The organism is Acetobacterium fimetarium (assembly GCF_014284475.1).
Taxonomy (GTDB): domain Bacteria; phylum Bacillota; class Clostridia; order Eubacteriales; family Eubacteriaceae; genus Acetobacterium; species Acetobacterium fimetarium.
This window is the reverse complement of the sequence record NZ_WJBC01000011.1, coordinates 57672-110257: the sequence shown is the minus strand read 5'-3', so window position 1 is coordinate 110257 and position 52586 is coordinate 57672. Positions and strand designations below refer to the sequence as shown.

At 43.7% G+C, this 52586-nt stretch carries 57 protein-coding genes, 3 tRNA genes, 1 other RNA gene and 1 pseudogene (1 of these 62 only partly in view); 20 read left to right on the top strand and 42 right to left on the bottom strand.

The annotated features are described in order from the left end of the window. Positions 1-48: 48 nt before the first annotated feature. Positions 49-1428 (bottom strand): hypothetical protein, encoded by a 1380-nt coding sequence (locus GH808_RS09155; protein WP_186842477.1) that lies wholly within the window; start codon positions 1426-1428, stop codon positions 49-51. A 332-nt stretch (positions 1429-1760) separates the two neighbouring features. On the opposite strand from GH808_RS09155, the gene GH808_RS09150 reads away from it, so the two are divergent. Beyond that, positions 1761-2123 (top strand): hypothetical protein, encoded by a 363-nt coding sequence (locus tag GH808_RS09150; RefSeq protein WP_186842476.1) that lies wholly within the window; start codon positions 1761-1763, stop codon positions 2121-2123. Between the two features lie 344 nt (positions 2124-2467). On the opposite strand, the pseudogene GH808_RS09145 reads toward GH808_RS09150, so the two are convergent. Beyond that, positions 2468-3848 (bottom strand): annotated as a pseudogene (locus tag GH808_RS09145) (transposase). A 167-nt stretch (positions 3849-4015) separates the two neighbouring features. Here GH808_RS09145 and GH808_RS09140 point away from each other — a divergent pair. The 3 genes from GH808_RS09140 to GH808_RS09130 all read left to right on the top strand — a co-directional run bounded on the left by GH808_RS09140 (position 4016) and on the right by GH808_RS09130 (position 5828). Next, positions 4016-4330, top strand: a complete 315-nt coding sequence (locus tag GH808_RS09140) for a DUF960 family protein (protein WP_186842475.1) — start codon at positions 4016-4018, stop codon at positions 4328-4330. Positions 4331-4653: 323 nt separating this feature from the next. Next, positions 4654-5262 (top strand): DUF1643 domain-containing protein, encoded by a 609-nt coding sequence (locus GH808_RS09135; protein WP_186842474.1) that lies wholly within the window; start codon positions 4654-4656, stop codon positions 5260-5262. A gap of 107 nt (positions 5263-5369) precedes the next feature. Next, on the top strand, positions 5370-5828 hold the full coding sequence (locus tag GH808_RS09130; protein ID WP_186842473.1) for a JAB domain-containing protein: 459 nt from the start codon (positions 5370-5372) through the stop codon (positions 5826-5828). Between the two features lie 93 nt (positions 5829-5921). Here GH808_RS09130 and GH808_RS09125 read toward each other — a convergent pair whose 3' ends face one another. Further along, positions 5922-6107 carry a toxin-antitoxin system HicB family antitoxin gene (locus GH808_RS09125; RefSeq protein WP_186842472.1) on the bottom strand — a complete coding sequence of 62 codons (186 nt, stop codon included), beginning with the start codon at positions 6105-6107 and terminating at the stop codon, positions 5922-5924. Positions 6108-6418: 311 nt separating this feature from the next. Between GH808_RS09125 and GH808_RS09120 the strand changes: the two genes are divergently transcribed. From GH808_RS09120 to GH808_RS09110, 3 genes are all read left to right on the top strand, one after another. Further along, positions 6419-8701, top strand: coding sequence for a leucine-rich repeat protein (locus tag GH808_RS09120; protein WP_186842471.1), 2283 nt, complete (start codon positions 6419-6421; stop codon positions 8699-8701). Positions 8702-8895: 194 nt separating this feature from the next. Next, the gene (locus GH808_RS09115) at positions 8896-10038 is read left to right on the top strand and encodes an Ig domain-containing protein (RefSeq protein WP_186842470.1); all 1143 of its coding nucleotides are present in this window, start codon (positions 8896-8898) and stop codon (positions 10036-10038) included. A gap of 80 nt (positions 10039-10118) precedes the next feature. Then, entirely contained in the window at positions 10119-10919 is an 801-nt protein-coding gene (locus GH808_RS09110) for a chitobiase/beta-hexosaminidase C-terminal domain-containing protein (RefSeq protein WP_186842469.1), read from the top strand. Between the two features lie 335 nt (positions 10920-11254). Here the strand turns inward: GH808_RS09110 and GH808_RS09105 are convergent, their stop codons facing one another. The 17 genes from GH808_RS09105 to GH808_RS09025 all read right to left on the bottom strand — a co-directional run bounded on the left by GH808_RS09105 (position 11255) and on the right by GH808_RS09025 (position 22332). After that, a complete protein-coding gene (locus GH808_RS09105; protein WP_186842468.1) occupies positions 11255-12040 on the bottom strand; it encodes a sigma-70 family RNA polymerase sigma factor in 786 nt (261 codons plus the stop codon). A gap of 77 nt (positions 12041-12117) precedes the next feature. Continuing rightward, positions 12118-13470 (bottom strand): phage portal protein, encoded by a 1353-nt coding sequence (locus GH808_RS09100; RefSeq protein WP_186842467.1) that lies wholly within the window; start codon positions 13468-13470, stop codon positions 12118-12120. Between the two features lie 12 nt (positions 13471-13482). Beyond that, positions 13483-14730 (bottom strand): PBSX family phage terminase large subunit, encoded by a 1248-nt coding sequence (locus GH808_RS09095; RefSeq protein ID WP_186842466.1) that lies wholly within the window; start codon positions 14728-14730, stop codon positions 13483-13485. Next, positions 14714-15133 carry a terminase small subunit gene (locus tag GH808_RS09090; protein ID WP_186842465.1) on the bottom strand — a complete coding sequence of 140 codons (420 nt, stop codon included), beginning with the start codon at positions 15131-15133 and terminating at the stop codon, positions 14714-14716. The genes GH808_RS09095 and GH808_RS09090 overlap by 17 nt, the downstream gene beginning before the upstream one ends. Positions 15134-15160: 27 nt before the next feature. After that, positions 15161-15493 (bottom strand): phage head-tail connector protein, encoded by a 333-nt coding sequence (locus GH808_RS09085; protein ID WP_186842464.1) that lies wholly within the window; start codon positions 15491-15493, stop codon positions 15161-15163. Positions 15494-15553: 60 nt separating this feature from the next. Next, entirely contained in the window at positions 15554-16393 is an 840-nt protein-coding gene (locus GH808_RS09080; protein WP_186842463.1) for a major capsid protein, read from the bottom strand. A 20-nt stretch (positions 16394-16413) separates the two neighbouring features. After that, entirely contained in the window at positions 16414-16821 is a 408-nt protein-coding gene (locus tag GH808_RS09075) for a capsid assembly scaffolding protein Gp46 family protein (protein WP_186842462.1), read from the bottom strand. Positions 16822-17280: 459 nt separating this feature from the next. Beyond that, the gene (locus tag GH808_RS09070; RefSeq protein WP_186842461.1) at positions 17281-17496 is read right to left on the bottom strand and encodes a hypothetical protein; all 216 of its coding nucleotides are present in this window, start codon (positions 17494-17496) and stop codon (positions 17281-17283) included. 1 nt (position 17497) lies between these two features. Continuing rightward, entirely contained in the window at positions 17498-17683 is a 186-nt protein-coding gene (locus tag GH808_RS09065; RefSeq protein ID WP_186842460.1) for a hypothetical protein, read from the bottom strand. Next, positions 17683-17865: a hypothetical protein gene (locus GH808_RS09060; RefSeq protein WP_186842459.1), complete on the bottom strand. Its 183-nt coding sequence runs from the start codon at positions 17863-17865 to the stop codon at positions 17683-17685. Before GH808_RS09060 ends, GH808_RS09065 begins: the two co-directional genes overlap by 1 nt. 179 nt (positions 17866-18044) lie before the next feature. Next, positions 18045-18269: a hypothetical protein gene (locus GH808_RS09055; protein WP_186842458.1), complete on the bottom strand. Its 225-nt coding sequence runs from the start codon at positions 18267-18269 to the stop codon at positions 18045-18047. Then, complete coding sequence (locus GH808_RS09050) at positions 18266-18448, bottom strand: hypothetical protein (protein ID WP_186842457.1); 183 nt, start codon at positions 18446-18448, stop codon at positions 18266-18268. The genes GH808_RS09055 and GH808_RS09050 overlap by 4 nt, the downstream gene beginning before the upstream one ends. A 5-nt stretch (positions 18449-18453) precedes the next feature. Further along, positions 18454-18810 (bottom strand): pathogenicity island protein, encoded by a 357-nt coding sequence (locus GH808_RS09045; RefSeq protein ID WP_186842456.1) that lies wholly within the window; start codon positions 18808-18810, stop codon positions 18454-18456. Positions 18811-19100: 290 nt separating this feature from the next. Beyond that, entirely contained in the window at positions 19101-21509 is a 2409-nt protein-coding gene (locus GH808_RS09040) for a virulence-associated E family protein (protein WP_186842455.1), read from the bottom strand. A gap of 35 nt (positions 21510-21544) precedes the next feature. After that, a complete protein-coding gene (locus GH808_RS09035; protein ID WP_186842454.1) occupies positions 21545-21748 on the bottom strand; it encodes a helix-turn-helix domain-containing protein in 204 nt (67 codons plus the stop codon). Positions 21749-21829: 81 nt separating this feature from the next. Further along, positions 21830-22126: a hypothetical protein gene (locus GH808_RS09030; protein WP_186842453.1), complete on the bottom strand. Its 297-nt coding sequence runs from the start codon at positions 22124-22126 to the stop codon at positions 21830-21832. 2 nt (positions 22127-22128) lie between these two features. Continuing rightward, complete coding sequence (locus tag GH808_RS09025; RefSeq protein WP_186842452.1) at positions 22129-22332, bottom strand: helix-turn-helix transcriptional regulator; 204 nt, start codon at positions 22330-22332, stop codon at positions 22129-22131. 140 nt (positions 22333-22472) lie between these two features. Between GH808_RS09025 and GH808_RS09020 the strand changes: the two genes are divergently transcribed. The 3 genes from GH808_RS09020 to GH808_RS09010 all read left to right on the top strand — a co-directional run bounded on the left by GH808_RS09020 (position 22473) and on the right by GH808_RS09010 (position 24821). Further along, entirely contained in the window at positions 22473-23093 is a 621-nt protein-coding gene (locus GH808_RS09020) for a helix-turn-helix domain-containing protein (RefSeq protein ID WP_186842451.1), read from the top strand. 99 nt (positions 23094-23192) lie between these two features. Then, complete coding sequence (locus tag GH808_RS09015) at positions 23193-23441, top strand: hypothetical protein (RefSeq protein WP_186842484.1); 249 nt, start codon at positions 23193-23195, stop codon at positions 23439-23441. Between the two features lie 231 nt (positions 23442-23672). Then, positions 23673-24821 (top strand): tyrosine-type recombinase/integrase, encoded by a 1149-nt coding sequence (locus tag GH808_RS09010; RefSeq protein WP_186842450.1) that lies wholly within the window; start codon positions 23673-23675, stop codon positions 24819-24821. 107 nt (positions 24822-24928) lie between these two features. On the opposite strand, the gene GH808_RS09005 is transcribed toward GH808_RS09010, so the two are convergent. The 4 genes from GH808_RS09005 to GH808_RS08990 all read right to left on the bottom strand — a co-directional run bounded on the left by GH808_RS09005 (position 24929) and on the right by GH808_RS08990 (position 27641). After that, positions 24929-25020, bottom strand: a tRNA-Ser gene (locus GH808_RS09005). Positions 25021-25064: 44 nt separating this feature from the next. Continuing rightward, positions 25065-25153 (bottom strand) — tRNA-Ser (locus GH808_RS09000). Positions 25154-25237: 84 nt separating this feature from the next. Then, positions 25238-26299: a branched-chain amino acid aminotransferase gene (locus tag GH808_RS08995; protein ID WP_186842449.1), complete on the bottom strand. Its 1062-nt coding sequence runs from the start codon at positions 26297-26299 to the stop codon at positions 25238-25240. Positions 26300-26561: 262 nt separating this feature from the next. Beyond that, complete coding sequence (locus tag GH808_RS08990; protein ID WP_186842448.1) at positions 26562-27641, bottom strand: 3D domain-containing protein; 1080 nt, start codon at positions 27639-27641, stop codon at positions 26562-26564. A 326-nt stretch (positions 27642-27967) separates the two neighbouring features. On the opposite strand from GH808_RS08990, the gene mutY reads away from it, so the two are divergent. Beyond that, a complete protein-coding gene (gene mutY, locus GH808_RS08985; RefSeq protein WP_186842447.1) occupies positions 27968-29086 on the top strand; it encodes an A/G-specific adenine glycosylase in 1119 nt (372 codons plus the stop codon). Here the strand turns inward: mutY and amrA are convergent. From amrA to GH808_RS08965, 4 genes are all read right to left on the bottom strand, one after another. Continuing rightward, positions 29083-30516, bottom strand: coding sequence for an AmmeMemoRadiSam system protein A (gene amrA / locus GH808_RS08980; RefSeq protein ID WP_186842446.1), 1434 nt, complete (start codon positions 30514-30516; stop codon positions 29083-29085). The genes mutY and amrA overlap by 4 nt on opposite strands. Before the next feature lie 116 nt (positions 30517-30632). Then, a complete protein-coding gene (locus tag GH808_RS08975; RefSeq protein WP_186842445.1) occupies positions 30633-30827 on the bottom strand; it encodes a DUF6440 family protein in 195 nt (64 codons plus the stop codon). A gap of 127 nt (positions 30828-30954) precedes the next feature. Continuing rightward, positions 30955-32193, bottom strand: coding sequence for a phenylacetate--CoA ligase family protein (locus GH808_RS08970; protein WP_186842444.1), 1239 nt, complete (start codon positions 32191-32193; stop codon positions 30955-30957). A 355-nt stretch (positions 32194-32548) separates the two neighbouring features. Continuing rightward, the gene (locus GH808_RS08965) at positions 32549-34678 is read right to left on the bottom strand and encodes an ATP-dependent helicase (RefSeq protein ID WP_243166167.1); all 2130 of its coding nucleotides are present in this window, start codon (positions 34676-34678) and stop codon (positions 32549-32551) included. A gap of 293 nt (positions 34679-34971) precedes the next feature. Here GH808_RS08965 and GH808_RS08960 point away from each other — a divergent pair, with 293 nt between their 5' ends. Continuing rightward, positions 34972-35295 (top strand): hypothetical protein, encoded by a 324-nt coding sequence (locus tag GH808_RS08960; protein WP_186842442.1) that lies wholly within the window; start codon positions 34972-34974, stop codon positions 35293-35295. Between the two features lie 105 nt (positions 35296-35400). Here the strand turns inward: GH808_RS08960 and GH808_RS08955 are convergent, their stop codons facing one another. Together GH808_RS08955 and GH808_RS08950 are read right to left on the bottom strand one after the other, a co-directional pair. Next, complete coding sequence (locus tag GH808_RS08955; protein ID WP_243166166.1) at positions 35401-35952, bottom strand: permease; 552 nt, start codon at positions 35950-35952, stop codon at positions 35401-35403. After that, the gene (locus GH808_RS08950) at positions 35949-36428 is read right to left on the bottom strand and encodes a permease (RefSeq protein ID WP_338000873.1); all 480 of its coding nucleotides are present in this window, start codon (positions 36426-36428) and stop codon (positions 35949-35951) included. The genes GH808_RS08955 and GH808_RS08950 overlap by 4 nt, the downstream gene beginning before the upstream one ends. Positions 36429-36540: 112 nt before the next feature. On the opposite strand from GH808_RS08950, the gene GH808_RS15375 reads away from it, so the two are divergent. Next, positions 36541-36726, top strand: a complete 186-nt coding sequence (locus tag GH808_RS15375; RefSeq protein WP_243166165.1) for a LysR family transcriptional regulator — start codon at positions 36541-36543, stop codon at positions 36724-36726. A gap of 33 nt (positions 36727-36759) precedes the next feature. Continuing rightward, the gene (locus GH808_RS08945) at positions 36760-37401 is read left to right on the top strand and encodes a LysR family transcriptional regulator substrate-binding protein (RefSeq protein WP_243166164.1); all 642 of its coding nucleotides are present in this window, start codon (positions 36760-36762) and stop codon (positions 37399-37401) included. A gap of 104 nt (positions 37402-37505) precedes the next feature. Here GH808_RS08945 and GH808_RS08940 read toward each other — a convergent pair whose 3' ends face one another. After that, entirely contained in the window at positions 37506-38645 is a 1140-nt protein-coding gene (locus tag GH808_RS08940; RefSeq protein WP_186842441.1) for a 1-propanol dehydrogenase PduQ, read from the bottom strand. Between the two features lie 226 nt (positions 38646-38871). Next, positions 38872-39137: signal recognition particle sRNA large type (gene ffs, locus GH808_RS08935), an RNA gene on the bottom strand. 283 nt (positions 39138-39420) lie between these two features. Between ffs and GH808_RS08930 the strand changes: the two genes are divergently transcribed. From GH808_RS08930 to GH808_RS08905, 6 genes are all read left to right on the top strand, one after another. Further along, the gene (locus tag GH808_RS08930; protein WP_186842440.1) at positions 39421-39855 is read left to right on the top strand and encodes a desulfoferrodoxin family protein; all 435 of its coding nucleotides are present in this window, start codon (positions 39421-39423) and stop codon (positions 39853-39855) included. Between the two features lie 66 nt (positions 39856-39921). Further along, entirely contained in the window at positions 39922-40701 is a 780-nt protein-coding gene (locus tag GH808_RS08925; RefSeq protein WP_186842439.1) for a tetratricopeptide repeat protein, read from the top strand. Positions 40702-40786: 85 nt separating this feature from the next. Then, the gene (locus GH808_RS08920; RefSeq protein ID WP_186842438.1) at positions 40787-42013 is read left to right on the top strand and encodes an iron-containing alcohol dehydrogenase; all 1227 of its coding nucleotides are present in this window, start codon (positions 40787-40789) and stop codon (positions 42011-42013) included. Then, positions 42014-42247 (top strand): MoaD/ThiS family protein, encoded by a 234-nt coding sequence (locus GH808_RS08915; RefSeq protein ID WP_186842437.1) that lies wholly within the window; start codon positions 42014-42016, stop codon positions 42245-42247. 11 nt (positions 42248-42258) lie between these two features. Then, positions 42259-44259, top strand: a complete 2001-nt coding sequence (locus GH808_RS08910) for an aldehyde ferredoxin oxidoreductase family protein (RefSeq protein ID WP_186842436.1) — start codon at positions 42259-42261, stop codon at positions 44257-44259. After that, a complete protein-coding gene (locus GH808_RS08905; protein WP_186842435.1) occupies positions 44252-44464 on the top strand; it encodes an ATP-binding protein in 213 nt (70 codons plus the stop codon). Before GH808_RS08910 ends, GH808_RS08905 begins: the two co-directional genes overlap by 8 nt. Before the next feature lie 79 nt (positions 44465-44543). Here the strand turns inward: GH808_RS08905 and GH808_RS08900 are convergent, their stop codons facing one another. The 10 genes from GH808_RS08900 to GH808_RS08855 all read right to left on the bottom strand — a co-directional run. Further along, the gene (locus GH808_RS08900; RefSeq protein WP_186842434.1) at positions 44544-45005 is read right to left on the bottom strand and encodes a GyrI-like domain-containing protein; all 462 of its coding nucleotides are present in this window, start codon (positions 45003-45005) and stop codon (positions 44544-44546) included. 201 nt (positions 45006-45206) lie between these two features. Continuing rightward, positions 45207-46082 carry an FMN-binding protein gene (locus tag GH808_RS08895; RefSeq protein WP_186842433.1) on the bottom strand — a complete coding sequence of 292 codons (876 nt, stop codon included), beginning with the start codon at positions 46080-46082 and terminating at the stop codon, positions 45207-45209. A gap of 227 nt (positions 46083-46309) precedes the next feature. After that, positions 46310-46894 (bottom strand): chromate transporter, encoded by a 585-nt coding sequence (locus GH808_RS08890; RefSeq protein ID WP_186842432.1) that lies wholly within the window; start codon positions 46892-46894, stop codon positions 46310-46312. Further along, the gene (locus GH808_RS08885; RefSeq protein ID WP_186842431.1) at positions 46891-47490 is read right to left on the bottom strand and encodes a chromate transporter; all 600 of its coding nucleotides are present in this window, start codon (positions 47488-47490) and stop codon (positions 46891-46893) included. Before GH808_RS08885 ends, GH808_RS08890 begins: the two co-directional genes overlap by 4 nt. Before the next feature lie 12 nt (positions 47491-47502). Beyond that, on the bottom strand, positions 47503-48126 hold the full coding sequence (locus GH808_RS08880) for a 4'-phosphopantetheinyl transferase family protein (RefSeq protein WP_186842430.1): 624 nt from the start codon (positions 48124-48126) through the stop codon (positions 47503-47505). Positions 48127-48379: 253 nt separating this feature from the next. Then, positions 48380-49576 (bottom strand): GGDEF domain-containing protein, encoded by a 1197-nt coding sequence (locus GH808_RS08875; RefSeq protein ID WP_186842429.1) that lies wholly within the window; start codon positions 49574-49576, stop codon positions 48380-48382. A gap of 374 nt (positions 49577-49950) precedes the next feature. Then, on the bottom strand, positions 49951-50148 hold the full coding sequence (locus GH808_RS08870) for a (Fe-S)-binding protein (RefSeq protein WP_186842428.1): 198 nt from the start codon (positions 50146-50148) through the stop codon (positions 49951-49953). Positions 50149-50251: 103 nt separating this feature from the next. Continuing rightward, positions 50252-50326, bottom strand: a tRNA-Gln gene (locus GH808_RS08865). Positions 50327-50543: 217 nt separating this feature from the next. Then, positions 50544-51314, bottom strand: a complete 771-nt coding sequence (locus GH808_RS08860) for a TatD family hydrolase (protein ID WP_186842427.1) — start codon at positions 51312-51314, stop codon at positions 50544-50546. Further along, positions 51304-52586 carry the 3' portion of a CCA tRNA nucleotidyltransferase gene (locus tag GH808_RS08855; RefSeq protein WP_186842426.1) on the bottom strand. It continues 55 nt past the right edge of the window, so 1283 of the gene's 1338 nt are visible here — the last part of the coding sequence; its start codon lies beyond the right edge, outside the window; the stop codon is at positions 51304-51306. Before GH808_RS08855 ends, GH808_RS08860 begins: the two co-directional genes overlap by 11 nt.

Here is a 52586-nt window from a genome sequence, read left to right as displayed (position 1 = left end):
GTACACTTACTAATTAAAATTATTTGGTCTGCTTTAGCAAGCTAACCTTTACTCCAGGACTCCTGCCCATTTAAGCAATTTTTCATAATCTTCCAAAGTCAAACTTCCAATGAATCTTTCTTTAACTTTTTTAAATCGTTTATTAACGTCATGATTTTCACCCATAGTTTCAACCCCTTCATGAAGTAAATTGAGCATTTTTTTCGGATTATTACCACATAATGCAAACAAGCCATTGTCCTCACTTACGAAATCTACATAGCCCAATTTTGCTTGTTGATAATCGTATTTTGCTAACAGTTCCAACTTTTGAGGACTCATAAATTTTAAAGCATCAATTTCAAAAGGATCCAATGTGTTTTCACCATTTTCATCAGTTTTATTTAGCTCGTTTTTTGTGTTCATCTCCTCTGTTGGTTCCCCAAAGCAAATCTGAAAATCAGGATGTCTTTCTTGATAGTCTTTAAAAATTACAGTCCTTCGTTCTTCAAGAAATGTTCTTCTATAATGCAAATTCCAGTCAAAGATTGCGTCTTTTAAAAATTCTTGTAATGTTTCGAGCAATATTAATCGGTCTGCCCGAAATAATTCCATCCTCGATACGATATCAATAGTACTCAATTGATTCTTTTGATCAATTAATTCTTTACGAACCACTGTCAAGCTCTCATCAATATCGTAAATTTTCGCAAGGTTTTTAACCCCCTCAAAAGTAGGATCTTCTGCAAATGAACGAATTTGTCTTCTCATGGTAGCGATGTTGAGACCATTAATAGCCATTATTTCAGGTACCGTTTTTTCGATTAATCTTTTTAAACAGTTTTCTATTTTGTTTTGAAGTGATACTATTTCTATGTAAAACACTTTATACTTATCATATTGAATTTTCAGCTCATCAAAATCTGCTTGAATTTTACTCTCGTACTCTGTCCCCTTATAATGCAGAAGCAAACGTTCATAAACGGATTCAAAAAATAAAATCTTCTCTCTGTATTCTATCTGTGAAATTTTTTTTAAGTTAAATTTTTTTCGAAAATCGGAAAAGTTGATCTCTCCATATTGTTTTTCTATTTCCTCCTTATCCCCCGTTTTTTTCTTTGAAATTCCCCTGCTCCCCTTTTCAGATAAAAATGTTTTAAGCAATTCTTCAAACAATTCAGGATAATAATATTTTTCATTTTGTTTATATTTCAAATGATCAATTTTAAGATTCCTGAAAATCTTTTCAATAGCTTCGCGATACATCTCTTTTTTCCCTGCTAACATATCATCAAAGTTTTCAGCGATCTTTTTACTGCTTTTTTCCTTTTTTAGGTCATATTCTTCTTTTATTAATGAACGATTTTCTTTAATCATGTCATTAATAATGTCGCTTCTTTTTACTTTTTTCTCAAGAGCTTTCATCGTTGCTTGATTTTCGTCACTCATTTATTCTACTCCTCGGATTCGTCAATTTTTTCAAACCATTTTTTAAATAAAAACGCAGAACTCCAGTTCAGTTCATTCCATTATATCTACTGTATTTGAACCTATCAATAAAAATATATTATCTGTAGAACAATAGAGCGATTAGTCGCTAGCAACTTTTTTATTTCAGTTTTCCAGCATCCCTTGCTTCCCAATTCTGAATAACTGGGATCCTAGGGAAGCTGAAAAATTCAAAATTTAAAAAAGTTCATGCAATTTTTTAGGTTCCGAATTAAACCATCATTTTAAATATATATTATTTTCTTGAACGAAATATACGAAAGGAATTTTTTATGTATCAGTTAATCAATATTTCAAATCGTTTAGACGAAGCTTGTATTCGTTTTTGTGCACTCCCCAATGAAGTGCAGATTTTTATCACTGATGTTCTCTCAACCCTTGACGAAAGTTATGGTTCCAAACGAGATCCGATACGTGATCTTGGCGGTTATGTGATCGGTATCGAAAACCCTGCTGATTTCCAGCGCATCATTCAAATGACCGCCATTAATTTGGACACTGCTATTTGTGAGCTTGTTGATCTTATCAAAGGTTATTACTGTTGTCTGGTTCTTTTAGGGAGTGATTATGCGTTGTATTTTATTATTCCGGAGTCCATTACTCCAAAGAACATTCAAAACCAAATGGAGATTTAATTCAAACTGCAAACACCCCTGGCAATACAATAATTAATTGGGATGCCAGGGAAGCTGGAAAATTAGGTTTATTTATCATCAGACTGAGCGATCAGTCTATTTTTTAGGTAATTGCGAAATGAAAAAGATTTGGAGCTCAGAAAATTCGGTGGTAAGAGCCAGACAGAATTCGTGAAGTCGGAAGGAAACGGAACAACAAAACAATTAAAATGTTGAAGAAGATGAAAAAAGAGCGCAAAAATAAAAGCTGGGCAAAGAAGATAAAGAGTCCAACTAGGCAACGAGTGGTTTAAGACTGCGTAAGTACTGATGCTGATGAATATTATCGGAAAGAATTGCAGTAATCAGCTGGGTAATTCCGGCCAACAGCAAATCGGCGTGAAGTGTCTTGGCATTTTGAGTTTTACGGTTGGCCAGACAGAAACTGTCTTTGAAGTGATTGATGGATTGCTCAACGACGCCCCGGATCTTATAGATTCGAGCCCATTCGAGTGTCCCACGAAGGGTTCCGGGGTAGGCCCGAAGATTCTTTTCAGGGTAGACGTAAAACATCCGACCACAGGAAGACGAAGTACAGGGATTTTCACAGAAACACTGACGTTTAGCTTTCCCGGCTTCCTGTTTGATCCATTTTGTTTTGGGACAGGTGAATTTAAACCGAACCAGGCCGTTCTTTCGTTTGGCCCGCCCTTCAGATTTCATGGGAAGTGACGGATCGTTTGGACAACAGGGAATGCCATCTGCATTAACCGGACAATCCGGATAGGAAAGTTTACCACGCTGATTCAATGGAATGAAAGCTTTTTCAAATTTCAGTTCCCCAAGGAGAGACTGATAAATCGCAGAACTGTCAAAAGCAGCATCACCAATGAAAAGTTTGGGGACAATCAGCGGGTGCTTTTTAAAGAAGTCTGAAAGAACCGGAATCAGGGCTTTGGTATCATGAAGCGATTTGTCCTCATCGGGAGAATCTGATTTTTTCTCGACAGAAATCTCCGGATGATCAGCCAGAAAATTCGCATCATAGAAAGTGATATCCCGGACAATGCCAAGGCCATTGGTAATGATGCCGAATTTGTAGACGTAACAGAAATGACCATTAATGTAGAGCTGTTTGATTTCCGGATTGGATTTCGCGTGCGTGGGCATTGAGCCGTAAGCCGCCTTATAGGGATCATAGGCGTCATCAAGCTGGTGGGATTTTTTGAATGCTTTGAGCTGCTTAATAATTTTATTGGCAAATTTGGGATTGTTTTCAGTGACGTAGGCTTCAATTCCGGAGGTATCAAAAATGGTCATCATTGCTTTATCGGCATCAATTTTCTGGCAGATCGGCTCAGTCACATCAACAAGACGATGAAAGAGCGATTGTAAGTCCAACAGGTATGTTTTTTTGAAACGGGTCAGTTGTGACGCATGGGGTACCCGGTTAAAACCGCAAAAATCGCGGAGTTCTCTGGAAAACTTGAGAAACGTAATCAGGAGTGTATCCGTGGGGATGGAAAAAATCCGCTGCAGGATCAGCGCCCAGAGAATCGAACAAAGATCAAAATCCCGATGTCGGCCATGCGCGCGGTAATAATGCTGATAAAAAGAATGCGGAATCAACGCGTGAAGATTCAGATTCTCTTCCAGTAGCGAAAGAAAGTGATGTTTGTCACTTTCAAAAAAATGAGTGCAATCAGAATAAATTTCAGCCAAAGAAAGCTGTTTTTGTGATAAAATAGTCATGATATAACTCCTTTCAGGTTGATAGATTTGTTTTTTAGCAACTCAATTTTATCACAATCTGGTGAGGAGTTATATTTTTTTATGTCAGAAATATCCCGTTATTATGCGGGCTGTGGCGTTTTGCAAACGCCTAAGTCTATTTTTATTTAGGAGGTTTTACGATGGCATTTAACAATCCCGGCTACATGACCCGGGGATTCCAGACTGAGGTTCCCATTGAGACCCAGCTGATGATTTATGATTGTTTGGAAAAAGCCAAACGATCTTTAACAGTGATGGATTATCTCCAGGTTTTTAAGTTGGATAAGGTCTCATCCAATGGTTCTTATTGTCAACGTGTGGTTCACTCTCAGGAAGTTCCGCCTTTTGAAAAAACCGTCTATCTCACCCTTCCGGAAGACCGGATTATCACAACCAAGATTTATGTTATTGACGATGGTGATCATCACACATTTTTGCTGGCATCGGAATACTGATGCTTTTAAATCATGAAAGGGGGTTATTTTATGTGGTATGTTGTCGGATTCTTCGGAACCTTAGCGGTGATTGTCACTCTTGATCATATTCTAAGTGCCGAAACCGCTTGAATCAAAAGTGATTTTCAATTGATAGGCTCATGGGTTGCCTTGGTTAACCCAAATATTTTTCATGAGGAGAAATGATGTTTATGTTTGCAACCATTGCCGCATTTAGTGCGGTTGAATTTTTTGAAGGAGCTGTGGCTGCCATTGCCCTGTACGTTGCTACCAAACCGACTGTTCGACGACCCAGAACGACTAAGAAATAATGGGAGGAAAAAATGAAATCTGAAAAAATCGTTATTAAAGCGGAATCACTTTTCTCGGATGATGGTGTTCATCGCTACAATCTCAGGAAAGAATGGGATAAGGTATTACCAACTGCTACGGTCATTTCCATCTCACCTAGCGGTCTGTCTAATGTATCGACTGATTTAACCACCCAGCTCATTACTAATAACGTTGAATCCCTGGGCTTTGGTTCATTTGAATTGTTAAACCTTTATTCAAAGGTGGGTGTGGATGTGAAGAAGATTAAAGATCCTGCTGGATTATGGGATGAGACAACGGATGCCTGTATTAAGGCCAGTTGTGATAAAACCTTTAAAAGTGACAATGGCAAGATTATCTTTGCCTGGGGAAAACTGGCTGAAAATAATAAGAAGCATGGGGAGCGTGAAAAGCAGGTATTGTCACTGTTATCGATCTATTTTGAAAAGGTCTATTGCATTAAAGATTATGGAATTCGTCACTTTCTCCATCCCTTAACCCCCAGTGTCAGAAATGAATGGGTACTGGAGTCATGGAAGGATTACCGTGGTTACAAAACTGAAGAATTGAAAGCCATTGATGAACGGGAACAGAAAAAGTTAATCAGTTCGACTGTATAATCTTCTATTATCATGGAGATTTATTTCTTCTAACAATTGATAAGCCCTAATCTCTTGTGATTGAGATTAGGGCTATTATTTTTTTAACTCAGAAAGGAAATTCTAATATGTCAAAAGAAACATCTGCAAAACGCATCAATGTCATTTCACTTAAAATGATCAAAGAAGGCAGTATCCTTTATGATGTACGACGATTGACAACACCTTCGGAAGCAGCTGGGTTGGGCAAACGATTCTTGGAAGACCTGGATCGTGAACAAGTTTTGGTCTGTTGCCTGGATAACAAAAATCAGCCGGTTTCGATCACGATTGTTAGTACCGGGACACTTAACAGCTCACTGGTTCATCCCAGAGAAGTATTTAAAACTGCTATTCTGTCAAATGCTGCCGGTATTATCCTTTTTCACAATCATCCTTCAGGAGATCCTGAACCGTCCCAGGAAGACATTAATATCACTACTCGTATTAAAGACGCTGGTAAAATCATGGGTATTGAACTGTTGGATCACATCATTATCGGTTCAGATGATTCATTTTGTAGCCTGAAGGAAAGAAACCACATATAAAACGAAAAAAATTGTTATTCTTTTGCAAAAGACAAATTCTGTCCAGGGTGTTTTTGTATACTAATCTTATCAAAATGGATCTTTGGCAACATGCTATGATTGTTGACCTTTATCTATCGGATCATCCGCTAAGTCTTTTAGCGCATATTCACAGCATTGTACAATTAACTGATTCAGCGATATATCCTTATCACTGGCAACTATTTCCAGTCGTTTAACCAATTCTTCCGGCAAGCGTATGGTCTTATTGATGGTTACCGGTTTTTTGACAACAAACATCTGGGTAACCTCCTTATTTCTTTTATGACCATTGTACGTGTAAATTGACTAGACTGATATACGCCATTTTTGCAATCTATTATGCAAGTCTATTTAGGTTGCATTCAGATTTTTATTGCTATATAATGTCATTGTATTACTCTTCATTTCTATGATATAATTTCTTTTAATCCAACATAGTTCGATAAAAAATGAGTTTGTTTTCCATTTTTCATGTGATATTGCTAATAATCTGTTATCTTTACGGGATTCAGTTTAATAACAATCGCTCTAATATAGATTTATTAAATTTTAAATGAGAGAGGTAGAAAATGAAAAGAAAGATTAGAAATGGAATAAGTATATTTATCATACTTATTTCACTATTTGCTGCAATTCCATCAGGAGTTTTGGCCGAGGATATCTCAACTGAGGATGAAAACGTTTTACTTGAAACAAATACTGCAACACAAGCTGAAACTGAAATACAGCAAAGTGACGTTAACCAGATAACTGACTCCGAAGCTGATCAAGCAGACCAGGTGAATACAAGTGGAGTTTCGATTGAAGTCACTCTTTCTGAAACCGGTAGTTTGAAATCTGATGTTAGTAAAAAAATGATTTCGATGGGGATTTCTAAATATGAACAAATCACATCACTTAAAATTAATGCTGGACCTGGCGTAAAAGTTACCACTGGTTTTATCCATGATACACTTGTTAATCTTAGAAAAATAGATCTTTCAAATGTAACTGAAACTAGTGTTACATCATTTCAAAGATGTGAAAACTTAGAAGAAGTCATTTTCCAGGATGGCGCAATCTTGAGTGAGGAGATGTTTGAAAACTGTACCTCACTTAAATCTATTGATTTATCAAACGTTAATCCAAATTTAGGTAAAGGTTTATTTTATAACTGTTCAAGTTTAGAAGAGGTTACGTTACCCTATGGTGCCACACTTAGCTATGATGCTTTCGGCAATTGCACATCTCTTAAATCAATAGACTTAACTAATGTTAATCCGTTAATTAGATCTAGGGCTTTTGAAAACTGCACAAATTTGGAAAAGGTTGTTTTGCCCCAAAATACAGTGTTAACAGGTGATACATTTAACAATTGCGTTAAACTTGATGATCTTAATTTTGAAGCAATCGCATCATTTGATCATTGGGATACGATTGTCCGTAACTGTGCTTTTGATTTTACGCAGGGTTATCCTGTTTCAACCTGGACAGATGCGCTTGTAATCCAAACAAATTTTGGACAAATACCTAAAGTATACTTTTCATTAGAAAAAAATACTTATCAAATAAATGTCGGTGATTCTTTTACTCTTCCTAAACCAATATTCAAAACGAAATCTGGAACAAACTATAGTGATTTAGAAAAATACAAAAACCTATATGATTCATGGTTGGATCAGGATACAAGCTATTTAAATAAAATGACTTATAAAACAACGATCAAGCATGAAGGACAGGCCGTCAACTCGATTGATACTTCAATCCCTGGCAATTATGAAATCACATATAACCTTTTGAGTACTACTAATGCCGATTGTCATACCCTTACTTGTAATGTAACGGTAATTCCAGGTTATTCAATTAGCAAATTCACTGCTGATAAACCCTCTGGCCAAGTCACTAATTCTGCCATTAATTTGACAGCAGCAGCGACGGCTGGTGAAGCCCCTTATCAATACAAATTTTATTATCGTTTAAACAATTCTACCGTTGTTCTAAAAGATTTTTCTTCTGTAAATACGGCCACTTTCAAACCAACGACTGCTGGCACATATTCACTCTTTGTTGACGCTAAAGACAACAGTGGCAAAACATGTACAAAAAACATCTCTGATTATGTCATTAAAAACGATGTACCAGAGAACATCAGTTGTTCATACCGAACCCATGTACAAAATGTTGGCTGGCAAGATTGGAAAACTGATGGCACTATGAGTGGTACTTCAGCCCAAGGTTTACGTTTGGAAGGGATTGAAATCAAACTTGACAATCAAGGAAATGATCTTGGTGTTGAGTATAGTACACACATTCAAAACATTGGCTGGCAAGATTTTAAATCCAATGGAACGATGAGTGGCACATCTGGCCAGGGGCTCCGGTTAGAAGCTATCAAAATTAATCTAACTGGTAATGATGCTGATAAATTTGATATTTATTACCGAGTTCATGCCCAAAATGTTGGTTGGTTGGACTGGGCTTCTAATGGTGCTGAATCGGGTACTGCCGGTTTAGGCTATCGTTTGGAAGGAATTGAAATCAAAGTCACTCCCAAAGGTGATCCTGCTCCTGGTGCAACAGCTAATCCATTTATCAAATCTAAGTTATTGATGATTCAAGATGAATTAGAAGGAACTTGGATTTCTGAAGCTTCGTATGTCAAATATGTTCTTATTGAAAATCATTATACTGAATACATTGACAATAGAACGCCACGTTCAGGATCTTATTCATTAATAGAAAAGCCTGATGGTAAAATTGTTATTGACTTTGATTGTTATAGTGCTCCCATTTACTCTGATATAACTGATGCTGAATCACTTTCTGATGGAGTGATTACCATAGCCAATTTCAAATTTTATCGTTCTAAATAAAATCAATCAAAATCAAATTATTATTAACTCACCGCTGTTGAAAATTACTCAGATTTTTTCAAACCTTAACATTGACCATTAGTCCGTCCATCACATATCTTTATTTTTTATGAGATGTCATTTTTAGCCTTAGGGTTCATTTGAAATAGGCATCTCTTATATATAAATAATTCTAACGAGAGAGGTAAAAAAAAATGAAAAAGAAAATCCAAAACGGAGTGAGTATATTAGTTATGCTAATTCTACTATTTACTGTCATTCCTATGGGTGTAATGGCAGAAAATCAAGTTGTTAATAATGATAGTCAAACTGTCAATGCTACAACTGTTCCCAATTGCACCTATAGAACTCATGTTGAAAACATTGGCTGGCAAGACTGGAAATCTAATGGCACGATGAGTGGCACTTCCGGTCAAGGTCTGCGATTAGAAGGGATTGAAATCAAGCTTAACAATCAAGGTTATGATTTAAATGTTGAATACAGTACCCACATTCAAAATATCGGCTGGCAAGATTTTAAATCAAATGGAGTGATGAGTGGCACTTCTGGACAAGGTCTGCGGTTGGAAGCAATCAAAATTAATCTTACTGGTAATGATGCCGAACTATTTGATATTTATTACCGAGTTCATGCGCAAAATGTTGGTTGGTTGGACTGGGCTTCTAATGGCGCTGAATCAGGCACCGCTGGTTATGGCTACCGTTTGGAAGGAATCGAAATCAAAATTGTACCCAAAGGTAATCCTGCACCTGGAGCAACAGCTAATCCATTCAAAGAGAATATAGAAGCTCCTTACTCGCCGATTTTACAGGAATATCGCACTGCAGAAGCTAATGGCTTTTCTAGTGAAGTTTTAAAAAGTCTGCCCGATGTAAATAAAGAGCTTTATTTGAGCAGCTACAAGACCAAGTTGTACTATATTGTTGAAGATATTTCTGGTGATTCCTCACCTGAATTAGTAATTGCTATGTATAATCCCAAATATCATAATAGTGTTCATCCAAATGATTTTCAGATATATGATGTATACAGATTAAATAATGGCACAACTGAACGAATATTTGATATTTACACTATGGGTTATCGCGCAATTTATACGATTTGTGAGAATCAAATAATTAGATGCTATGGAAGCGGTGGCATAAGTGCTCACGCCGATACATTTTATAAACTCAATGAAAATACCACAGCCACTGTCCAAACGGTTAAATATGAGAAACCTTATTATATTTTAAATGATGCCAAAAATCTAAATCGCACGATTACAAAAGATGCAGCCGATAAAATCATCAATAGCTACATCCCTAGAAGCGATTTACAATGGATTGAATTGTAGAAATATTTGTATAAGGAATTTGCAAGACTTTGATTGAGTTTCAAACGAGCTAAACACTGTATTTGAAAGGATAACAACAAATGGATGAAAATGCTGACAAAAATAATTTATCTGATCCCCATAGTGGTGATACCATCTCACCAACCAAAAAAAGCAAGCGACTTATAATTATCGGTTTATGTGTTGTACTGGTAATTGTATTGGCAGGCGGATTAACCTATGCCGCCTCATCAAACATCATAACTATGCCCTTTTCGACTGTTGAGGTAACTGCTCCCACAATAACATCAGTTGCAAATGCTGACGCTTCTTCCACCGTTACCGTCAATAACCCAAATACTTTTGGTACGATTTATTATACGATCGATGGAAGCGATCCTTTGACCAACTCAAAAAAGTATGAATCACCAATCACCATCAGTACAACAACCACTTTAAAGGCAAGAGTAATCGATGAAAAGAACAATCTGTCTGATATTACAAGTCAGCAATTCACAATTGTGGAAAAAGTTGTCGAGACACCCGTAACAGTAGCACCTGCCCCTGCCCCTACTCCTACTACTTATGGTAGCGATGCTGAAATTATGGAATCTATTGCCGGTCAATGGACAGATGGCAAGAATTCTATCTATTTCGAATCCGTCAATAAGGTATCTCATGATTGTCCAATCCAATTTAAAGACATACGCGACGGCATGACTGGAACCTACGGTATTATGAATGTCTCAGGCAACATTCTAAGTATTAAAATTTATAATCAAAAAAATGGTGGCATCACTATTGATAATACTTTTACTATCGATATTGGAACACCTGGAGATGGCATTATTACGATCTGGGGTAACCCATGGACTTATGTGAGCGATGCTCCAATATTTTAGAAACCCAATAATCTAACCTAATAAGAAAAAGATCGTATCAACTTCCAAAAACAGAGATTGATACGATCTTCTTTTTTTTACAAACAAAAAAACCTGCTACTTATAACGTAACAGGTTCTATCTAACATCATATTTGATGCGTAGTTCATGGTGGCGGAGAAGGAGGGATTTGAATTATTACGACGCTGAAAAACGGCATGAAACCGTCATTAATCAAATATCATAGAATCCCATTATATAGCCTTTTTCGCACAACCCCGTATGTTTTATCCATGCCGTTCAAAATTCTCTAAGGGGTAATTTTAGGGGTCAAAGCATCAGTTTAGGGGTCAAATTTAATGACCCCTATTTACCAACATCTTTTCCATTTGCATTCTTTCCCAGGCATAATAAGCCGGGTCTTTATACTCAAGTCGTGACAGACTCTCCATCCGTGAAGAAAAGCCATATTCAAACATATATTTCCGTTTCAATGTGTGACCGGCGCTTGAGCTTCTAATACGCCTGATCCCCGACTTTACCCATTCGCTTGCCGTGTTGAGTGGCGCACCATAAGCGTCACCAATCTCTTGATAAGTGTGTGATCTACCTGTCAGGCCATACTTTAAAATAATGGCGTTCCTGGGCTTATCGTCCACATTAAACACACGATTCAATACATCAAACAGATCTCGGTGAAGTATTTCCTGATCCATGGTACAAATAAGGTTGTGGAAATCATTAACAGCGGCTGGATCTTCAATCATATCCAGATAAGTCATGCTTTCCGATCCTGGTAAGAAACTGTCAGCACTGATCACTTGAGCCATGGCCCCGCTGGTATCACTTCTTTTCTCCCAGGGGGTAGAAACCCTCAAACCTCTGGAAATATAACCCATGATCGCCTTGCTGGCATACGATGAGAACTTAAAACCCATATAAGGATCGAAATGCTTCACGGCTTCCATTAACCCCATATATCCGATCTGTTCCAGATCTTCCCGATCAAGGTAGGATGATTCAAGGCTGTTATAAAACGAATTGACAACCATATAAACCAGACCTTTATTATTGACCACAATATCATTCATGGCTTCCTTATCGCCATCCTGATAGGCTTTTACCAGTTCTTCATTGGTCATGATCAAACCTCCATTTTAAAAAGGGTGTCGCATTGCGTTACACCCCTCACACTCTCAATTTTTAGGACACCGTTAAACTATGCTTCTAGCGGAAAAGCACCATAAGAATCTAATTCTTTTCGCCGCTTATCCTCGATCTCTTTGATCTCTGCCTGAACATTTTCAACAAAGGGATGATTGGCCAGTATCGTCTTGTCAGATAAAATTCCATAAGAGCCTTTGCAGATTTCAGCGGCTTCAGTATCATTGGTGATGGCTGTTCTCGTCCAGGTTTGAATGATGGTCTTGCAATCAGCCCGTAAATATTGACAGATCGCCCGGATAAAGTCTCCAAAACCTAAACGAAATTCAGTCTCCAATAGACCGGCTTTCAGCTCCAGCAATGAATACATGAATTTAAGCGCAACACCGCTTGCGTTCCCGAAATCCTGTTGTTGCGGATCAACGCCCTGGCCCTTCTCAAAGATTGCCTTGCGGGTGATCTCTAAGAGTTTTTCCCGGGCTTCTACGGGGATATCAATAGAAAGCGTGGACAATCCCGACTTATCAGAATCACTGTAATTATTGGTTTTGATGGTTTTATACTTCTTCAGCTGATTCAGAAAAACCCCTAAGTCTTCATCTTCATAACCGGCCAGAACAAAGATAATCTCTTGAATATCTTCCAGATCATTGGCAAAACCACTGTATACACTATCATAGGTGTCAGAGTGGCCTTTGATGTTTACCAGGTCATTTTCCACAATGTTATTATTCATAAAGGGGATAAACGGCACCCGGCCAAAACTATGCTCAATGCTGTTGGTTTCGCCGTCAGGGAAGCTGGTAAACATGGGATAGACCGTCAACCCGGTTTCAATACTGGTTGAGGTTAGTTTGCGGAAGGATTGGCACCCTTCATTATTCCAGTATTCATAAATTTCATAAGTATCGCCGGTATCCTCATCAATCTGGGTATAGGTGCGAAACACCCCTAGCAGCTCTTTTTCGAGCTGTGTAGACCAGATGGGGATTACCTGTTTAGAATCAATCACCGCATACTTAAATTGACCGCCGGCATTGATCCAATAGTGGAGCCATGCAATCCCGGCATTACTGGCATTAATGCACAGATCCTTACACACTTTCGGGTAATTATCTCCCAGGGTTTCTGCTATCCGTTTATTGGTGCTATCGTCGCCCACATCGAATAATGGTGGTGCTGTGAATAAATAGCTGGCCTTTTGATTGACCAGGAGACCGTGGAAGTTGTTACAAATCCGGTTGTCTGCTGTTCTGAGCGGATTACCGACCTCATCAGTATTTGCTGCTCTGTTTAAAATATCGTTCTTATTGCGATAATAGCGCTCTGCTACCTGGGTATCAGTTATCAGGGCTGAGTGGGCGCTGATGTGCTTTTTTATCAATTTCCTTACTACTTCTAATTCCATCCTTTTACCTCCTTATTTTAAGACTGTGATACCGGATTGACGGCCGATATTTTCCGCTGCATATCTGAGCGCATCCAGTAAATGATTATAATCATCGACCGGCTTATTGATGATCTGGCCGTTTTTGTTGTCCCAGATATAATTATTAAATTCTACCAGGGTATTTTCACAATTGGGGTGGACAAATATCTGATAGTCCTGAAGCTTTTGAATCCCAAACATGATACTATCCGGGCCTTTTCTGGCTGCTTTGATCCGGCGCAAACCTAAGCGCCTTAGTTCTTCAATGCTTTTGGGTTCGGCCCCATCAGCAATGATCTTTTCTTTGGCGTAACCCCGGTAACTGATCTCATTGTAAATGTCCTTGTTGGTCAGGGCCTTTTTATAGATCTCATCATAAATGAAGATTGATTTTGTTTCCTTATCAACCAGCAGCGCAATAAAGGCTGTTGGGTCATTGGTATAGCCGAAATCAAGGCCAAAATAGGCGGTAACCGATGGTTTACGGCTGATCTCGTCTTTATCAAAAGCCATTTCCTGAAAGTTCTGATAGACCAGACCTTCAGCGATACCCCATTCACCTAGTCCCTCAATGGAATAACGCCGGGGGTTGCGCTGTTTCATGTCCTCAAATATTTGACGGTCATCATCGCCTAAGAACTCATTGCACTGGTAGCTTGTGGTCATAGCCAATATATCAGGCCCGGGATGATCAAAGAAGCGTTTCTTGATCCAATGCTTTTCCGACCAGGGGTTAAGGGTTAACGTGATCTGCTTAAAATAACCCGCTGGCAATTCGCCCCGGATTGATAGATCCACCTTATTAAATGCGTCTTCATCCATGACCTGAAAGGCTTCTTCAAACCAGCACCAACACAGATACCCTTTTTCCACAGTGATTGAGGTGATCCCCATCGGATCGTCAAGGCCCCGGAAAAGAATCTTTTGCCCGGTTGGGGTGTATGTCGCTTCCAAGGGGGACTTGCTGAAGTACCAGAGGTGGGAAACGTTAAGGTTATGGGTCGCCCATTTTAGTTGCGTCCAGGTTGAATCTTTGTGTGTATTAAAGACCCGGCGCACAATCAGCGTATTAGCAAGCGGATACTTCATCATGTTGTAAATGATCCATTGGGCGGCGGTTGTTGATTTCTTTGATCCTCGACCGCCCTTCACAACCCGATATCGGCCTTTAAAATTCCAAAAGGTCTTATACCCCTTGCCGATCTTTTCAGGCAGTTTAACGCTAGTCCTCGAGTTCATTTTCACCCTCAAATACAACCGTTCTATTGATGTCTGCTTCCACCTTATCAATTAATAGCCGGTGCCGTTTGGCCAATAATTCAGCACATTTATTTGCATCTCTAAGAGAGATCCGTTTTGTAATAATCTGCGGTGACCCATCAACTACCACCACAACTTCTTCATTGAGTTCAAAGCGAATAGCTTTAGTCAGATATTCCAGAACTTCCTGAGCGGTCGCGGTCTTTTCAGAAGTGATTGCTTCCATCTGTTTATCAATATATTCTTTTACGTCGGGCCTTTCCAGTATCTTACAAGCATCTGATTTTGAATATTGGACACTGTACCCCGCCGCTAGTGCTGATTGAATAACTTTACCGGTGATAATGTATTCATCTGCAAATCGTTTTTGTCTTATATTCATTTTCCATCATCCTTTCTTTTGGGTGTATTACCACACTATTTTTCGATACCTGGACAACTGCGCCCGGTAATTCTTCAGCAGTGACTGAGTGTAATCTGTGTTTTCTTTATAACTAACCGATGTGTCACCCTCGGTTATACTGGCAATCAAGCCGTTGTCTACGCTGGTGCTCCCTAGATTCTCATTGCGGTATAAATCCATGGCCATACGGTAAGCGGTATTCATTGCGCCGCCGGGGATGGTGTCCGCATGACAATAACCTGTGATTGCTTCGGTGACGTTGTCAATGCAGAACTGCAACACTGCGTCCTGATCGGCACCTGTGATCCCCAATAGCTGTTTTAATTTCTCAAGTTCCATTTAGGTCTCCTTTTAAAAATAGCCGCATAAACCCGTTAATAGGTTCATGCGGCTTAATCATTAAACTATTGCCTGATAATATAGAGCTTTTGCTTTGTTTTCCAGGACAAACGCATCATAACAGATACGGCCTTCAACCAGTGAACCACTGATCCCTGGTGGGTTATCGTGAGTCTTATAGTCTTCCAGTTTTGTAGGGGCTACTGTTGCAATAGGGTGACCTAACAGGAACCCAAATTTCGCTGGTAATCGTCCGGCGGGTACCTTAAATACTCTGGCACCATCGATCATGCCGATAACACCCTTAATCCGTTCATCGTTACTAATTTCGGTATCCATGATAATATCCGGTGATTTCTTCATCAATACATAAGTGGATGGATTGAAAAGCAGATAGCGTTCGGTCTCTGGTATTTCAGCGTCATCCAGGGCAACACCAGCTGCGATAATCTGATCATAGATGTTAGCGGCAGTCAGTGCCAGGGCTGCCGGTTTGGTTCCTGCACCTAAACACATTTTACCGTACACATGGGCGTCAATTTCCGGGACGATAATTTCTCGGGTTTGCCGTGCTAGTGCGGTTGCTGCCTGTAATGTCTGGGCCGTTTCGTCCTGATCCAGCTTGTCAATGGCAAAGGTGAATGATCTGTCTTTACTTAAGATAAATTCTTCGGTGGTGGCTCCCAGGCTGGCAACTTCACCGTAACGGGAACCCGTTGCGCCTGTTCCTGTGCCCAATCGGTCATAGTCTGTCATTGGTGACGTTGTAATTTTATAGATCTTGATGGAATGAGCGCCTGTCCAATCAAAATCCTGATTGGTTAATAGTGATTTTTTACTCTCTGTTTTTAGAACTTCATCCACGAAGGGTGAGAATTTCGTTACTAAATTTATAGCCATATTTTATACTTCCTTTAATTTTATTTTTTAAGTCCCATCGCTTCCCTGATCTGTTGGTCAGGATCCGGGGCACCGCCGGCCGCTGGGTCATATTTTGGTTTGGTGCCGGTTTTGAAAATACTTTCAATGAGGTTGACGCTTTTATTGAGGGTGTCTTCATCCTCGTACTTTAAAGCATCCAATATATCAAGGGACAAACCTTTACTGGATAGCAGCTCTTTGGCCTTCAGGTTAAGCTCTTTTTGCTTGAATTCCTTTTCCATGGCTTCAAACTGTTTCTGGGTTTTGTCCTTTTCTTTTGCTAATCGGTCTCTGATAATGGTATTCACTTCTTCCTGTGAAAAAGTTTTTCCGTCTGGTGTTTCGACGGTTCCCGGATCATCACCGGTAAGGGTTGAATCAATCACGTCATTAATAACGTTATCCATAATACGAACCTCCTTTTAACGTCCGGGGTGGACTATTTTTAACAAAATAAAAAAAGGCACAGGAACAATTGGTAATCAAATTAATGATCCCATCGTTTCCCATGCCTTATCTAAAGCTTCCAATTAAAAATTGGGGTACTCATCGTTATTTTGTTGCAAAAATTATATCATACATAACGGGCATATGTCAATTAAAACCTTTTATTCCCGGTACCTGATCGGTTTTTTCGGTATAATATAAACATGCTTGTATGGGGGCTTATTGTCCACAATCTTCACTTTATTTTCATCTGCGAACGGTTTTAACAATCTGAGTACCCGGCGTAACTCATCGTCGTTGGTAGTGCTGATATGGATCTTAGTCATAAGATCTCGGGTCCGATCGCCGGAGCTGCTGGTTCGATTTCAACCGTATAACCTAAATCCTGAAAATCAATCACCTTTGCCATGGCCATCACCTCAATCAAACGAATAACGCGGCTTTTTTACCTGTTCTATCACTTCAATACTGGCAATCTGATCTTTATTCATATATAACCGGCGCCCGCTGTACTTGACCAGAAGAAAACCTCTGATGGTTTCATCCTCCAGCGGGATGTCAATGTCAATTTCAAGGTCTGGCTGCTGCATTAACTGTCCATTTTTTAATTCGATGTATTTTACTGGTTTTAACATTTTACTTAACCTCCGTAACTATTAATTTAATCTGATCCACCCTATGAAAACTTACTTCATCAAAGTATTTAATTACAACATACCCCGACAACATCGGATAGTCCAATAAGAGTTTGACTCTCCCTATTTTGTCAGAATCCGTTTCAAATTCACTTCCATCTTGAAAATATATTTTTTTAATATTCATTACTGCACCTCCACCATGTTACAAAGCTGAGCAAAATTGCACAGTGCTTCCTGTAGCATCAGTTCCGCATAATATAACTGCTCATTCCCATCGGTCTGATCCGTACAATCATAATGTGCTTCTGAGACACATTTTTCAGCGGCAACGATGGCCGATTCAATACTTTTCATTAATTCTTCCATTTTTTCTTTCTCCTTTTAATTTATCCTTGTATTCCACTGGGAAATACTGGGATTGATTTTTTAGTAATTGGCGTGTATAATTTATATATCCCGGTATTATGTTGAGTATAATCAGGCGGCTACGGTGGGTAGACCTTCACCGCCTAGGGGTGGACTCCTTAATTTTTAGGAGTCCTTTTTCATTGGCAAAAACTGTCAAGTGGTGTGACCATCCCAGGGTAAAGCTCCGGGTGTTCGCGCATCCGTTTTAGCATTTCAGTGTATTCCTCCGGGTGCTTTTCCTGTTGGGCTTTTGCCTGTGCGTGCCATGTTTCATCACTCATCATGGGAACATCGAGTAACGGAACCAGATCCCCATCAGGGCCTTTAACCTGGTCGATAACCGGATATTTAAGATCTGTCATTGATTAATACCTTCTTTCTGTGAAACACTCTCAAAACAATGCGTGGTGCTCATACAACTTGTAATAAGCACGTCCAGCGCTTTACTGACTGCCTTTTCCGGGGTAGCCGCTTCCAGCTCTACCTGAAAATTAAAACCGGTGGCTACTGTTGGTTTGAATCGGACTTGATAGGTATTCATTGTTGTTACTCCTTTTCTGGCTTACAAGCACTGAATGCGATCGGTAACCAATGAGGTTTTGCATATGCCCTGGTTGTTTTTGCGATTGGTAGTGTTAGACCTTCACCGTCAATAAAATAAATAACCGGATGTACCCATATCTGTTCAATTAAATTTTCGGCCAATAGTTCACCGATAACATTCAACGCTTCTACATTCCAGCCGGACCAGGTAATTAAATTAGATTCCCTGGATTTTGCACCCGCAGCGTAATTACCTCTGTAATCAAAACCTAGCTGCTCGAATAACTCCTCAAGCTCAACATAGCTGGTTTGTTTATGCGTTCTGATAAATTCCAAAACTGCTTTTTTAACGTCGTTCATTTTATCTCCTTTAAGTTTTTTATTTCTAAACACAACAGATATTGCTGATTTTCGCAGTGTCTACTTTGTCGTCTGCCTGCTCTATATATACATTAATCAGGGGGATTAGGCAGATTAGGGCGGTACGCTTAGTACCTAATTCCCCCTATTCCCTCTATATTTACCTTTTATATACATAATAGTTTACATAGTATACGGTATAGTAAATGGCTTTTTAATGCAGGTTTTAGCGTCAACATTGAAAGTTACGGTTTGGTTGACAATGTTTACTAACCATTTCCCCGGTTGGTTTACGGTTTACAGACTACGAACCCTTTCTGTATACCGTATAGTTTGCCGAACCGTTGCGTGGATTTATGTTTTTTCAACCCTTTGATTCCACTCAAAATATTGTTAATTTCTTTCGAATCCTGACGTTTCATCTGTTTTGGGTCGCCGCCAAGGCATTCACACCAGATTTCAGCCGCACACACTCTGTCACGCTCAACCAACTCACACCCGCTTTGCATCTGCTCACTGGCCCAGAACATCCGCCTTTCTGATAGACTGCGTTTGTCCCAGTTTGGTGGTACCTTCTTTTTCAGAAATTCAATGATCATTCCTTCTTTGGGGTTGCTCTCCTTATGGTCTTCTTGTATCTCTTTCGCCATCGCTTCCACATCACCTGTCAGGTATAACCGCTCTCCCAGTTGCCAGGCCACATAAGCCTCAGCCCATATTTGATCAACCTCACCGTCAAGATCCGTGAACACATTCTTCGTTGAATCGGTTATCCCCAGATCCACCGGCCAGAATCTTCTATTTCCTGTTGTATCTCTCAAGTATTCGGTATCGTTGGTGGTTCCGAAGAACACACAGCGCCGTGGGTAAATACCTGTTCGGCGCCCGTAGGGCTCCCGGTAAATGTCCTCAGTACGGCTTAAGAACAGCTTGACGGCGTTGATTTCGGATCTATTCATACTTGCCAGCTCTCCCAGCTCATTAATCCAGATCCCCTGTATCATTTCTGAAGCTTCTTTACCTTCAAAGGTCTGTAAGCTGTCAGAATACCATTTACGGCCTAAAAGTCTAAAAAAGGTGCTCTTACCAATCCCCTGAAGGCCGCCCAGAACAAGCATACAATCAAATTTTGTACCGGGGAACATCGTTCTGGCAACAGCAGCAGCAAGACTTTTTCGCATAACCGCCCGGGTATAGATATTGTCTTCGGCCCCGAAATAGTCAATAAGAAGCGTGTCCAGTCGTTTAATACCATCCCAGGTCAACCCGGTCAGATAGTCTTTCACGTCGTTAAATTTATGCCGCCGTGAGCAAATTGTCATAGCTGCTTTCATATCCCTGTCAGACACCTTGATCTTATGGGTTTTTTCTAAATAGTGATATATTGCAGAATCATCCGGGTCACTCCATGCCCGGCGTTCTGGCCGTTCATCCCAGGGCAATGCGCCCATCGCCAAAACACGGTTTGCGAACTCATCAAAAGCCAGTTTGCCCTTGAGTCGTGGATCATTTTCCAGAATAATCAGTACGTTATCAACTGTTTTAGTCGGTAAGCCAGTTGTCGAGACCTTTTCAAGTTGACGCATCCAGTCGAGATCCCCGGCGGCTACATCAATGTTAACGCCGGCAAAATCTTCTACTACCTGTTCATACCGTTCCCGGTCTATCAGCCCGGTTACGGCTTGATCCGCTACCGCAAATTCACACATGGCTTTGTAGCTGGGAAGCTTATTAACCGGTGTACCTGGTGCTGCTTCATTGTCCTGGTCGCCAAACTTATGCAACCGCACCAGGTCAAATGCGTTAACCAGCTTTCCGCTGCAGGGGTCCGTCGCATGATGTGAGAAAAGGAAATCCCCACCCTCATAGATGATCGCTCCACCTGTAGTAGAACCTTCGGCAAAGGTGTATCTATCCGGTAAATCGGTTTGAGTGTACTTATCAGGTAAAAACGCTGCTATCGCTGTTTCCACGTTATACACTTTGCAAAAAGCACCCACAACACCTTTTTTATTCCGGGGATTTTCTTGTTTCTTTGCCCTTTTTTCGTGATTTTGTAATTCACCTGGAACCGTGGGCCATTGCGAAACGTCCTTCCAATCAGTGTAAAGACTTAATAAACCGTCTTTACTGAGAAATGGGCTGTCACTATAATGGAATATATACTGACTGTCTGAGCAGCATGATGGCCAGTACATCAAACGTGATGCCTCAAAGGTCGTTGGGTCACAAAACTCAATGCCTAAAATACTTGCCAGCTTTCTGGCAATTGGTTCATACTCATCGGCAGAACACGGCTGATCTAGCGGCATAACAATCCGTAATCGGGGTTTGACAGGTTCATGCTTCCTGGTCGAATACACGGCATAAGCAAAGTTTTGTGATCCAAGACATTGCAAAATGCTTGTCGTACCCTCTGAAGGGATATTGTCCATATCCAGCGTGATCAATGACCGATCCACGACATTTTCATTCTTACGCCGATTTTGGGATAATTGACCACCAACAAAGCCCCCGACATCTTTCAGATCATCCTGAGCGCCCTTGTTATAACCAAGGTACTGTTGCAGAGTTTCCGCACTTCTAACCGGGTTTCTGATTTTCTCCACAAATTCAGACCAGTAGAGTTCCTGGGTGATCCATGTTGTTGCTTTTCGGCTGCCTGCGGTGGATATTTTTAGCTTCTTATCATTGATCATGCGGCCCCCCTGGTCTTATGCCATTATGCACTTTCTCATTGCTGTAATTGATTTTCATTTGTCCCCCTCGTTGCTTCCGCCGCCAGCCATTCCCTAAATTCTATTTTTGGTATCACGATTTTTCGACCAAAACGAATGGCGGGAAAATCGGCCCTATGACAGAGCTCATATGCTTTCGGCTGACTAATTCCAATTAAATCTGACACTTCTTTGACAGAATAGGTTAGTTTCTCACTCATTTCTTCACATCCTCCATTCTAAATTTTTGATACACTTCGATAACAAGCCCGGGCCTTTCCCCGGAATACCAGTGGCCATCGTTATACTGTTTTTCTTAACCAGCACTCGACACAACTCATAACGTCACAGACTTCAACGGGGTTATAATCCTCGTATTTGAATGCACAAGGACAAGCCGTATATGCTTTAATGGTCAGATCAATTTCAATTTCCGGGTGTTCCTGAAGAAGTTTTTCCAGAAATGTCATTGGTTGCTGATCTCTAAGATCTGAAAGAAAGTTCAATAGATCCTGTTCCGCTGGACCGGTAACGCTGCTACTCTGGACAATATCAGATAATAGCTCCAGCATTTCCTGTTTGGTTAAATCGTATTTCATGATTAGGCCTCCTTTTCAATAATGTCCACGACTGGGACGTTTAGAGCTTTTGCGATTTTCCCGATCGTTGCGGGTTTGGGATTTCGCTTTTCGTTTCTTATTGCAAATAATGTTTGCTTGCTAACACCTGATAGAGTGCTTAGCGTTTTTATGTCAATACAAGCATTCGCCATTGCAACATCAAACGATTTTGTATTCAATCTCATGTACCACACCTCCTGTATAGGTACCACTAATTTGTGGTTATCTGTATAGTAACATGTGCAATAGTAAAAATCAAGGTTTTTGTACTACTTTTTTGTAGCTTTTTTTATTTATCCTGTTATAATGTAGTTGAGGTGATTTGATGGAATTTAAAGACCAATTGAAAAAGTATAGAAATGAAAAGGGTTTAACCCAGCTAGGACTTGCTGATACAACTGGTATAAGCTTAGGGTCTATCAGGCAATACGAAAGGGGCGAACGGACACCAAAAGTTGACACATTAAAAAAAATAGTCGACGCTTTTGGCGATCCACTTTCAAAGTTAGTGAGCAATGATTCCCCGTTTTGGTGGGAACGTGATCTAGAAAAATTGGAAAATGCTGATAAATCATTTTTAAATATTTTAGATAAGTTAGGCATAGATGATAGAGTTTATTTATTGTCACGATTAACAACAGCATTGGACTACTGCCTTAGATCATATAGCGATGAGCAGAAAAGCAAAAATATTAGAAATATAGCAGATTTTATCGGTGATTTTGGTGATTTAATTATGGATAGTTTTGGAATGCGATTTTCAAGTGAAGAAAATCCGCGCGATTATTATAAGTTCTTAGATCGTTATCATAAGCTCAATATTGCTCTAGGACAGCAAAAAGAAGAATTAATAAAAGATGTGCTATCTGTCGCTGAAGACGGGTCTGATGGTTGGGAAAAAGGTAATTCTAAATTGCGCCATCTTATTTATGATGAAATTTATTGAAAACCAGTTCGGCAGACGAAACCTGCCCCCGTACGGCTGTTTTTATTGGCGGGGTCTTATAGTGTGACTACCTGTGGAGATCTCAAGGAGTGTGTGTCGATGAAAGTTAAATATATTGGCGAGACTGACCCGGTGGCGCTGATCAAAGATAAAATCTATGAGGTGCTATCTGAAGAACACGACCGTTACCGGATTGTTGATGATGAAGACGAAGATTACCTGTACCCTAAAGATGCTTTTGAAATAATAGGCCTGGACATCATCGTCGATACCCCGGACTACACTAAAACTAAAGAAGAAGAACAGGAGCGGTTTAGAAAACTGCATGGGATTAAGGATAAAAAATAGAACCCGGCAAATTTGCGGAGATCTCGCTCCGCAAATTTGCGGAGATCTCACAGCTCAAATCTGAGCTGTGACCAGGACTCGGATATTTTACTGACTCCTGAAATTCCAGGAACGAAAAAAAAAGCCCCTGATCGGCTAAATCAGAGACTTTTCATAGGATGTGAGTTATTACAAAAACTATATGTATTGTACCACATCTGTTATTTATAAACAAGAAATGAGGTATAAACAATGGCAAATAAAAAGAATACGCGTAACGCCCATGGGTCCGGGACCATCAGACAGCGACCTGATGGACGATGGGAAGCCCGGTGCACTGTTGGCACTGATCCAAGCACTGGCAAGGCAATTAGAAAATCTGTTTATGGTAGCGGTCAGCAGGAAGTCAGGAAGAAGATGAACGCCATCACGGCAGCCATTGATAATGGTGACTATAAAGAACCGTCCAAATTGACGATATCAGAATGGTTGGACATCTGGATAGAGGAATATTCATTAAGCCTGAAACCCCTCACCGTGAAGTCATATAAAACCCAAATCGAAACCCATATCAAGCCAACACTGGGCCGAGTTAAGCTGTCAGCATTGGCGCCGCACCACATCCAGAAATTTTACAATAAACTGAATGCGGATTATTCCCCCAAGACGATCAAAAATATTCACGGTGTACTGCACAAGGGATTACAACAGGCGGTCATTCTGGGTTATATCCGAGTTAATCCCGCTGAAGGCTGTAAGCTTCCAAAGGTTGTAAAGACCCAGATAATGCCGATGGATAAAACCATTATCCCTGCATTTTTAGAAGCCATTAAGGGCCATCAGTTTGAAAATATCTTTATTGTGGATCTGTTCACCGGTTTACGGCAATCGGAAATTATCGGCCTGACCTGGGATTGTATCGACTTTGACGCTGGTACCATTTACATTTACCGACAATATCAGCGATTAATAGGTTCTTATCAATGGGCTACCCTAAAAAATGGCAAAACCCGCCTTATTAAGCCTGCAAAATTGGTGATGGATACTTTGAAGGCCGAAAAGATCAAACAGACCGAAAACAGGCTAAGAGCCGGATCTGCCTGGCAAAACCCGGAAAACTTTGTCTTTACCAATGAATTAGGGGAATATGTGAAGCACCCCACATTATTGAAGCATTATAAAAAGGTAGTGACTGGGATCGGATACCCTGAATTGCGGTTTCATGACCTAAGGCATTCCTTCGCTGTGGTATCATTGCAAGCCGGGGATGATATTAAGACTGTCCAGGAGAATCTGGGTCATCACTCTGCATCCTTCACCATGGACACTTATGCCCACGTGACCGATGCCATGAGGAAGGAAAGTTCAGAAAGAATGGACACCCTGATCCAGAGCCTTTAGGGGTCAAAAAAACCTGTAAGGGGTCAAATTAGGGGTCAAGCTCATTTGATGGCATAAAAAAAACGCCGTTAGATGGCGTTCTTATCAGTTTTCTTATTAAATTTAGATGGCGGAGAAGGAGGGATTTGAACCCTCGCACCGCGTTAACGGCCTATACCCTTAGCAGGGGCACCTCTTATAGCCACTTGAGTACTTCTCCAAAGGTAATAATTGACGTTTTAACTATTCAATTCAAGCATTTGATGGCCGAGAGGGTGGGATTCGAACCCACGTGGGCTTGCACCCTAACGGTTTTCAAGACCGCCCCGTTATGACCACTTCGGTACCTCTCGTAATTCAAAATGCAAGATTAATATTACCAGTGAATCTGAAGAATGTCAAGTGTTTTCAAAAACTTTTTTAATATTATTTCTGTTTTATAGTTTTACGATCCAGTTTAATGCATCTTCGACATGACCGGTTTGCATACCGTATAATGTATCATAGATTTTTTGCGCATATTGGCCTATTTCACCGTTGTTAAACGTCATTTCGATATCCTGCCAGCCCAATGCACCAATTGGCGAAATAACGGCGGCTGTGCCGGTAGCAAAAGCTTCTTTAATTCGGCCCTGCTGATAGGCTTCATATAATTCGTCGATGGTGATGCGTCGTTCATCGACTGTTTTGCCCCAGTGCTTCAGCAATTCAATCACGCTCTTACGGGTAATGCCGGGTAAAATGGTACCGGACAGCGATGGTGTGACAAAAACATCATCGATCAAAAAGAACACATTACTGGTTCCGACTTCTTCGATGAATTTTCTTTCGACCCCGTCCAGCCACAGAATCTGTTCAAATCCTTTGGTGCTGACTTTCTGCTGAGCCGCTAATCCGCCGGCATAATTGCCACCGCATTTGGCTTCGCCGGTACCGCCACGTACCGTTCTGGCATATTGGTTTTCGACATAAATACGTTCCGGCGCCATTCCGTTTTTATAATAGGAGCCCACCGGAGACATGATGATTAAAAACTTATATGTTTTGGAAACGCGAACGCCAATAAACGGATCGGTCGCAAAAACAAAAGGACGGATATAGAGTGACGTTCCTGGCGATTCTGGAATCCAGCCTTCGTCAAGCTTAACGAGGGTTCTTAATGCCTCCAACACGAAGGCCTCATCAATCTGAGGAATACACATCCGTTCATTCGAGCGGTTCATTCTTTTGAAGTTTTCCTGCGGTCTGAATAATTGCGTCTCACCGTTAGGCGTTTTATAGGCTTTCATTCCTTCAAAGACTTCCTGGGCATAATGCAGCACCATGGCCGATGGCATCAGTTCAATCGGGCCATATGGCATAATGGTCGCATCGTGCCAGCCGATTCCTTCGGTATAATCCATCACAAACATATGATCAGTGAAGTGCACACCAAACCCCAGAGCGTCTAGCTCCGGTTTTTCTTTCAGAGTTGTTGTTTTTAGAATTTTAATTTCCATTTTTTACCTCCAATATTCGCAAGCGGAAAACCCACTGTTATAAGTCATAATCATAGTATAGCAACTTTTGTATACAAAGTACAAGTGGAAAATCAAGGAATCATGTTCTTTCTGAATACATGATTCCGGGTAACGTTGATCCCTTTTATGGTTCAATCGTTTTCGTTTCTATGACCCTGCGAATGTCTGTAAAGGGTTCATTTTGCGGCTGCCATCGCACGAAAAAAAAAGCGATGGGTTCGCCCATCGCTTTTCATTTCGCTTAATCTAAAAAATATACTTCAAGATTTTGTCTTCCCCAGGCATCGCAGTCTTCCTGGCTGTTCATGTAAATGTCAATCACTCCATATCCCACTGCGCCGCCGCGATCTTCAACGGTATAAACACCGCCCAGTGCCGGAATATAGACCTGCGTGCCAAAGGGTATACCATCCCAGGTGGCAATGGTTCGCCCGGCCTGTGGTGTCAAACCTGAAGCAGTGTTATTTCCGGTTGCGGTATAAGCCGTCGCACTGACCGTCATGGCGCCTTTAATGCCGGCATCCTGATCCACTTTCGCACTGCTGCTTGAGCTTGTCGGACTGGATTCCACTGTAACATCACCCGTCACTGATTTAACCTGGACATCATCCGGCATCACCACCGTTGTGGATGGTCCCACTTCAATAATTTCTTCAACGATGGGAGTAATCTCGACACTCTCGAGGACTTCACGACTGACTTCAGCATCATTTTCAAAGCGGATCCGCTCTTTAACATTGGCTTTTCCGTTCTGTCCAACCTGAACCACTACGCGCGTTCCGGCTTCCAGTTTGTCATTTTCAGTGATGCTTGCGGTCATCGGTATACTTTTTATCCCCGCGGTTTCAACAACGGTCACCCGTGTCACCTTGACAACACCAAGTTTATCCGTTACAGGAGTCGCGACTCCCGGTTCAACCCGATCATCCTCGTCGATTTTGATCCCGTTTTCCTTAAGTAGTTCACCGACATTTCCTGCCCCTGAACAAAAGGAAACCGTTTTTTCGTCGGCAATGATCGTTCCCGAAACCTTTTCCTCAATTTTAACATCAATGATATCCTTAAAGAGGGTTGTTAACGGACTGCTATATTTATATTCATCACTTGCAGGAAGATCATTTGCTTTCAGAACTTCCTCCAGGGATTCTAGCAGTTTTCCTTGGGCAGTATACTCTTGACCTTTGAAGCTGACCTGGACTTCTTTTTCAACGGTAAAAGCACTGGAAACTCCCGCAACGACAAGAAGAATTAATGCGATAATTCCAATTCTGACGCCGGGATATTTCTTGAAAAAATTCCCTGTTTCTTTCTTAGTATTCATAAATAATACCTTTCATTTGCTAACGTTATTTAAACATAAAGTTACAAAGTTGTTACAGAAAGTCTATCATCCTGACTGGTTCATGTCAAGTTTTTTGTGCCCGGGAGCGTCCCGAATGGTGACTCCATCCCAATTTCAAACATCGATATCGCCCATTCTGATGCCATAATGGGGGAAAAGTGCAAATTTTTGTCCACTTGTCTTTTTGTCCCAAATTGACATACTTTCCTTAAATAAGCTAGTTTTTAGAAAAATACATTATACTATATATAGTGCCGGCTATGTGGCACCCCATCAATCACAAATTTTTTTCGAACGGAGACCTTATGCTCAATACAGATAACAATCGTCATTTGATTAATATACTGCAACTTGATTTACTTAATTGGTTTAAAACCGCTAAACGAAATCTGCCCTTTCGTCAAACAAAGGATCCCTACTCCATTTGGATTTCGGAAATCATGGCTCAGCAAACACAAATTGATACGCTTATTCCCTATTACAATCGCTTCATCGATCGTTTCCCCGATGTCATTTCTCTTGCCGCAGCATCTGAAGATGACGTCATCAAAGCCTGGGAAGGCCTGGGGTATTATTCCCGGGCGCGAAATCTGCATCAGGCGGCCAAAATGATTGTCGCTGACAGCAACGGAATTTTTCCGAACCGCTTTGATCAGCTGATCAAACTCCCCGGGATTGGCCCCTACACCGGCGGCGCCATTGCCAGCATTGCCTTCAATGAAAAAGTCAGTGCCGTGGATGGCAATGTCCTGCGCGTCATCAGCCGCTACTGCAATAGTTTTGACGATATCGGGGCCGCCAAAACCAAAAAAAGCATGACTCAGTGGATTGAAAGCATCTTGCCGGCAGCTGCCGGCGATTTCAACGAAGCCCTGATGGAACTGGGGGCGCTTGTCTGCACGCCGCAAAGCCCCAAATGTCTGCTCTGCCCGATCCGTTGCGGCTGTCAGAGTTTTTCCTCGGGCACAACCGACCAGATCCCGGTAAAAAAGAAAAAGCAGAAGCAGATCACCAAAAAAATGGAAGTGGGGATCGTCAAACAAAACGGCGGGCTGTTTTTTATCAGACGGCCTGAATCCGGTCTTTTGTCGGGAATGTGGTCTTTTCCGATTGCCGAAACCGCTGCCGGCAACGGAAATGATATCAAGAAAAAGCTCGGCGACTATTTCCCGGCGCTTTCCGATCCGGTTTTTATCGGCGAAAGCCGCCATGTTTTCTCTCATATTATCTGGGAGATGACGGTCTACGGATTTAATTTGGCTGGGATGGTTGGTGAAACGGCCGATATCCCCTACGCTCAGACAGCTGCTGATGTATCCGAAGATCAAACCGGTCGCACCCAATTCAAACCCCTGTCCGCTGTCGACGATCTGGCGCTGCCGATCGCCTTCTCTAAACTGCTGACTCTGATAAAAGACTTTTAATGATGCCGTTTTACCTGGAAACGATGCAGGATGACATCCGTTTCGCTTTCCATGATGCCGGCCTTCTTTTTGGCAATGGCGATCTGCTCCTGGGGGGTATCGACGCCTTCAAGATCCGGCAGCAGCAGCCCTCGGTGCAGGCCTTTCTCGACGATGACGCCGTATTTTTTGGCATCCAGTGCTGCGATGCTGTCCACCGGTTCCGGTTCTCCCAAAACATCGACACTGATTTCCAGATCCTTGAGTTCGGATTCCTCCACCGGTAGAAACCGGGGATCATAACCGGCGGCCTCGATGGCATTGCGGATAATTTCCTGGGCAATATTTTCGGTGACCGGTCCCGTCGTTCCGATGCACCCGCGGAGTTCACCGTGTTCATGGAGCGACACGAAAACACCGGCCTGCTGATCTTCAAGTTCCTCCAGTACCGAAGGGGCCAGTTCAACCTGACCCTTGTAATTATCAAAATTAAGTTTTCTTCCTCTTTGAACCCAAGTATTGATGGTGGCCCGGGCCAGCGCGACAAAGGCACTTTCATTGGCGCGCCGTTCCTGATAGGAAACCATTCTGTCGGCTTCAAAACGTTCGCGCAGGCTGGGTATCTTTTTCTCTTTCAGATCAATATAGGCTGACATATACCCGACCCCAAACGGTCCTTCATAGGAATACACCTGGGATTCAGTATCGTAGCCGTCAATGGCGCCCAATCCCATGATGATGGGACGCAGTCCACATTGTCCCGCCGGCTGATAAACCTGGGTCGGGATGGTTAGAATAGAATAATAATTCTTTGTCTTGATACCTGTGATAATGTTTTCGTCGAAAAGCGGACCCATGGGATTGAAGGCATAGGGGCCTTCGTCCTTCAGGCAATGGGAAAGATCAGCGGATACCAGGATCATCGCTTCTTTTCCACGGGCTTCAATGGCTTCACGAATCACCGTTCCCATTTGATACAGTTCAATAAGGCTTAATTCTCCGATGGTAATGTGAACGATCTTGTAATTTTTATAGTATTTTTCGATAAAATAAAGCGGGACCAGAACGCCGTGATCGATCTCGAGATTGATCCGGTATTCGGCGGCAACTTTCTGGTTTAGAAAGATGGTATGACACTGGTGTTTGGCAAAACTGATATTCAGCTCATCCAGAAGCCCCATATCGCAGTCTTTCTCAAATGAATAGCGGTCATTGCCAAACTGCTTGAAATCACCTTTCAGATGCTGTTCGTAAATCACTGCCACCCCATCCCGAAAGACGTTTCCGTGCGGGGTGATGCAGACAATGACTTCCGGTTTTACTTCGGCAACTTTCAGCGACAGGTCGCGCAGTCCGCGCAGGGTTTTTTCTGCTTCCTGTTCTCTGCCTCCTCCAATTTCTGGTATCAAGACCGGAGGATGGCACGCAATTCCTATACCTTTTAAATGCATAAATTCACTTCCTTATTCGTATTTTTATCTATATACACCTTATTCTTTAAATTAAACGATTTGCGGCACTTAAAAAGCCCTGAAAAAGAAAACCTTCTTCAGGGCTTTGTTCTATTTTATTTTTCAGGAGCAACCACGGGTTCCCCATCCTCATCGATCAGCACCGTCAGTCCACCGCCAAATTGGTCAAAGTGGTATAAATAATTAATTCCGGTTTCGGTATCTTCGATGATCTTACACCCGGATGTTTCTCCTGTGGCTTCATGCACCACAATTTTAAATCGATTTTTCTTTTGCTTTTTGTCTTTCATTTTTTTCCTTTTCTCCTCTTTAAATCAAGTAGGCTTTTCCTATTATATACAATTCATCTAAAAAAATCAATTTTTCAATGCAAAATAATAAGAGCGCTCCTTAATTGCTTCCAAAGGACAACGATTCTCAGGCAAAACGATTGTCGATAATGCGAACGCTTTTTTTCTCGGATCGCGGCAGCGATCCCAGGAGACTGGCAATCGGAATGATGCTTAACCCCACCCGCGATTTGAACTGGCGCTGCACTTGCATTTCGGTACTCTGGGTATCAAACCCGTCGCGGATTTCGAATTTCAGACAAACACAGTCCTTGCCGTCCTGATGGTCAACGGTCGCCAGGTATTCGCTGCTGACGCCCTCCACGGTCTTTAAGATCTCATCGATCTGGCCCGGATAGATATTGACGCCTTTTACCTTGACCATGTCATCGGTTCTTCCGACAATCCGGTCATGACGCGGATAAGGCGAACCGCAGGGGCAGGGACCGGGAATAAACCGGGTGATGTCATGGGTGCGGTACCGCAGCAGCGGTGCGCCTTCCTTTTTCAGCGTGGAAATTACGAGTTCGCCATAGCTTCCGGTCGGCACCGGTTGAAGGGTTTCCGGATCAATGATTTCAAAATAAAGATAATCTGACCAGTAATGCATGCCATGATGTTCGCTGCAGTCAATCGAAATTCCCGGCCCGTAGATTTCCGTCAGTCCATAGATATCAAAAATCTCGATTCCCAGTTCTTCCGCGATGCGGTGACGCATTTTTTCACCCCAACGCTCCGAACCGATAATCCCCTTCCGTAAATGCAGGGTGTCTCCCAGATTCTGTCTGGCTACCTCTTCGGCCAGCAGCAGGGCATAAGAAGAAGTTGAAGCCAATACGGTGGATTTCAAATCCTTCATCATCTGCAATTGTTTCTGGGTATTGCCCGGACCCATTGGAATGGCCATGGCGCCCATCTTCTCGGCGCCGGCCTGAAATCCAATCCCGGCTGTCCAGAGGCCGTATCCCGGGGTAATTTGAATGCGGTCTTCATTGGTCATCCCCGCATAGCTATAGCAGCGGCTGAACATGATTGCCCAGTCGTCCACGTCTTTGGCCGTATACGGAATGATCACCGGGGTGCCGGTTGTTCCGGATGATGAATGAATCCGGACAACTTCCGGATCCGGTACGGCCTGAAGGCCCAATGGATAAGCATTTCTCAAATCGCCCTTATCGGTAAACGGAATTTTTTCAAAATCCGCCATCGATTTGATATCCTCAGCCGCAATCCCGGTTTCTTTTAATCGCGCCTGATAAAAAGGGCTCTTCGCCTCCAGTCGTTTGATTAAATTCTGCAGTTCTTTCAGTGTTTCTTTTTTTTCCATTGGCCTTTGCCTCTTTCTCTATCAAACTAAAAAAGACTCATCCTCTTATTGTATCCATACAATAAAAAGGATGAGTCATATTAACCCACGGTACCACCTTTATTCGCAATCTGCGCGCTCAAGTCTTTCCAAATGCCATTACATTCGTCATCATATAACGTTGATGAACCGTTGTGAAATACTCGGGCCAAGCCCTTTCCTCACACCCTCTGGTGCCCATTATACCAATCCGCTTTCTGCCAGGCTTCCACCGTCCCCGGCTCTCTTTGAGCGCGCTAATGATTTTACTCCACCTTCACTGGTTTACTTTTTTCATGAGTATAGCGTTTTTTTATATTTTTGTCAAGAAAATCATTTATCTGATCACGCCATTTGTGATGCAAACCGCCAGATTCATTTTCTTTTCGCCCGCTTCTTCAAAGCGAATGTTTGCAATCGGCCCCTTGATTTCCCGGATGACGCCGGTTCCAAACCGCTGGTGGGTCACCGTGCTGCCCTCCTGATAAGCCGAAAGGTCGACATCAAAGTGATGATCCGCTGTTCCCTGGTAATTCTGCCACTTGATCCCGGTGTTGAAAACGCTTCGGGCGCCGTTTTCTGTTGCCGCAACTTCATGCTTACCGGCAACGGGTTTCTGCCGGGGCAATCCGTCGATTAAATAGGAAATGAACGGCGAGGGCTTTATCCCGTTTTCTTTATGTTTAACGCATAGGAAGATCAGCTCTCTTTTCGCCCGGGTTGCGCCAACATAAAAGAGCCGGACTTCCTCCGCATAGGCCTTTTCATCTTCCGGTGCCGCGGATACACTGGGCAGCTGTCCTTCTGTCGCATCGATGATGAACACTTTTTCAAACTCCAGTCCCTTGCTGGAATGAAGGGTGGACAAGGTCACTCTTGGCTTTTTATCCCTTTTCGTTTGCGGTTCTTTCAGTTTTTCTTCCAGCCGCGCAAGCTTGGCAAAAAATTCCGGAAAATCGGAAACCCGGCCGCCGAGGATTTTCAGAACCGCGAGTTTCTGTTCGATGTTTTCTTCGGACTGTCCCGAGCTGATTCTGAAGTTCAGATAGGATCGATAGCCCAGATCATCAAGAATCATCGGAATCCCCTTTTTCGGATTCGCCGTCTTCAGCCGGTTAAAACCGTGCTTCAATTCCTTTAAACGCTCGACCTGCCACGGACGTTTCCGGCTCATCCCGATCAGGGCGTCGAATACGTTCTGGTTGGCCTTGAGATATTTTTGCAGCTGCAGGACGGTTTCCCGGGATATCGCCGCATCCATCTTGTAATACATTTCGGCAAACAAATCCGGATCCGCCGGGTAACAGGCAAACCGATAGAACAGCTGAATATCCTTAATCATAAAGTGCGTAAAAAACTGGGGGCTGTGTTCCTTGATCTGATACGGGATGTTTTCTCCGTCCAGCAGATCCACCAGAGGAATGGCCGACTCATTGTTGCGATAAAGCACGGCCGTTTCCTTGCCTTCACGCTTGATCGACGCGATGATCAGCCGGTACTGTTCTTCACTGGATTTGACCCATTCCCGGACAATCGGAACGCCCCCGCCATTGGGTGTGACCATTTCCTTTTGATACCGTTCATGATTGAGCTTGATAAACGCATTGGCTTTTTCAACAATCTGCGGGGTGCTGCGATAATTTGTTTCCATTAAAAGAACTTCGCCCCGGGGCCACGTCTCCTTGAACGATAACAGTGATTCCGGAAAAGCGCCCCGAAATCCGTAGATGCTCTGATCCTCATCGCCCACCATAAAGAGGTTCCCGTTTTGGCCCGCCAGAAGTTCGATGATTTTAAACTGAATTTTTGAGGTGTCCTGGGCTTCGTCCAGGTGGATGTAACGGTATTTTTTTTGAAAAAAGCTCAGCAGCTCCGGATATTTCCGCAATAATCCCCAGGCGTATTTGAGGATATCGTCAAAATCCATCAGATTCGCTTTCAGCTTATAGGCTTCGTAGGCTTGATAGATTTTTATAAAATCGATTTCCATTGGCGGCAGCAGCTTCATTTCTTTTTCGGTCAGCAGCATGTTTTTGCAGTATCCAATGCGCTGGCTGATTTCTCCCAGTTCTATCTCACCGGGGAATTCATGAAACAAGCCCCGATAGAGCTCTTTGAGCACCGGGGTTGTGTTTCCCAGCACCGTATAGGCACGCCGACGATATGACCGTTCATACTGCCGGATAACGGAAAGTGCAAAGCTGTGAATCGTGCTGAACTGAAGGGTTTCTGTCTGGTTTTGGCCGAACAGCTTCTGGTAGCGCTGATTCAAATCCCGGGCACCCATACGGCTGAATGTCAGGGTCAGAATCTCGCCCGGAGCGATTTTCTCGACCATCAGCATATAGGCAATCCGGTAGATGATCACGGTTGTTTTGCCGCTGCCCGGAACGGCCAGCAGCAAACTCTGTCCGTTCGTGCGAATAACCGCTTTTTCCTGCTGTTCATTAAGTTTTACTTCATACAATTGTTTAAATTCTTGAAAATTATCCATAGTTCATATTATATATGAAACAATTGCTATAATCCAGTTTATTAACAATAGCCGTTCTTAGTCTCATTTAAATAAAAGATTTTGATGCTTCTATATTTGCATTTTATTCATTATTCATTCTTGATCAATAAATATAATTGAGCTATAATGGTACAATAGAAATTTTATCCATTTGCATGATCAAAGTTTGTTTTTGAAGAAAGTGGGTAAGAATACTATAAATATAAAGCACCTGTTCATCAACAGGTACGGAAAGGGGTTTTGTTATGAGTTTTGAATTTGGAATGAAGGGGTACTCCTTCGGTATGCTGGCACTGATCTGTATTGGTGTCAATATTCTGTTGTCCCTCATCAGCTCTTATGTTTTTGATCTTACCTGGCTTTCTTCACTCGTCGGTATTGCCGGTCTGGTTTTCGCCATTTTGGCTTTTATCAATGGCAAAAAAGAGCTTGTTGCTGATCCGACCAATAAAAAAGCAAAAACCGGAAAGACGATTGGTTTTGTTCTCATCATCATTAATATCGTCGTCGCTGTTCTGGCCATCATCGCTCTCATCGTTGGCATCGGCATATTGTCGACCATGCTCTAGTAAGTTTATTGGATTATTTATCCACTCACAAGCAATTTTTATAACCAACCGTAGCACAGGCCGGTCAACACTTGACCGGCCTGTTTTTTGTTCGGATGGCATCATTTAATTCATTTTCTTCGCCAATGCATAAATCTCCTGTTGGTCTTTTGGCGTCAGTAATTTTTCCATGCTGTAGGCAATGATCAGCACGCCAAAAATATCCATGACGAAACGGATCAGCGTGAATTTCAGGCCCATGGATGCCCATTCAAACAGAATCTGCGGAATTTTCATCGTCGACCAGGCCCCCACGATGATCAGCACATTGGCCAGGCGGCTGCCTTTATTCAGGAAAACTCCAGCCACCGGAAAAGCACCGTACAGCGGCCCAGCTGCGACTGATCCCAGAAAGAATCCCAGCAGGATGCCGATAATTCCCGAATCTTTGCCCATATATTTCACCATGGTTTCTTTTTTCACCCAGACGTCGAGCAGACCGATCAAGATAAAGATGGGCGGCAGCACGCCCAGCATTCCCAATACCGAGTCCGTCGACAAAGTAAACACCTTAACCCCCAGGTCGTGATTGAACAGCAGCATTCCCAAGGCGATGCCCAGCATCACCACGAAAAAGCGATAGCGTTTTACCTGCTTCATTGTCTTTTTCTTCATCATAATAAGGCCCCCATCACAATCGCCACCAGAATTGAAAAAACAAATCCCATGCCGTTTCGCATGATCGTCGCTTTTTTGCCAAAATAAAGAAATTCCATCGGCATCGTCACAATCCCCACCATCATCAGGGTTGAGATAAACGCGCCAATTTGCATGTAGCCGGCGCCGTTTTCCAGCAGAGCCGCCGCCAGCGGAAAGGCCAGAAGCCCGGGAATCAGGGTGATCGATCCGATCACGGCCGCAATCAGCACCCCCAGCCAACCGGAATCTTTTCCGATCAACTGTGATATCTGTTGGGCCGAAAGAAGGCTCAGAATGACGCCGATGAGCAGCACAATTGCCAGAAACTGCGGCAGTATATTTTCGAAAGCTTTCCATGCTTTCTTGAGTGCCAGCTTTGTTTTTTCTTTGCTTTTGACCAAAGAAAGCACCAGACCAATCGCTGCCACCCCGTAAAAAATAAATGTCATCGTCATCCTTCTACCTCCTCAGATTCTTATCGATTGATTTATTATACAAGTTATTATACAATTTGTGAAATGAATGATATCGATCAGTTTAATTCGATATTATGATTAAAGGAGCACAATGGACTCACAACTGTTAAAAACGTTTATTCAATTATCCGCAACCAGAAATTTCACCCAGACGGCCAAACTGCTTTTCGTCGCTCAGTCAACCGTGACCAACCGAATCAATGAACTGGAAAAAGAAGTCGGCAAGCAGCTGTTTCTCAGAGATAAAAAAAAGGTGGCCTTAACCCCGGAAGGATAGTTATTTCTGGTCTACGCAAAACGGCTGCTTGAATTGGAAAAAGCGGCCATCGAACAGATCCATTCAGCGGATATCAGCCGGCAGCTGATCTCTTTCGGCGCCACCAACTCGATTTATGAAAGCCACCTGTTTCCGGTGATTCGTTCGCTTCAAGCGAATGATCCCGGCACGCTGATTAAAGTCGTCATCAATCATTCTTTTGACCTGCTCGCTTTCCTTCAGGACGGTCTGATTGATGTCGCTTTCACTTATCTTCCTTTTAATAAGAAAGGCTATTCCTGCTGCCCCTTCAAGGAAGATGAACTGCTGCTTGTCACCATGAATAACAATACTGACTTTGCCGGCGGCATTTACCAGAATGAGCTGGCTTCGCTTGACTTCCTGTTCTGTAATTTTGCCCTTCACAAAGTGGGACAGTTCATCCGCGAACTGTTTCCGCCGCACCATCCGTTTACTTTTGAAATTGACAACAGCAGCAAACTGATTCCCTATCTATTGGATGGCTTCGGCTACAGTTTCCTGCCCAAGAGCCTGATTGCCCGGCACCTCGATGACGGTTCCCTCATTTCGATTCCGCTGCTCGGTTTCGAAACGCCGACGATCAAAAGCTACTGCATCTATAAAAATGAACTGGCACCGGCATTATCCGGTATTCTTGCGCTGCTGCAGTCCTGACGCCCGGTTCACCCGGAACCATTTAACTCGTTTTTTTAAAAAAACAACCCCGATGCCAAAATGACACCGGGGTCTAGTCTCTGCTGATTCAATTTTTTTCGCTATCAGAACCCGTAATAAGTCTGATCCATAACCGTCTGCAGGCTTGCTCGCGTGACTTCCACCGGGTTCGTCGATGTGCAGACATCGGCCATGGCCTTATTAAGCATTTCATCCCGGACTTTTAGATAATCCGCTTCGGAAATGCCAAATGCTTGATAGGAAGCGGGGATATTCAATGAATTATTCAACGACACGATGCTGCTGTACAGTGTTGCGGTGGACTCCCCGGTAACATTCAGGATGCCGGAGCCACTGAGCAGACGTGAATACTGGTGTTGGACCCGCTCATCCGCCCCGTTGAATTTAATGACATAGGGCAATGCAATGGCGTTGGCCAGTCCATGCGGCAGGTGGAACGCCGCCCCGATCGCATGAGCGATGCTATGAGTAATCCCCAGACCGGCACTGTTGAAAGCAATTCCCGCCATACAGGAAGCAATTTGCATGCTTGACTTCGCTTCCAGATCATGTCCGTCCTTGTAACTGCAGTACAGGCTTCGGAACACCAATTCAACCGCTTTGTTGGCATAGCAGCGGGCAAAGGGATTGTTGCCTTTTGAAATAAACGCTTCAATGGCGTGAGTCATGACATCCATGCCTGTTGCCGCGGTCGCACCGGCCGGCACGCTCTCAAGCAGTTTGGAATCCAGGATAGCCGCATCCGGCATCATCAGGATATCCGTTAATGGAATTTTTGTATTATTCTTTTTGTCAGTGATCACTGCGTATTCGGTCACCTCAGAACCGGTTCCTGCCGTTGTCGGAATGGCGATAAAGGTCGGTTTATGAACATATTCATCTTCAAAAAGAACCCGTTTAAAACTGACGCAGTAATAAATAATCGCTTTTGCCGCATCGATAACCGATCCGCCGCCAATGGCGATCAGGGCATCCGGTTTATTCATAATAATGTGCATTAATCCCTTTTCCACAATGTCAGTGGATGGGTCCGATTCAACGTCTGAAAAAACATGATAGTCAATTCCCTTTTCATCCAACAGATCGGTTAACATTTTCAACAGGCCAAACTTCACCATACCCTGGTCAGTGGCAATACATACCTTTTTAAAATTATAATCCTCTATTTGTTTCAGGGAACCTTCTCCATAATAAATTGCTGGCTTTACTTGAAAAAATCGCATGGTTTTTCCTCTCTTTTCTGTGAGTTTATTCTGTACATCCGCCCAATAAGACGATGCGCAGATAACTCCTGCTGTCTATTTTCCCCATTATAGCAAGAATAATTGTTGAATTACAGATTATCCCTAAATTTTATTCCATGACGGCCATTAATTATCCGCATTTTTGCGCAAAAAAAAACACCAAACATCGTTTGGCATAAAAAGCTACTTTAAGATACTTTTTTTGTCGTGCACCCCACTTCGACAAACAGCTTCCAAGCGTTACTTTGGCAGTTAGCTCGAGCCAGAGTATCCTCCGGCACATAAAAGATCTTACTTACCGCTGCTTCATTCCTGACCTGACGGGGTTCATAAGTTTCTATTGCGAAGGGTCCAACTGTCAACACCACTTTCCTCCGGCAGACCTCAAAATCTGGAGCCTCGATGGGGAATTCAACCCTGCTACAGCGGATTGCAGGTTACAAAGCACCGCTAACTCTCCGTCTAGCACGACTAAGTTATTATAACGTATTAATTCTTAATTGACAAGGCAAAATAATTTCTTTAAGGAAGACCCTTCGAATCAAAAGTTATCCACAAAGTTATCAACAATTTGATTCACAATAATATTCACAGACTTATCCACAGACTTATCCACAAATTGAAAGATTTCCGGTAAAAGTATTTTTTGGGGGTATATATGTGTAGAACCCTGTTTTCTGACTTTTTATGTCATTTTCAGCCCATCACTCTACAAATTTCACAAACAATGTAGTAAAAGAAAGAGGTTATTATTATGGATAAGAAAATCTTTTATCAATGCGACAACTGTAACAGCACCCTATTGGAAATGAGCGGTACGGTTTCCCAATACTGTGATCACAATTTGATTCAGCTGGTGCCAAACGCAATCGACGCCTCCAAAGAGAAACACGTTCCCGTGCTTAAATTCGACGGCCATCATCTCCATGTGAAAGTCGGCAGCACCCCCCATCCGATGACGCTGGACCACTCGATTCTCTGGATTTTCGTGCAGACCCGCAACGGCGGACTCTATGTCCAGCTGGCGCCGGAAGACCAGCCGGAAGCCGATTTCATGGTCCTGGAGAATGATGTCGTCGCTGTCTATGCTTATTGTGATGTCCACGGGCTTTGGATAGCTGACCATTCCGAACTCGACTTCGAGGAAACCGTCTGTTCTTCCGAATTTTCCGATGGCTGCATCGGATAATTGCTGTAAACCTCAAATCTGCTGAAAATTGTGCTATAATATAAAAAAATGAACAAGAGGATAAAAATGAATGACAATAAAATGAGCATCTTAACTTATCTTGCCGCGGCCGGCGATCCGAACGCCATGCTGGAATGGGCTGATTACTATTATTATCATCAAAACAAGCAGGATTTGTCGGCTGACCGTTTTCAAACGGTTTTTGATTATTACACCCTTTCGGCCAACGCGGGAAATGACCATGCCATGACCGCTTTGGGTTCGATGTACTATGAGGGCATCAATCTTTCACAGGATTTTAGACAGGCCAAATGCTGGTTTGAAAAGGCCGCTGAAAAAGGAAACGCTGTGGCCATTAATTATTTGGGCTACTGTTATTATTACGGTCGGGACATTCCCCAGGATTTTGAACGTGCCTATTACTTTTTTTGCAAAGCGGCCCAGATGGGACATCACAATGGGATGTACAAGCTCGGTGATCTGTATTACAACGGACACTTTGTAAAAAAAGACCCCGCCATTGCCTTTTACTGGTATCATCAGGCCAAAAATGCCGTCGTTGCAACCAGCCCCGAGTATCCAAACATTTCCTACCGTCTGGGTCACTGTTACCTCACTGGCGATGGTGTTGCAAAAGATTTGTTGCTCGCTCTCGAATGGCTTCATACTGCGGAATCAGGTTGTTATCGACTGATCCGCAAAGGCGATGCCTATGCCGAACTTACCTTAGTGCGAATTAAAGAAGATCTGGAAACGCTGCGCTGCCAACTGGATGCGCCCAGCGATTATCGCCATGCCGATCTTGGCTATCACAATCCCTTGAAGATGCCGGGTTCTGATGCTTAAATCGGTTTTACCGGTATCGGTCTGATTTTTTAATGTTTTTTTAATCCACAATGATATACTAAGTAATAAAAATGGAGGTTACCCTATGAAAAAAGTAATAAACGCCATCCAAAACGTTCCCTATCGTACCTCACATCTGGTGATGAAGCAGACCGCCAAAGTCCTGAAACTTCCCATCCCGCCAGTGCTCAAAGGCGCGGGCATGGTCCGACGCTTTCCTGAAATTGTTAAGCTGACCGGTGTTACCCGGGTTCTGATTGTTACCGATCGGCCGCTGCTGACGATGGGCTTGTTGGACTCTTTTTTATGTGCCCTGGAAGCAAACGGCATTGAATCGGTCATTTTTGACAAGGTGCAGCCTAATCCAACCTTCGAAAACGTTGAAGACGGCCTGGCGATGTATTACAGTTCGAATTGTGATGGCGTGATCGCGTTCGGCGGCGGTTCTTCGATCGATTGCGGAAAGATCATCGCGGCCAAAGTCACCAACCGCAAGAGCATCGAAAAAATGCGCGGCCTCTTTAAACTGACGCGAAAACTGCCGCCCTTCTTCGTTGTTCCCACGACCTCCGGCACCGGCTCCGAGGCCACCATCTGTGCAGTCATCACGGATGTTCATAATCATGAAAAATTCGCCATCAACGACCCCAAGCTGGTGCCGCTGGCAACCGTTCTGGATCCTGAGCTGACTTTGGATCTGCCGCCTTCATTAACGGCGACCACCGGCATGGACGCCCTCACCCATGCCATTGAAGCCTATATCGGCAAATATGACACGCCTTTTGTTAAAGAAAAAGCCCTGTCCGCCGCGGAAAGCATCATCAACCATCTGGAAGACTGCTATCACAATGGCCAGGACCTTGACCTCCGTTTGACCATGGCGCAGGCATCCTTTGATGGCGGGCTGGCTTTCACCAGAGCCTATGTTGGCTATGTTCATGCCATTGCCCATGCCATGGGCGGTTATTACAGCGTGCCCCATGGGCTGGCCAATGCCATTGTGCTGCCCTATGTTTTGGAGTATTACGGTCATACGGCCGAGAAAAAACTGGCTGAACTCGCTTTTTATTCCGGTCTGGGCGAAGCCATGTTTGATGACGAGATTCTGGCCAAACTGCTGATTAAAAAAATCAAATCCATGAACACCAATATGGGCATCCCCAAAACCATTTATGCCCTGAAAGCGGCCGACATTCCCGAACTGGCCAAACGCATTCTCAAAGAAGCGAATCCCACCTACCCGGTGCCGCGGATTATGCATTACCAGGAGTGCTGCGATATTTTAAAAATGTTGTGTCCCGACGAGGATTAAATGAAGGTGCAAGTCTATCCCCCGCCCTTTGCAAATCTCACCGCATTAGATGAGAATGGCGGGCTGGACCTGGAACCGGGGGCCCGTCTTTTTTCGGTCTACCGACGGCTGAAAATCCCCCTGGTCCTGCAACCCCTGATTGTTTGCAATGTCAATTATCAACGTGTGAAATTGAATACCCAGCTCAAAGAAGGAGATGTCATCAGTTTTATTCTCCCTCTGACTGGAGGATGAGAGGTTAACTTTTGAAAGGTTATTGCGGAAAAATACTGATGGTGGATCTGACCAGCTCTGCCTTTGATGAAATAGCGATTCCGGATGACATTTATGAACATTTTCTTTCCGGAGTCGGCCTGGGTGCCTATATCCTGTATAAATATCTGCCCAAGGGGACCGATCCCCTGAGTCCGGATAACGTTCTCGGCTTTGTCAGCGGTCTGCTGACTGGAACCGGCAGCTTTATGACCGGCCGCTGGCTGGCCGTCTGTAAATCGCCCCTGACCGGCGGCTTCGGCGACGCCAATTGCGGCGGCACATTTTCACCGGCGATTAAGCAATGCGGTTATGATGCGATTTTTTTTAAAGGTAAAGCAGCAAAACCGGTGTTTCTTTTTATCGACAACAAAGGGCCCCGGCTCATCGATGCGCTCAGTCTGTGGGGCCAGGATACGGTTGAAACCGAAGCCTCGATCCGTAGCATCGTTACCAGCAAAAAAAGACTGGCCATTGCCACGATCGGTCCAGCCGGCGAACACCAGTCGCTGATCGCCGGAATTTCCAACGACGGCGGGCGGATGGCTGCCCGCTCCGGTGTCGGTGCGGTCATGGGTTCAAAAAATCTGAAAGCGGTTGTCCTGGGCGGATCGAAGCTCATCCGCACCCAAGACCCGGACGAAATCAAGGAAATCAGTCAGGCCTATGCCAAAAAGGTGAAATCTTCCAATCTTCCCGCGATCACAACCGGGGCCATTTTGCCGATCCTCGGCAAATCGATGGTTGCGACTGACAAGGCCATTCCGATCGATGGGATGATGTCCACCGCCATCATGAAAAAATGGGGCACCGGTTTTGGCAACACCATGGGCATGACGATGGGCGACGCACCGGTCAAAAACTGGAAGGGCTCCATCGCTGATTTTCCCTATCGAAAATACCACCATATGAATCCGGATCTGATCCAGAAACATGAAACTCAGAAATACCACTGTTATTCCTGCATCATCGGCTGCGGTGGCGTCTGTGATATCAAGGGGGTCTCCAAAGGCCGTTTTTCACACACCCATAAACCGGAATACGAAACCGTAGCCGCCTTCGGCTCGCTGCTTTTAAACAAAGATCGGGACGCCATTTTTCTGATCAATGAACTGTTGAACCGTGGTGGCATGGACAGCATTTCTGCCGGAAATACGATTGCCTTTGCCATGGAATGTTATGAAAAAGGCTGGCTCAGCGATGAAGCGACCGGTGGCCTCGATTTATCCTGGGGAAATACCGCAGCCATCGTGACGCTGGTTGAACAGATGATTGCGGCAGAGGGCTTTGGCGCCGTTCTGCAAAACGGCGTCAAAAAAGCCAGTGAAATCCTCGGCCTGGCCTCTGCGCCGCTGGCCATGCACGCTGGCGGCCAGGAACCGGGGATGCACGATCCCCGGCTTGATCCGATTCTCGGCATCCATTTCTCCTGCGACCCGACACCGGGCCGGCACACCATCGGCGCCGGCAGTTATTATAACTATATGCGTCTCTGGGAGTCCGTCTCCTGGGCGCCGAAAGTAAAATTGGGCGAGGATAAAACCGAAGAGTATGAAGCCAACAGCAATGTCGGCCTGAAGTCGATGGCCAACGCCTGCATCAAACAAGTCCTGGATGGCAGCGGCGGCTGTTTTTTCGCGATGCTCAGCGGCTTCAATCATTTTAAACTTTTCGATTATCTCAATGCTGCCACCGGATGGAATAAAACGCCAAACGAATATATGACCATCGGTCTGAGAATGCAGACTCTCCGCCAATGTTTTAATGTCCGTGAAGGAATCAATCCCCGGGATTTTAAAATAAACAAACGCTTAAGCGGACAGCCGCCCTTAACCGAAGGTCCTCTCAAAGGGAAATCATTCAAGATGGACGAAATGATGGGGATTCATTATCAATTTATGGGCTGGGATCAGAAAACCGGCATTCCAACAAGAGCCGCGCTAGAAAACCTGGGCTTCTGCGATTTGGAAATGGAGGACATCAGCCATGGCTAATCCGAAGAAACCAGTGATTGATTATGAAATCTGTATGGCCTGCGGGATCTGTGCTGCGGATTGTCCCTTAAGCTGCCTTGCCTTGCGCAAAAAAAATATTGATTCCTACCAGAATGCCTACCCGGTTCTGGATGACTACTATTTATGCAACGGCTGTACCCGCTGCGAAAAAGCCTGCCCGATGCAGGCTATTCGCATGGTATAAAAAACTTGAAATCCTTTTGACAACGCCAAAGAGGCCTGACCGGGTGATCAGTAAGCACCCGGTCAGGCCTCTTTCTATTTTATTTGACGGTCATGATAATTTTGGTCAGCAACTGATTTTCCGGAAATTCCGGATCATTATAGTAATACTCATAGGCCGTTTCTCCGGGGATCAACCCCTTGTCGATGATCCATTTTGCCATTTCCTCATAGACCGGTCCCACTTCCGCATACGATCCCAAATACATACAAAAAACAATCTTCCCTTCGGGGATGAAACTCGGCTTGATCTCCCCTTTTCCCGGCAGGGGCATGGCAACCGGAAAGCCGATCTCAACATCCAGATTCTGCATATCCATATTATGATAGGCCACAAAAGGAATGTCGGACATCAGTTCCCCCATTTCCTGAAGATAGGCGCCTAATTTTCCGTAACTTTCGCCGATCAACTGCGGCAGATCCTGAACCTTTGTGTGTGTTCGAATCGTCAGGGTTGGCTGTTCCCGTTGTTTCAGCATTTCAATTCTCGATATTTTTGGCATTTTACATCCTCCTTATTAATTAGCTCGGACTCATTTATACCCATATTTTAGCATAAAATTCACGGTTTGATACGATTCTTTCGAATTCCTGCTGCGACATTGGGATATCACAACAAATGTGCGGACATAACTGCCCGCACATTGTTGTGCCTGATTTTTGGGGACACTGGCCCCGTAAGTCAGAAATCCCCAATCCGATATTTATATACTTGGCAACGTTCCTGAAATGACCGCTCCCTGTAGGGCATTGACAACTGCCTTCATAATGCCTTTTGATGTGTATGTCGCTCCGGAAATCGTGTCAACCACCGGCGTTTGCGCGGCGATTATCGCATCTGGCACGGCATAAATTGCCCGGCCGTAATATTTTTCATTTTGTTCATTGTGGGAAACCACCTGAACCGCCGTAATCACATTGCCCGCCACGGTCACGCTGACCGTCAGATCCGGACCATAACCATCCGCCACCCCGGTGTAGGTACCGTCTTTAAGATCGACATTTCCGAGAAAAAGATTGGCTTTTGTCACCACCGACTCCGTCGGATTGGTATTGCTATCCGACTCCGCGGCCAGGACTACATCGGTCTGGGTGGTACGCTCGTCACTCGTCGTTTCCGTACTTCCATACAGTTCTTCCACCGAAGTCTCCAATTCGCGTGTTACACCGGTGAAAAATGCTTGCGGACCGATGATGCCGCCAACTTGCCATAAATGCAGCCCCAGAAACGCCAGCAGAACGACCGTCAGCCCGCGGTGCGGTTTAATCCATGACAGTTTTTGGGGGAATATTTTTCTGAACAGGTAAGTTAACCCCAACAGAATTCCCATTAACATACACAAGGTTCCAAAGTTGAACGACAGGATCGCTCCTGATGAAAAGAAACCATGAATGCAAGCGAATACCACAAAGGCTATCCCCATCGGTTTATGGGTATTTCTTAGTTTTCTGTTGATTTTCGAAATCAGCTTGCTTTTTCTTTTTCCCTTATTCAGTATTCGAAGTATATAAATAATTGCCAACAGCACGGCTAACGCAACGCTAATCCAAGCGGTTGCCACATTGATAAATAGTGTCATTTCACTTTCCTGCTTTCTGCTTTTTTCCAATTTTAACCGATGATTGTGTCATTTTTATGTCATGCTTATCATAACATCAGTCTGTGAATTTTTTGTGATGCCTTGGTGCCGGTTGTTAGCTCTTTGGGTGATTATTATATAATAATCACTGCAATATAAAATCGTGCATAAAAAAAGTCTGTCTGTAAAACCAATGTTCTACAACAGACTTTAGGCACTATTTTGAATTAAAAAAGCAACGGGATGATTCCAAACAGCAGAATCCCCAATCCCCCTGAAAGGAGAATCAGTTTGATGGGATGCGGCTTGAATCGAAAATAAAAAACCGCACCGATGACAAAAATGATGATGTCTCTGAATTGAATTGCCTCAAGAAATGCCGTAATCGAATTAATCTCCACCCCCTGATCAAGAAATCCGTTGTACATCAACAGCACCACCGCTGAGGCAATCAGGCCAATCACCACTGGCTTCATGCCAAACAACAAGCCCTTGACCCATCTGCTGTCCAGAAAATTCGTAAAGCACTTTGCAATGATGAGAATGACCGAAAAGGACGCCAATATCACCGCTGAAGCCGTGATGAACGCCCCTAAAAAGCCCCCGCTTTCCATCCCGACAAAGGTTGCCGCATTCACGGCAAAGGCACCGGGCGTTGATTGGGCAATGGCGATCGCTTCTGACAATTCATTCATCGTCATCCACTGATTTCCCACCACTTCCTGCTGGATCAGCGGAATCATGGCGTAGCCGCCGCCGAAGGTGAACAAACCGATCTTTAAGAAAGTGATGAAAAGCTGAAAATAGATCATTCTTTGTCACCACCTTTTTTATTTTTCCCGGGGAAAAAATCACGACTTAAAATCAGCTGGGTTACTATCCCGATGACCGCTCCCCCCAATAAAATAAAAATGATGTTGAGATCGGTAAAAGTTGCCAGCAGAAAGGTGATGATCAGCATCGCAATGGTCAGCGGCGTGTATTCGCCCTTTTTTCCCATACTGACCACTGCCCCCAGTACCAGCACAATGACTCCGGCCCGAATTCCCGATAAAGCATCACTGACCCATGCCATACTCTTGAACTGCTGGAAAAAGATGGCAATGGTGCAGATGATCACATAAGACGGAATTGTCATCCCGAGTGTTGCTGCCACCGCTCCCCAGAACCCGGCAATTCGGTATCCCACAAAAGTTGCCGTATTAACAGAAACCACCCCCGGAGCTGCTCCGGCAATGGCAAAGATATCCAGAATATCTTCGCTTTTTATCCAATGATGCCGCTCAACGATCTCATATTCAATCATCGGAATCATCGCGTAACCGCCGCCAAACGTGAAAAGCCCGATTTTAAAGAACGTCAAAAATATCGTTTTTAGTTTTTCTTTTTGTTCAGTTTCTGCTTTCAACAATTCTTCTCCCTATAGTCTTACCCATTCTATCGCATCTTCAAATTGGTTTGAACCACCCGAACACCACAATTCATAATTCGCCGGGCCTTGATATTTTTTTATGAAAACATCTTTTTGCTGTCCTTCTTCAAAGACCGCAGCCGCTAAGTTTTCCGGAAATTCTCCGGTTATCTTCACGACAAAGGCCTTCATCGGCAGAGCGAATCCTTTTCCGGTATATTTCATGTAGCTTTCTTTAATCGACCATAAATCACATCGCCCCTGTTGTTGGTTGGCAACCGGCTGTGTAAGAATCCAGGCGACTTCCTCTTGATGAAAAAAGCGCTTTACCAATTGAACCCCGACCCGATCGATCTGCTCAATATCCACGCCAACGGGTTGACTGCTTAACGCGCAAACCACAAAATTCCCTGAATGGGAAAGATTGAAATGGATCTTGGCATGATCCCGCAGCGCCGGCTTTCCGTGCGCCCCTTTGATGATCGTTAATGGCTCGCTGATGCCAAAAGACTTCAATACCGCGTGTTGCAGGAGCACTTCCGCCCCGACCGAAAGCGCCTTCGCAGTCATCGACTTGAACGCAAGCACTTTTTTTCGACGTTCGGGCGAAATGCTGTTCAGGTATGCTTCCATTCGACCCGGCTGATTCAGGGAAAAGACATCGGCTATATAGATTTTTGTTTTTATCGTTTTAATCTTCCCGGTCCTCCCGTTGATCCATTTTTATTAACGCAACAGCGTGCAGATTGTCTCTGTTTTTTGAATTATTTACCCTATGATTATACTATAAAACCCGGAACAATCAAGCCGATCAAAATGCTCCCGCCGGCAGTTATTCCTGCCCGAACTAACTGGCATAAAAAAAGAGAGGCTTTTGCAAGTCCCTCTAGGCCATCTTACCGAACGTTTTGTAAAAAGTAATCTGGTTTCTCCCCTTTTGCTTGGAAAGATATAACGCCTCATCGGCGTACTGGGTCAAATTCTGACTGCGCATTTCATTTTTCCACTGGGCAATACCGATACTGAGCGTTACCTCGGTGCCCTCCAGAACGCAATCTTCCAGAATAAGCGAACTTCTTCGCAATTTTTCCATGATGCGCTTGGCGATACCACCAACCTGTTCGGCATTGACGTCCGATAAAATCATGACAAATTCATCCCCGCCAAACCGGGAGCAGACATCTGTTTTGCGGGCACTCGTTTTAATAATATATGCGATATGTCTCAGGACCTGATCCCCCACGTCATGTCCATATTCATCATTGATTTCCTTGAAAAAGTCAATATCAATCATCATTAAAAACAGCGGCGCTGCTGAATTGCTTGCCTTTGCAATTAAACCAGACAGTTGATAATTATGATACCGTTTACTGTGAAGCTCGGTTAAATAATCGACATTTTCAGCCCTGAATTTGTCACCAATCAGCTTAAACACGATAAACGATGTCAGCACAATCAGTGAAAGAACCGCAAACACGAGCACCAGTTCTATTTTTGCCATGAGTTTCGTGATGGAATCGCTGGAAAAATCCACGCCGACCACACTGATAACTTCTCCCGTTTGAAGATCTTTAATCGGTGCATACCCGGTTAAATAAGTCCCCCATTTTTCAGATGCAGCGAGGTTGGTCGATTCAGCTATACCGGTACTATAAACATTTCTTCCGGCTTCTTCCAATTCATCAACCGATCCAATCGGTGAAAAGAATTTGCTTTTAGGATCTTCCCCATCCAGAATATAGACAGCCTCGGTGTCCGACAATTTTTTCGTCGTGTAAATATAGCTGACACCGGTTTCTGCTTGAATATTCTGAAAGAGTTCATTCATTTTTTGATAATAGTTCTGATCATAATTGCCTGACGCGTAATCACCCGTTTGGGCCAAAACCTGGTACGAGTCGATATCCGCTTCGATAAAACCGGCCGCCGTGATCGCCACTTTCTCAGCACTTTCGCCCAGACTCGCGATCGCCACATTTTTTATTTCCAAATAAGTAAAACAACCGACTATTGAAATCAACACGGCAATGATCAAAAATATACCGATATAAACAATCTTTTGCTTGCTTGCATGCCTGATCATCTTATCTTCCCTTCTGATCTGATTATTCCATAAAATCACTCAATTGGAGGCGTAGTGCTTAATATTTTTCAGTCATTTGCTTCTATTATATATAATAACCCGAAATAATCAATCTGTGACATTTAATGTGCCAAATAAAATTGGCCGCACTCCGAAAATACCTGAAACGATCCCAACATGCCTGTCGCTTTCTCACATCATCAGTATATCCCGTTCAACCGGACAAATATGGGACATGTGAACGATATTCTGATCCGACGCTTCATCTTCGCAATATATTGATACGCTTTTTTATACCCGCAAAAAAAGCAACCTAACAAAAATATATCGGTTTGGTTGCTTTTTGTATTGAACAATCTATTTTTCAGTTACAATTATTTGATCAATTCCAGAATTTTCTTGCGCTTGTTTTCAAAAATATCTTCCCGCAAGGGGGCACATCCGCCAATCGTTTTTGAACCTTCCAACAGCTTTTGGGCAAAAGCCATACAATTATTTTCGCCACAATTTTTGCAGTTGGTATGTGGCAAATATTCATAAATATCGAATACGCTGAGTTCCTGATCGACCATGAGATTCCCTTCTTTCTTTGAATATTTAGGCAATTATCGCTTGTTTTTTTGTAAAATAAAACCTGCTTTTAAGTTTCACTTAAAAAGCAGGTCGAATTTCAAATGGCAGGGGTAGCAGGATTCGAACCTGCGAATGATGGAGTCAGAGTCCATTGCCTTACCGCTTGGCGATACCCCTAAATTAACTTTTCTAACCCGAAGGTACGCTAAACATTCTACCTGATTTTTTTTCTCTTGTCAAGCGAAATCAAGTCCAGAAGCAATTTTCTTTGATGAAAATATTTGAAGCACAAACAGACTGGCGTCAGCTTGAAAAAAGCGGGTCCGGGAGATCAAGCCTTTACGCTGTCTCCCGGATCAACCGGTCGATGCTATCCGAACTGGAGCGATTCGTTTCAGCTGATTCCAAACACCTTTTTCGTATTTTCCGACGTGATTGCTGAAACTTCTTCAAAACTGATGCCTCTCAACCGGGCAATCTCTTCCGCCACCAGCCGGACATAGGCCGGTTCATTGCGTTTTCCCCGGTATGGTGTCGGTGTCAGATAAGGGCTGTCGGTTTCGACCAGCAAACGGTCGAGCGGCATCATGGCCACCACTTCCGGAAGTTTGCGGGCATTTTTGAAGGTCAGCGATCCCGAAATCGACAGATAGAACCCCATCTCCAGAAACACCTTCGCCATTTCCGCCGAGCCGCTGTAGCTGTGCATAATCCCCCCGTATTCCGGTGAAAAATGTTGTTCCAGGATATGTACCATGTCCGCCATCGATTCCCGGTTGTGAATGACAATCGGCAGCTTCACTTCTCTGGCAATCGCCAGCTGCTCGATAAAAACCGCCTGCTGAACATCCCGCGGTGATAAATCGTAATGATAATCCAGACCGATCTCTCCGATGGCGACCACTTTGTTCTTTTTTGCCCACGTTCGCAACTGGTTCCCGGTTCTCTCGGGGTCGTAGTCCTTGGCATCGTGGGGATGGACACCGACGGTGGCATAGACCATCGGGTATTTTTCACTCATCGCGATGGCTCTCAGACTCGATGCTTCATCCGCTCCCGGATTGATGATGAGTTCAATGCCGTTCTCCCAGGCATTCTTGATAACGGCATCCCGATCCTCATCGAATTTCTGATCATCAATGTGCGCATGGCTGTCAATTAACATCTTTTATCTCCTTCGTTCTTTCAATCAGTACTGCTTTCGAATTCTCAATCTCTTCATCGATTACGCTGTCGAGCAGGCTCCTGAGGATCCGGCCAATTTCTTGCCCGTCTTCAATGCCCATCGCAATCAGATCCTTTCCGTTAATGGCCAGATCTTTGAGTGAAAAGCACTCATTTTCTGCGATGACTTCCGTCATGATGTTTTTAATCTCCTCCAGACCGTCCAGCCGGAAACGGTATTCCAGCGATTGGGCCAGCACATCCGCTCTTTTTATTTCGATCAGATCGCAAAACAGCGGTGCCGACAGGCGGTTGAGCCAGCGTTTGACGGCTTTTTTGGTCGGCTCGATGATCGTGTCATGATACTTGATCAGCCGGCAGACTTTTGAAATGGTTGCTTTATCACATTTGAGCGCATTGAGCCGATAGCCGGCGATGATTTCCGAGTGTTTGCTGTGTCCGTAGAAATGTCCGATTCCCAGGGCATCCTGGACATAGGTTTCCGGTTTGCCGAGATCGTGAAAGAGCATCGCCCAGCGCAGATGCGGAATCGGCGGCAGGTTTTCAAGGGCAATGGCCGTATGGGCCAGGATATCATAGCAGTGATGAGGATTGTTCTGATCGAAATTCTCTGCCGGCAGCAGTTCGGGAATCACGGCGCCCAGAATTTCGGTCTGTTCCAACAGCACCTTTCTGACGTTTTTCCCGCACAGCAATTTGCTCATTTCCGCCGCCATGCGTTCCGCCGAGATTTCCCTCAACTGTCCGCATTGCTCAGTGACCGCTTTTTGTGTTTCCGCCTCCAGCTCAAAGCCGAGCACCGCAGCAAAGCGCAGCGCCCGCAGAATCCTCAGGGCGTCTTCATTCATTCTTCTGTGCGGATCGCCGACGCAGCGGATCCGTCTTTCTCTGATGTCTTCGCCACCGCCGAACCGATCGATCAGCCCTTTTTGCGGGTGATAAGCCAGCGCATTCATCGTAAAGTCGCGCCGTCCCAGATCTTCCTCCAGGTTTTTCGTGAACGTCACTGCATCCGGATGGCGCCGGTCGGAATAATTTCCTTCCCGGCGGTGGGTGGTGATCTCAATGGCATGCCCCCCCAGAATGACCGTGACGGTCCCATGGCGGATGCCGGTTTCGATGACCCGGTAATCGGAAAAACAGTCCTTGATCTCTTCCGGCGTGGCATCAGTGGTCATATCAAAATCGATCGGTGTTTTTTTCAGCAGAAAGTCCCGGACGCAGCCGCCGACCAGATAACCGCAAAAGCCAC

Bases quoted from the DNA above. Each gene is read 5' to 3' on its own strand.
- GH808_RS09155 (WP_186842477.1), bottom strand. From the start codon at position 1,428: ATGAGTGACGAAAATCAAGCAACGATGAAAGCTCTTGAGAAAAAAGTA.
- GH808_RS09150 (WP_186842476.1), top strand. From the start codon at position 1,761: ATGTATCAGTTAATCAATATTTCAAATCGTTTAGACGAAGCTTGTATT.
- GH808_RS09140 (WP_186842475.1), top strand. From the start codon at position 4,016: ATGGCATTTAACAATCCCGGCTACATGACCCGGGGATTCCAGACTGAG.
- GH808_RS09135 (WP_186842474.1), top strand. From the start codon at position 4,654: ATGAAATCTGAAAAAATCGTTATTAAAGCGGAATCACTTTTCTCGGAT.
- GH808_RS09130 (WP_186842473.1), top strand. From the start codon at position 5,370: ATGTCAAAAGAAACATCTGCAAAACGCATCAATGTCATTTCACTTAAA.
- GH808_RS09125 (WP_186842472.1), bottom strand. From the start codon at position 6,107: ATGTTTGTTGTCAAAAAACCGGTAACCATCAATAAGACCATACGCTTG.
- GH808_RS09120 (WP_186842471.1), top strand. From the start codon at position 6,419: ATGAAAAGAAAGATTAGAAATGGAATAAGTATATTTATCATACTTATT.
- GH808_RS09115 (WP_186842470.1), top strand. From the start codon at position 8,896: ATGAAAAAGAAAATCCAAAACGGAGTGAGTATATTAGTTATGCTAATT.
- GH808_RS09110 (WP_186842469.1), top strand. From the start codon at position 10,119: ATGGATGAAAATGCTGACAAAAATAATTTATCTGATCCCCATAGTGGT.
- GH808_RS09105 (WP_186842468.1), bottom strand. From the start codon at position 12,040: ATGACCAATGAAGAACTGGTAAAAGCCTATCAGGATGGCGATAAGGAA.
- GH808_RS09100 (WP_186842467.1), bottom strand. From the start codon at position 13,470: ATGGAATTAGAAGTAGTAAGGAAATTGATAAAAAAGCACATCAGCGCC.
- GH808_RS09095 (WP_186842466.1), bottom strand. From the start codon at position 14,730: ATGAACTCGAGGACTAGCGTTAAACTGCCTGAAAAGATCGGCAAGGGG.
- GH808_RS09090 (WP_186842465.1), bottom strand. From the start codon at position 15,133: ATGAATATAAGACAAAAACGATTTGCAGATGAATACATTATCACCGGT.
- GH808_RS09085 (WP_186842464.1), bottom strand. From the start codon at position 15,493: ATGGAACTTGAGAAATTAAAACAGCTATTGGGGATCACAGGTGCCGAT.
- GH808_RS09080 (WP_186842463.1), bottom strand. From the start codon at position 16,393: ATGGCTATAAATTTAGTAACGAAATTCTCACCCTTCGTGGATGAAGTT.
- GH808_RS09075 (WP_186842462.1), bottom strand. From the start codon at position 16,821: ATGGATAACGTTATTAATGACGTGATTGATTCAACCCTTACCGGTGAT.
- GH808_RS09070 (WP_186842461.1), bottom strand. From the start codon at position 17,496: ATGTTAAAACCAGTAAAATACATCGAATTAAAAAATGGACAGTTAATG.
- GH808_RS09065 (WP_186842460.1), bottom strand. From the start codon at position 17,683: ATGAATATTAAAAAAATATATTTTCAAGATGGAAGTGAATTTGAAACG.
- GH808_RS09060 (WP_186842459.1), bottom strand. From the start codon at position 17,865: ATGGAAGAATTAATGAAAAGTATTGAATCGGCCATCGTTGCCGCTGAA.
- GH808_RS09055 (WP_186842458.1), bottom strand. From the start codon at position 18,269: ATGACAGATCTTAAATATCCGGTTATCGACCAGGTTAAAGGCCCTGAT.
- GH808_RS09050 (WP_186842457.1), bottom strand. From the start codon at position 18,448: ATGAATACCTATCAAGTCCGATTCAAACCAACAGTAGCCACCGGTTTT.
- GH808_RS09045 (WP_186842456.1), bottom strand. From the start codon at position 18,810: ATGAACGACGTTAAAAAAGCAGTTTTGGAATTTATCAGAACGCATAAA.
- GH808_RS09040 (WP_186842455.1), bottom strand. From the start codon at position 21,509: ATGATCAATGATAAGAAGCTAAAAATATCCACCGCAGGCAGCCGAAAA.
- GH808_RS09035 (WP_186842454.1), bottom strand. From the start codon at position 21,748: ATGAGTGAGAAACTAACCTATTCTGTCAAAGAAGTGTCAGATTTAATT.
- GH808_RS09030 (WP_186842453.1), bottom strand. From the start codon at position 22,126: ATGAAATACGATTTAACCAAACAGGAAATGCTGGAGCTATTATCTGAT.
- GH808_RS09025 (WP_186842452.1), bottom strand. From the start codon at position 22,332: ATGAGATTGAATACAAAATCGTTTGATGTTGCAATGGCGAATGCTTGT.
- GH808_RS09020 (WP_186842451.1), top strand. From the start codon at position 22,473: ATGGAATTTAAAGACCAATTGAAAAAGTATAGAAATGAAAAGGGTTTA.
- GH808_RS09015 (WP_186842484.1), top strand. From the start codon at position 23,193: ATGAAAGTTAAATATATTGGCGAGACTGACCCGGTGGCGCTGATCAAA.
- GH808_RS09010 (WP_186842450.1), top strand. From the start codon at position 23,673: ATGGCAAATAAAAAGAATACGCGTAACGCCCATGGGTCCGGGACCATC.
- GH808_RS08995 (WP_186842449.1), bottom strand. From the start codon at position 26,299: ATGGAAATTAAAATTCTAAAAACAACAACTCTGAAAGAAAAACCGGAG.
- GH808_RS08990 (WP_186842448.1), bottom strand. From the start codon at position 27,641: ATGAATACTAAGAAAGAAACAGGGAATTTTTTCAAGAAATATCCCGGC.
- mutY (WP_186842447.1), top strand. From the start codon at position 27,968: ATGCTCAATACAGATAACAATCGTCATTTGATTAATATACTGCAACTT.
- amrA (WP_186842446.1), bottom strand. From the start codon at position 30,516: ATGCATTTAAAAGGTATAGGAATTGCGTGCCATCCTCCGGTCTTGATA.
- GH808_RS08975 (WP_186842445.1), bottom strand. From the start codon at position 30,827: ATGAAAGACAAAAAGCAAAAGAAAAATCGATTTAAAATTGTGGTGCAT.
- GH808_RS08970 (WP_186842444.1), bottom strand. From the start codon at position 32,193: ATGGAAAAAAAAGAAACACTGAAAGAACTGCAGAATTTAATCAAACGA.
- GH808_RS08960 (WP_186842442.1), top strand. From the start codon at position 34,972: ATGAGTTTTGAATTTGGAATGAAGGGGTACTCCTTCGGTATGCTGGCA.
- GH808_RS08955 (WP_243166166.1), bottom strand. From the start codon at position 35,952: ATGATGAAGAAAAAGACAATGAAGCAGGTAAAACGCTATCGCTTTTTC.
- GH808_RS08950 (WP_338000873.1), bottom strand. From the start codon at position 36,428: ATGACGATGACATTTATTTTTTACGGGGTGGCAGCGATTGGTCTGGTG.
- GH808_RS15375 (WP_243166165.1), top strand. From the start codon at position 36,541: ATGGACTCACAACTGTTAAAAACGTTTATTCAATTATCCGCAACCAGA.
- GH808_RS08940 (WP_186842441.1), bottom strand. From the start codon at position 38,645: ATGCGATTTTTTCAAGTAAAGCCAGCAATTTATTATGGAGAAGGTTCC.
- GH808_RS08930 (WP_186842440.1), top strand. From the start codon at position 39,421: ATGGATAAGAAAATCTTTTATCAATGCGACAACTGTAACAGCACCCTA.
- GH808_RS08925 (WP_186842439.1), top strand. From the start codon at position 39,922: ATGAATGACAATAAAATGAGCATCTTAACTTATCTTGCCGCGGCCGGC.
- GH808_RS08920 (WP_186842438.1), top strand. From the start codon at position 40,787: ATGAAAAAAGTAATAAACGCCATCCAAAACGTTCCCTATCGTACCTCA.
- GH808_RS08915 (WP_186842437.1), top strand. From the start codon at position 42,014: ATGAAGGTGCAAGTCTATCCCCCGCCCTTTGCAAATCTCACCGCATTA.
- GH808_RS08905 (WP_186842435.1), top strand. From the start codon at position 44,252: ATGGCTAATCCGAAGAAACCAGTGATTGATTATGAAATCTGTATGGCC.
- GH808_RS08900 (WP_186842434.1), bottom strand. From the start codon at position 45,005: ATGCCAAAAATATCGAGAATTGAAATGCTGAAACAACGGGAACAGCCA.
- GH808_RS08895 (WP_186842433.1), bottom strand. From the start codon at position 46,082: ATGACACTATTTATCAATGTGGCAACCGCTTGGATTAGCGTTGCGTTA.
- GH808_RS08890 (WP_186842432.1), bottom strand. From the start codon at position 46,894: ATGATCTATTTTCAGCTTTTCATCACTTTCTTAAAGATCGGTTTGTTC.
- GH808_RS08880 (WP_186842430.1), bottom strand. From the start codon at position 48,126: ATGGAAGCATACCTGAACAGCATTTCGCCCGAACGTCGAAAAAAAGTG.
- GH808_RS08875 (WP_186842429.1), bottom strand. From the start codon at position 49,576: ATGATCAGGCATGCAAGCAAGCAAAAGATTGTTTATATCGGTATATTT.
- GH808_RS08870 (WP_186842428.1), bottom strand. From the start codon at position 50,148: ATGGTCGATCAGGAACTCAGCGTATTCGATATTTATGAATATTTGCCA.
- GH808_RS08860 (WP_186842427.1), bottom strand. From the start codon at position 51,314: ATGTTAATTGACAGCCATGCGCACATTGATGATCAGAAATTCGATGAG.